At 59.4% G+C, this 56921-nt stretch carries 54 protein-coding genes, 1 other RNA gene, 2 pseudogenes and 1 other annotated feature (1 of these 58 running past the window's edge); of the genes and pseudogenes, 25 read left to right on the forward strand and 32 right to left on the reverse strand.

Annotation, left to right across the window (positions count from 1 at the left end; translation table 11 throughout):
* Positions 1 to 20 precede the first annotated feature (20 nt).
* A complete protein-coding gene (locus ABUA09_RS08615) occupies positions 21 to 2090 on the reverse strand; it encodes a sigma-54 interaction domain-containing protein (RefSeq protein WP_349949311.1) in 2070 nt (689 codons plus the stop codon).
* Positions 2091 to 2465: 375 nt separating this feature from the next.
* On the opposite strand from ABUA09_RS08615, the gene ABUA09_RS08620 reads away from it, so the two are divergent.
* Together ABUA09_RS08620 and ABUA09_RS08625 are read left to right on the forward strand one after the other, a co-directional pair.
* The gene (locus tag ABUA09_RS08620; protein WP_058118018.1) at positions 2466 to 3869 is read left to right on the forward strand and encodes a Na+/H+ antiporter NhaC family protein; all 1404 of its coding nucleotides are present in this window, start codon (positions 2466 to 2468) and stop codon (positions 3867 to 3869) included.
* Between the two features lie 17 nt (positions 3870 to 3886).
* Positions 3887 to 5026 (forward strand): M20 family metallopeptidase, encoded by a 1140-nt coding sequence (locus ABUA09_RS08625; RefSeq protein WP_058118017.1) that lies wholly within the window; start codon positions 3887 to 3889, stop codon positions 5024 to 5026.
* Between the two features lie 96 nt (positions 5027 to 5122).
* Here the strand turns inward: ABUA09_RS08625 and ABUA09_RS08630 are convergent, their stop codons facing one another.
* Positions 5123 to 5548: a metal-dependent transcriptional regulator gene (locus tag ABUA09_RS08630; RefSeq protein ID WP_195608666.1), complete on the reverse strand. Its 426-nt coding sequence runs from the start codon at positions 5546 to 5548 to the stop codon at positions 5123 to 5125.
* An 86-nt stretch (positions 5549 to 5634) separates the two neighbouring features.
* On the opposite strand from ABUA09_RS08630, the gene ABUA09_RS08635 reads away from it, so the two are divergent.
* A complete protein-coding gene (locus ABUA09_RS08635) occupies positions 5635 to 5907 on the forward strand; it encodes a FeoA family protein (RefSeq protein ID WP_195614895.1) in 273 nt (90 codons plus the stop codon).
* Positions 5907 to 7337 carry a ferrous iron transporter B gene (feoB, locus tag ABUA09_RS08640; RefSeq protein ID WP_082636070.1) on the forward strand — a complete coding sequence of 477 codons (1431 nt, stop codon included), beginning with the start codon at positions 5907 to 5909 and terminating at the stop codon, positions 7335 to 7337. The genes ABUA09_RS08635 and feoB overlap by 1 nt, the downstream gene beginning before the upstream one ends.
* Before the next feature lie 30 nt (positions 7338 to 7367).
* Here the strand turns inward: feoB and ABUA09_RS08645 are convergent, their stop codons facing one another.
* Positions 7368 to 7589 carry a hypothetical protein gene (locus ABUA09_RS08645; protein WP_058118014.1) on the reverse strand — a complete coding sequence of 74 codons (222 nt, stop codon included), beginning with the start codon at positions 7587 to 7589 and terminating at the stop codon, positions 7368 to 7370.
* Between the two features lie 169 nt (positions 7590 to 7758).
* On the opposite strand from ABUA09_RS08645, the gene ABUA09_RS08650 reads away from it, so the two are divergent.
* The 12 genes and pseudogenes from ABUA09_RS08650 to ABUA09_RS08705 all read left to right on the forward strand — a co-directional run.
* Entirely contained in the window at positions 7759 to 9168 is a 1410-nt protein-coding gene (locus ABUA09_RS08650) for a HAMP domain-containing sensor histidine kinase (protein WP_279202194.1), read from the forward strand.
* Entirely contained in the window at positions 9169 to 9864 is a 696-nt protein-coding gene (locus ABUA09_RS08655; RefSeq protein ID WP_033117548.1) for a winged helix-turn-helix domain-containing protein, read from the forward strand.
* Between the two features lie 176 nt (positions 9865 to 10040).
* Positions 10041 to 11789, forward strand: a complete 1749-nt coding sequence (locus ABUA09_RS08660) for an efflux RND transporter periplasmic adaptor subunit (protein ID WP_195973949.1) — start codon at positions 10041 to 10043, stop codon at positions 11787 to 11789.
* 1 nt (position 11790) lies between these two features.
* Positions 11791 to 12534 carry an ABC transporter ATP-binding protein gene (locus ABUA09_RS08665; RefSeq protein WP_033117549.1) on the forward strand — a complete coding sequence of 248 codons (744 nt, stop codon included), beginning with the start codon at positions 11791 to 11793 and terminating at the stop codon, positions 12532 to 12534.
* Positions 12531 to 13721, forward strand: coding sequence for an ABC transporter permease (locus ABUA09_RS08670; protein ID WP_033117550.1), 1191 nt, complete (start codon positions 12531 to 12533; stop codon positions 13719 to 13721). The genes ABUA09_RS08665 and ABUA09_RS08670 overlap by 4 nt, the downstream gene beginning before the upstream one ends.
* A 16-nt stretch (positions 13722 to 13737) precedes the next feature.
* Positions 13738 to 15606 carry an S-layer homology domain-containing protein gene (locus ABUA09_RS08675; RefSeq protein WP_349949312.1) on the forward strand — a complete coding sequence of 623 codons (1869 nt, stop codon included), beginning with the start codon at positions 13738 to 13740 and terminating at the stop codon, positions 15604 to 15606.
* A 218-nt stretch (positions 15607 to 15824) separates the two neighbouring features.
* Complete coding sequence (locus ABUA09_RS08680) at positions 15825 to 17429, forward strand: recombinase family protein (protein WP_195973951.1); 1605 nt, start codon at positions 15825 to 15827, stop codon at positions 17427 to 17429.
* Between the two features lie 81 nt (positions 17430 to 17510).
* Positions 17511 to 18251: pseudogene (locus tag ABUA09_RS08685) on the forward strand (nucleoside recognition domain-containing protein); the annotation flags it as partial.
* Between the two features lie 459 nt (positions 18252 to 18710).
* The gene (locus ABUA09_RS08690; protein ID WP_279202188.1) at positions 18711 to 20165 is read left to right on the forward strand and encodes a carbon starvation CstA family protein; all 1455 of its coding nucleotides are present in this window, start codon (positions 18711 to 18713) and stop codon (positions 20163 to 20165) included.
* A gap of 672 nt (positions 20166 to 20837) precedes the next feature.
* The gene (locus ABUA09_RS08695; protein WP_058118006.1) at positions 20838 to 21395 is read left to right on the forward strand and encodes a helix-turn-helix domain-containing protein; all 558 of its coding nucleotides are present in this window, start codon (positions 20838 to 20840) and stop codon (positions 21393 to 21395) included.
* A 15-nt stretch (positions 21396 to 21410) separates the two neighbouring features.
* Positions 21411 to 22289, forward strand: a complete 879-nt coding sequence (locus tag ABUA09_RS08700; protein ID WP_058118005.1) for an MBL fold metallo-hydrolase — start codon at positions 21411 to 21413, stop codon at positions 22287 to 22289.
* A 135-nt stretch (positions 22290 to 22424) separates the two neighbouring features.
* Positions 22425 to 22595, forward strand: a pseudogene (locus tag ABUA09_RS08705) (AraC family ligand binding domain-containing protein); the annotation flags it as partial.
* A gap of 74 nt (positions 22596 to 22669) precedes the next feature.
* Here ABUA09_RS08705 and ABUA09_RS08710 read toward each other — a convergent pair.
* Positions 22670 to 23104 (reverse strand): SMI1/KNR4 family protein, encoded by a 435-nt coding sequence (locus tag ABUA09_RS08710; protein ID WP_033117001.1) that lies wholly within the window; start codon positions 23102 to 23104, stop codon positions 22670 to 22672.
* Between the two features lie 673 nt (positions 23105 to 23777).
* Between ABUA09_RS08710 and ABUA09_RS08715 the strand changes: the two genes are divergently transcribed.
* From ABUA09_RS08715 to sigK, 3 genes are all read left to right on the forward strand, one after another.
* Complete coding sequence (locus tag ABUA09_RS08715; RefSeq protein ID WP_058118004.1) at positions 23778 to 25652, forward strand: purple acid phosphatase family protein; 1875 nt, start codon at positions 23778 to 23780, stop codon at positions 25650 to 25652.
* A 96-nt stretch (positions 25653 to 25748) separates the two neighbouring features.
* Positions 25749 to 26897 carry a YibE/F family protein gene (locus tag ABUA09_RS08720; protein WP_207745810.1) on the forward strand — a complete coding sequence of 383 codons (1149 nt, stop codon included), beginning with the start codon at positions 25749 to 25751 and terminating at the stop codon, positions 26895 to 26897.
* Between the two features lie 127 nt (positions 26898 to 27024).
* Complete coding sequence (gene sigK / locus ABUA09_RS08725; protein WP_033116999.1) at positions 27025 to 27714, forward strand: RNA polymerase sporulation sigma factor SigK; 690 nt, start codon at positions 27025 to 27027, stop codon at positions 27712 to 27714.
* 96 nt (positions 27715 to 27810) lie between these two features.
* Here the strand turns inward: sigK and ABUA09_RS08730 are convergent, their stop codons facing one another.
* From ABUA09_RS08730 to csaB, 15 genes are all read right to left on the reverse strand, one after another.
* On the reverse strand, positions 27811 to 29001 hold the full coding sequence (locus ABUA09_RS08730; RefSeq protein WP_033116998.1) for a coenzyme F420-0:L-glutamate ligase: 1191 nt from the start codon (positions 28999 to 29001) through the stop codon (positions 27811 to 27813).
* A 102-nt stretch (positions 29002 to 29103) separates the two neighbouring features.
* Positions 29104 to 30138, reverse strand: a complete 1035-nt coding sequence (locus ABUA09_RS08735; RefSeq protein WP_208319187.1) for an inorganic phosphate transporter — start codon at positions 30136 to 30138, stop codon at positions 29104 to 29106.
* 108 nt (positions 30139 to 30246) lie between these two features.
* A complete protein-coding gene (locus tag ABUA09_RS08740) occupies positions 30247 to 30630 on the reverse strand; it encodes a hypothetical protein (RefSeq protein ID WP_349949313.1) in 384 nt (127 codons plus the stop codon).
* Positions 30631 to 31042: 412 nt separating this feature from the next.
* Complete coding sequence (locus ABUA09_RS08745; RefSeq protein WP_195614898.1) at positions 31043 to 32116, reverse strand: YkvI family membrane protein; 1074 nt, start codon at positions 32114 to 32116, stop codon at positions 31043 to 31045.
* 184 nt (positions 32117 to 32300) lie between these two features.
* A complete protein-coding gene (gene purD / locus ABUA09_RS08750) occupies positions 32301 to 33560 on the reverse strand; it encodes a phosphoribosylamine--glycine ligase (protein WP_033119293.1) in 1260 nt (419 codons plus the stop codon).
* A gap of 45 nt (positions 33561 to 33605) precedes the next feature.
* Positions 33606 to 34439 carry a TraX family protein gene (locus tag ABUA09_RS08755; protein ID WP_081959994.1) on the reverse strand — a complete coding sequence of 278 codons (834 nt, stop codon included), beginning with the start codon at positions 34437 to 34439 and terminating at the stop codon, positions 33606 to 33608.
* A complete protein-coding gene (locus tag ABUA09_RS08760) occupies positions 34393 to 35565 on the reverse strand; it encodes a phosphoribosylaminoimidazolecarboxamide formyltransferase (RefSeq protein ID WP_033119295.1) in 1173 nt (390 codons plus the stop codon). The genes ABUA09_RS08755 and ABUA09_RS08760 overlap by 47 nt, the downstream gene beginning before the upstream one ends.
* A 3-nt stretch (positions 35566 to 35568) precedes the next feature.
* Complete coding sequence (locus ABUA09_RS08765) at positions 35569 to 36276, reverse strand: IMP cyclohydrolase (protein ID WP_033119296.1); 708 nt, start codon at positions 36274 to 36276, stop codon at positions 35569 to 35571.
* A 29-nt stretch (positions 36277 to 36305) separates the two neighbouring features.
* Positions 36306 to 36938: a phosphoribosylglycinamide formyltransferase gene (gene purN / locus ABUA09_RS08770; protein ID WP_033119297.1), complete on the reverse strand. Its 633-nt coding sequence runs from the start codon at positions 36936 to 36938 to the stop codon at positions 36306 to 36308.
* A complete protein-coding gene (gene purM, locus ABUA09_RS08775; RefSeq protein ID WP_033119298.1) occupies positions 36935 to 37975 on the reverse strand; it encodes a phosphoribosylformylglycinamidine cyclo-ligase in 1041 nt (346 codons plus the stop codon). The genes purN and purM overlap by 4 nt, the downstream gene beginning before the upstream one ends.
* Positions 37976 to 38031: 56 nt before the next feature.
* Entirely contained in the window at positions 38032 to 39423 is a 1392-nt protein-coding gene (purF, locus tag ABUA09_RS08780; RefSeq protein ID WP_058117992.1) for an amidophosphoribosyltransferase, read from the reverse strand.
* Complete coding sequence (purC, locus tag ABUA09_RS08785) at positions 39424 to 40140, reverse strand: phosphoribosylaminoimidazolesuccinocarboxamide synthase (RefSeq protein WP_033119300.1); 717 nt, start codon at positions 40138 to 40140, stop codon at positions 39424 to 39426.
* 1 nt (position 40141) lies between these two features.
* The gene (purE, locus tag ABUA09_RS08790; protein ID WP_033119301.1) at positions 40142 to 40636 is read right to left on the reverse strand and encodes a 5-(carboxyamino)imidazole ribonucleotide mutase; all 495 of its coding nucleotides are present in this window, start codon (positions 40634 to 40636) and stop codon (positions 40142 to 40144) included.
* Between the two features lie 322 nt (positions 40637 to 40958).
* Complete coding sequence (locus tag ABUA09_RS08795) at positions 40959 to 42050, reverse strand: glycosyltransferase family protein (RefSeq protein ID WP_167546171.1); 1092 nt, start codon at positions 42048 to 42050, stop codon at positions 40959 to 40961.
* A 13-nt stretch (positions 42051 to 42063) separates the two neighbouring features.
* The gene (gene csaB / locus ABUA09_RS08800; RefSeq protein ID WP_058117990.1) at positions 42064 to 44298 is read right to left on the reverse strand and encodes a polysaccharide pyruvyl transferase CsaB; all 2235 of its coding nucleotides are present in this window, start codon (positions 44296 to 44298) and stop codon (positions 42064 to 42066) included.
* Between the two features lie 113 nt (positions 44299 to 44411).
* Here csaB and ABUA09_RS08805 point away from each other — a divergent pair, with 113 nt between their 5' ends.
* The 3 genes from ABUA09_RS08805 (at position 44412) to ABUA09_RS08815 (ending at position 46303) form a co-directional block, all read left to right on the forward strand.
* Complete coding sequence (locus tag ABUA09_RS08805; RefSeq protein ID WP_207742847.1) at positions 44412 to 44942, forward strand: DUF4330 domain-containing protein; 531 nt, start codon at positions 44412 to 44414, stop codon at positions 44940 to 44942.
* Between the two features lie 87 nt (positions 44943 to 45029).
* A complete protein-coding gene (locus tag ABUA09_RS08810) occupies positions 45030 to 45587 on the forward strand; it encodes a phosphatase PAP2 family protein (RefSeq protein WP_058117989.1) in 558 nt (185 codons plus the stop codon).
* Positions 45584 to 46303, forward strand: a complete 720-nt coding sequence (locus ABUA09_RS08815; RefSeq protein WP_052082913.1) for a 5'-methylthioadenosine/S-adenosylhomocysteine nucleosidase — start codon at positions 45584 to 45586, stop codon at positions 46301 to 46303. Before ABUA09_RS08810 ends, ABUA09_RS08815 begins: the two co-directional genes overlap by 4 nt.
* A gap of 59 nt (positions 46304 to 46362) precedes the next feature.
* On the opposite strand, the gene rplL is transcribed toward ABUA09_RS08815, so the two are convergent.
* The 7 genes from rplL to rpmG all read right to left on the reverse strand — a co-directional run bounded on the left by rplL (position 46363) and on the right by rpmG (position 49937).
* Complete coding sequence (gene rplL / locus ABUA09_RS08820) at positions 46363 to 46737, reverse strand: 50S ribosomal protein L7/L12 (protein WP_033119305.1); 375 nt, start codon at positions 46735 to 46737, stop codon at positions 46363 to 46365.
* Between the two features lie 52 nt (positions 46738 to 46789).
* Entirely contained in the window at positions 46790 to 47317 is a 528-nt protein-coding gene (gene rplJ / locus ABUA09_RS08825; protein ID WP_033119306.1) for a 50S ribosomal protein L10, read from the reverse strand.
* A gap of 64 nt (positions 47318 to 47381) precedes the next feature.
* Positions 47382 to 47509: a sequence feature (ribosomal protein L10 leader region), on the reverse strand.
* A gap of 81 nt (positions 47510 to 47590) precedes the next feature.
* Positions 47591 to 48283, reverse strand: a complete 693-nt coding sequence (rplA, locus tag ABUA09_RS08830; RefSeq protein WP_058117986.1) for a 50S ribosomal protein L1 — start codon at positions 48281 to 48283, stop codon at positions 47591 to 47593.
* Between the two features lie 18 nt (positions 48284 to 48301).
* The gene (gene rplK / locus ABUA09_RS08835; RefSeq protein WP_033119308.1) at positions 48302 to 48727 is read right to left on the reverse strand and encodes a 50S ribosomal protein L11; all 426 of its coding nucleotides are present in this window, start codon (positions 48725 to 48727) and stop codon (positions 48302 to 48304) included.
* Between the two features lie 139 nt (positions 48728 to 48866).
* The gene (gene nusG, locus ABUA09_RS08840; RefSeq protein WP_033119309.1) at positions 48867 to 49391 is read right to left on the reverse strand and encodes a transcription termination/antitermination protein NusG; all 525 of its coding nucleotides are present in this window, start codon (positions 49389 to 49391) and stop codon (positions 48867 to 48869) included.
* Between the two features lie 12 nt (positions 49392 to 49403).
* A complete protein-coding gene (gene secE, locus ABUA09_RS08845) occupies positions 49404 to 49730 on the reverse strand; it encodes a preprotein translocase subunit SecE (RefSeq protein ID WP_195973959.1) in 327 nt (108 codons plus the stop codon).
* Between the two features lie 42 nt (positions 49731 to 49772).
* A complete protein-coding gene (gene rpmG / locus ABUA09_RS08850; RefSeq protein WP_033119311.1) occupies positions 49773 to 49937 on the reverse strand; it encodes a 50S ribosomal protein L33 in 165 nt (54 codons plus the stop codon).
* Between the two features lie 329 nt (positions 49938 to 50266).
* Between rpmG and ruvX the strand changes: the two genes are divergently transcribed.
* Both ruvX and ABUA09_RS08860 read left to right on the forward strand, forming a co-directional pair.
* Entirely contained in the window at positions 50267 to 50686 is a 420-nt protein-coding gene (gene ruvX, locus ABUA09_RS08855; RefSeq protein WP_058117985.1) for a Holliday junction resolvase RuvX, read from the forward strand.
* Positions 50687 to 50752: 66 nt separating this feature from the next.
* The gene (locus ABUA09_RS08860) at positions 50753 to 51049 is read left to right on the forward strand and encodes a putative quinol monooxygenase (protein ID WP_033119313.1); all 297 of its coding nucleotides are present in this window, start codon (positions 50753 to 50755) and stop codon (positions 51047 to 51049) included.
* A 12-nt stretch (positions 51050 to 51061) separates the two neighbouring features.
* Here ABUA09_RS08860 and ABUA09_RS08865 read toward each other — a convergent pair whose 3' ends face one another.
* The 6 genes from ABUA09_RS08865 to ABUA09_RS08890 form a co-directional block, all read right to left on the reverse strand.
* Positions 51062 to 51424 carry a sulfite exporter TauE/SafE family protein gene (locus tag ABUA09_RS08865; protein WP_033119314.1) on the reverse strand — a complete coding sequence of 121 codons (363 nt, stop codon included), beginning with the start codon at positions 51422 to 51424 and terminating at the stop codon, positions 51062 to 51064.
* Entirely contained in the window at positions 51421 to 51789 is a 369-nt protein-coding gene (locus ABUA09_RS08870) for a sulfite exporter TauE/SafE family protein (protein ID WP_033119315.1), read from the reverse strand. Before ABUA09_RS08870 ends, ABUA09_RS08865 begins: the two co-directional genes overlap by 4 nt.
* 223 nt (positions 51790 to 52012) lie before the next feature.
* The gene (locus ABUA09_RS08875; RefSeq protein WP_033119316.1) at positions 52013 to 52726 is read right to left on the reverse strand and encodes a tRNA threonylcarbamoyladenosine dehydratase; all 714 of its coding nucleotides are present in this window, start codon (positions 52724 to 52726) and stop codon (positions 52013 to 52015) included.
* 204 nt (positions 52727 to 52930) lie between these two features.
* On the reverse strand, positions 52931 to 54442 hold the full coding sequence (locus ABUA09_RS08880; protein WP_195969919.1) for a peptidylprolyl isomerase: 1512 nt from the start codon (positions 54440 to 54442) through the stop codon (positions 52931 to 52933).
* A 387-nt stretch (positions 54443 to 54829) separates the two neighbouring features.
* A non-coding RNA gene (ssrS, locus tag ABUA09_RS08885) (6S RNA) lies at positions 54830 to 55035 on the reverse strand.
* Positions 55036 to 55050: 15 nt separating this feature from the next.
* Positions 55051 to 55356: a DUF1292 domain-containing protein gene (locus ABUA09_RS08890; RefSeq protein WP_033119317.1), complete on the reverse strand. Its 306-nt coding sequence runs from the start codon at positions 55354 to 55356 to the stop codon at positions 55051 to 55053.
* Positions 55357 to 55657: 301 nt separating this feature from the next.
* On the opposite strand from ABUA09_RS08890, the gene ABUA09_RS08895 reads away from it, so the two are divergent.
* Positions 55658 to 56921, forward strand: the 5' end (the start) of a protein-coding gene (locus ABUA09_RS08895) for a transglycosylase domain-containing protein (protein WP_195969920.1). Its footprint extends 1442 nt past the window's final position; the window shows 1264 of its 2706 coding nt (coding positions 1–1264); it begins with the start codon at positions 55658 to 55660; the stop codon falls past the right edge of the window.

The following is a 56921-nucleotide window of genomic DNA, read 5'->3' on the forward strand; positions in this document are numbered from 1 at the left end:
GTGGGAGGCCGCCGTTTTATCTATGAATTCTGCCGCAGCAGGGAGAGGAGCTGCTCGCCGGATCTGGACAGGGAGCAGCCTGCCCTTCCGCGGCCGAAGACCACGTAGCCGTTCTGACTCAAATAGTTCAAAAGCTCCCGCAGGCGGTATTCGGTCATGTAGAGCTCCTCTTCTGAAAGCGCCCGGAGGAGTCCACGCCGGCCAGCGGGCTTTCGCTTCAGCAGGATTAAAATATTCGTGATGGCCTCGCGGTCATACTGGGTCAGCTCGCCTACCCGCTTGTGGAGCAGGGCCTGGGAAGAGCGGGAGGACTCGTAAGTCTCCCGTATATAGTCCGGGAGGTGGTCCGCCGTGATGGGACCGTCGGAGAGATTGGCCATATACTCCACACAGTTCCTCAGCTCCCGAATGTTGCCCTTCCAGGGGTAATCCATCAAAAAAGCGCGCACCGCAGGCTCCATCTCCATTTTTTCCTTGCCCTCGTGGAGAAGAAATTCCTGGATGAGCAAGGGAATGTCAGAACGCCGGGAGCGTAGGGGCGGCACGTTGATGATAAGGGTGTTGAGCCGATAGTAGAGGTCCAGCCGGAAAGTGCCGCAGTCTACCAACGCGTTCAGATCGCGGTTGGTGGCGGCGATGATGCGGACGTCCACACGGATAAGTTCTCCGCTGCCTACTTTCATGATCTCGCGTTCCTCCAGTACCCGCAGGAGCTTTGCCTGGGTGGGAAGGGAGAGCTCGCCGATCTCATCCAGAAAGAGGGTCCCCTTCTGCGCCATCTGGAAAAGGCCCTCTTTTCCGCCCTTGCGGGCACCGGTAAAGGCGCCCTCTTCATAACCAAAGAGCTCCGATTCCAGCAGGGTGGGGGGGATCGCCGCGCAGTTCATGGCCACAAAGGGGAAATGGGCCCGGGAGGAGGCGCTGTGGATGGACTGGGCGAAGAGCTCCTTGCCTGTGCCACTCTCGCCGACGATCAGCGTGGGCTTATCGATCTGCGCGATGCGCCGGGCCTTCTCCAGGCACTGGGACATGGCCGGACTGTTCCCCTTGATATCCGAGAAGGTGTAGCGGGCCACATGCCCCCGCTTTGCAATCTGATGCCGGAGGGATCGCTCCAGATTGGTCAGCTCCGTAATGTCCTTGAGCAACAGGATGTAGAGGTCCCACTGCCTGTCCCCTTTGTTGATCTTTTCTTTGGAGACAGTAAAGCTTTTTCCTCTGCCATGGAGTGTGCACAGTCGGTTGCGGAATTCGCGGTCGGAAAAGATGAGGTCCTTCAGCTCGGCTTCCCAGGGGAAATCCCGGAGGACCCTTCCATAAAGATTGGGGCTTAGGCCAAAGAGCCGGATGAAGTTCTGGTTGAAGTTAATGATCCGCCAGTTCTGGTCGTAGATGACGATGCCGTAGTCGATGCACTCCATCACAGCTTTGAGCTGAAGCGTGGAGGCGCCGGAGGAGTCATAGAAGTAGGAGAGAAAGTTGTCCGGTACGGAAATCGTCCTGGAATAGCGGATGATCGCCTCCTCCAGGGCACTGTCGAGGATATTGGCCTTTACGGCAATCTCCAGCATGGTGGTCAGGGAAAGCTTGCGTGGGCCGAGATCAAAGACCCGTGTGACCCCGTCCGGCACCTGGTCGGTCTGGCCGGAGACAATGGCCAGGCCGATCCGCTTTTTATTCAAATTCCGATTGCCGGGATAGTTGACGTAGAGATTGAGATTCGTCACCCCCGCCTCATACAGGGCGTTGACCGCCTGATGGGCGGAGGAATAGTAATTAAAGCAGGCCAGGGCCTCCGTACCCACGGGGAAAAGCTTCAGCGCGTCCACCTTGTCTCTGGAAAAGGAGAAATTCAGATTGATGATTTGGGCATCCGGCCGCATCTGGCGCCTGGCCAAGGGAAAGGAGTAGGGGTTGGTGATCAGTACGATATCCGCCTGAGCAATGCCGCTGTCGGATGTGAAATCGGTCCCGTCGTCGGACTGGACGCAGGGGAGGATATTGAGCCGTTCGCCAAAGACCTTGACAAGCTCTTCGTAGTACATCTCCTGTACGGCTCTCCGCTTTGTGACCAAAAGCAGTGTCTTCATTGGTATCACCCCAAAACACCCCATAAACGTCTCGCAATCGGATTAATAATATTATTTTAGAATAAATAAATTAGAAATGCAAGCAAAATATATACAATTTGAAAGATATTTAGTGATTTTATGGAGATAAACGCCTAATGATAGAGAAACAAAAGAATTTTTGGGCGATAGAGCCCACAAATAGCCCCATAACAGACCGGTAAAGCACGAAAGCGATGAATTTCAGCAAACGTGATGGAATTGGGCCCTTGAAAATACAGTGGGTTGCGGCTTTTTGGGGGGAAAAGAAAAAGTTGGCACACGATTTGCTTCATACAAAATTGAAAGCGGCGGCATGAGGCCGGCGCAAGCGGAGAAAAAGAGGAGGAAGCTTCAATGAGTGAGCAAGTCAAGAAGAAAACGGTAAAACCCTGGCAAGCGATGCTGATGCTGATCTTGGGCATCGCCATCATCTTCATAGGGCTGAAGATGGGCATCAACAACCGCATCATCCTGCTGTTTGACGGTGTACTGATGTGCGTGCTCTCCTGCTGCTTTGGTATTCGGTATGACGATCTACAGGCGGATATGAAGGCGACCATCAGCTCGATGCTGGTGGCCATTCTGATTCTGATTGCGGTCGGCGTGCTGGTGGGCACCTGGATGATTTCCGGTACTGTGCCCGTCATGATCTATTATGGCATGAAAGTGCTGACACCGGGGCTGTTCCTGCCCATCGTCTGCGTTGTCTGTACGCTGATGTCCACCATGGCCGGAACCTCCTGGGGCACTCTGGCCACCGTGGGCGTGGCCTTTATGGGCGTGGCCCAGGGTTTGGGCGTGCCGCTGCCGGCCACCGCCGGCGCAATCGTAGTAGGGGCTTTTTTCGGGGATAAGATTTCACCGCTGTCGGACTCCCCTGTGCTGGTCTCCAGCGTGACGGAGGTGCCCCTGATGGAGGGGATCAAGCACGCGCTTTTGTCCACCGGCCCGGCCTATCTCGTATCGCTGGTGTTCCTGAGTATATACGGGTTGCGCTTCGGCGGGGGCACCGTGGGCGGTGAGACCTATGAAGCCATTCTGAGCACGGTGACCAGCCAGTTCAACCTCTCGCCCCTGCTGCTCCTGCCTCCCGTTGTGGTGGTGGTCCTGATCGTCCTGAAAAAGCCGACCCTGCCAACCTTCACCGCCGGTATCTTTGTGGCTGTGGTCCTGGCCATGGCGCTCCAGGGAGAGAATGTGCACTCGGTGGCCTCTGCCATGTACGGCGGCTTTGTCAGCGACACCGGCGTGGAGGTGGTGGACAGCATGCTGACCCGGGGCGGCTTTACCAGCATGCTCGGGACGATCGGTCTGCTCATCGCCGCCGGTGTGTTCGGCGCCCCCCTGCGTACCGCCGGCGTGGTGGATATCCTGTTGGACTATGTGCACAGGATAGCCGGAAACTCCAAAATCATGGCCACCGGCGTCCTGATCATCCACGCGCTGTTCTTCACCATTACCGGAGCCTACTATGTCTCTTACCCCGTGGTGGGCTCCATGGTGAAGGATATGTTCCCGGAATACGGCCTGGACAAAAAGAACCTGATGCGCATCATGCTGGACACCGGCACGGGTCTCGCGCCCCTGGTGCCCTGGGCCACCACTGGAGCCTATGTAGTGAGCACCCTGGGCATTGACAATATGTCCTTTGCCCCCTTTGCCCCCATGCTGTGGCTGTCCATCATCATCTCCTTGGTGATGGGGCTTACCGGTATCGGGATGGCCAAGCTGAAGGCCCCAACAACCGCTCAGATGTGAGAGAGGAGAAGATCGGAATGGAAAAGATCATCAAGCGCTGGTACGATATGATTCGGATCAACAGCGTCAACGGGCATGAAGTCAATCTGGCAGATTACATCGCCAAGGAGCTTCGCGCCATGAACCTGGAGCCCCACTACAGCTACTTTCCCGAGGACCGGACGGAGAAGGCCCGCCCCTCTGTCTGGACGGTGCTCGACAGCGGAAAGCCGGGAAAGACCGTCATGCTCATTGGGCATATCGACACGGTGGATGTGGCCAATGGCTGGAACACGGACCCCTTTGTGCCCACCGAGGACGGGGATAAGGTCCACGGCCTGGGCGCCATGGATATGAAAGGTGGGCTGGCCGCCATTCTGGAGACCTTGGAGTATTATACCCGGCATACCGACGCATTTACCGGGACGATCGAGGCGTGCTTTGTCTCCGATGAGGAGGGGCTCTCCAAGGGAACTTACCAACTGGTGGAGGAGGGCATCACAGCCGATTACGCCATTATGGCGGAGTGCCGGTATGATAACGTCGCCATCGGGTTTCGGGGCCGCTACAGCTTTGAGGTGACGGTCCATGGCGTGGCCGCACATGCCAGCCACTATCCGGCGGTAGGTGAGAACGCATTGATCTCCGGAGGCAGACTGGCTGCGGCCATCGAGGCCCTGCCTACCCTGACCCATCCCAACCTGAAGCATGGAACCTGGTGTGTCCGGCACATGGAGGGGGGCAACAAGGGCACTTTGGTGGTACCCGAGGTCTGCAATATCTTCGTAGACCGGTATGTGGTGCCGGGAGAGGACGAAAAAACCTGTATCCAACAGATACTGGATGCCGCACGCGCACTGGGTCTGGAAGAGAAGGTGGAGGTCCGCCTTAAGCCCCGGAATTCCCCTTACATGCAGTCCTTTGCCCTGGAGCCGGATGACGACCTGGTCACCACCCTCCAGTGTGCGTTTAAAGAGGTTACGGGTGAGGAGCTGCCGGTGGAATACGACCCATCGGTCTGCGATTCCAATATTTTGGCGGTATCTCTGGGGATACCCACCGTGACCTTCGGCCCCTCCGGCGGCGGTATGCACGCTGCAAACGAGTACGGCCATGCCTGGCAGGTGAAAAACTGTGCAGAGGTCTATAGGCGGACCGTAGCGGAATTGCTCAAATGAACTCCCCCAACCCAATCCCATGTGGTTGTCACACCCCCATCCGGCCCCGCTTCACAAAGAGGCGGGGCCGGATGGGGGTATTTGGCCTCGCCGCACTCAGGGCGCGCCGCAGCGCTCCATCAGCTGCTCCAGATTGTGGAGGGTCTCCTTGTGGATATAGTGCTCTACCTGCTCCACCTGCTCCAGTTCATCCGTGGTGCCGTTGACCCAGCAGAAAAAACGGTGGAGCAGGTCATGGCGGTAGAGCAGATAGGCCCCCAGTTCCGTTCCGGCGGACGTGGGGCGGATCAGACCGTACTTTTCAAATGCCACCAGCCCCAGATCCCGGAGCTGATAGACCATTTTAGAGGCCGAGGAGGGTCTCACATTGAGCCGCTGCGCCAGAAAATTGATGCGTGCATAGCCTTCCGTCCTGGCCTGGCGGCAGATCATTTCCAGATAATCCTCCATGGCGCTGGTCACGGTTTGGCCGCTGCGCATCTCATAGCCCTTCTGGGTGTAGAACGCCTGCTCCTCTTCCATAGTCACCCATCGACCCCCTTCGCATAAGATAGGGTGCGGAAACAAAGTTTCCCTCCCACAACATCTTATGATTGGAGCTGCCAGATATGTTTGAACAGCTTTCTATGAACACGCTTCTGGACGGGCAGAGCGCCCTTGTGAGCCGGGTGGACGCGGAGCCGTCCATGCGCCGCCGGTTGCTGGACATCGGGCTCATCCCGGGGACCAGGGTGACATGCCAGGGACACAGCCCCGCCGGGGACCCGGCGGCCTATCTGATTCGCGGAGCGGTCATCGCGTTGCGGGAGCAGGACGCCCGCTGCGTGGCGCTGGAGCAAGAGAACGTGCCCCAGGCCGTCGGCCGGGCGGTGCTGGCCTGATGGGCCTTACACATACCTCCACCGGCGCGGGGGCTGCCGACGCCGGACTGATCATCGACAGACGCAGCCCAGAGGATCGGGTCATCGCCCTGGCGGGGAATCCCAACGTGGGCAAGTCCACGGTATTCAATGCGCTGACCAACCTTCGTCAACACACCGGGAATTGGCCGGGAAAGACGGTGACCAACGCGCAGGGGCGGCATACCCACCGGGGCCGGGACTATATTCTGGTGGATCTGCCGGGGACCTATTCCCTTATGGCCCATTCCGCCGAGGAAGAGGTGGCCCGGGACTTCCTCTGCTTTGGCGGTGCCGACGGCGCGGTGGTGGTCTGTGATGCCACCTGCCTGGAGCGCAACCTGAATCTGGTGCTCCAGACGTTGGAGATCACCCCGCGCACCGTTGTGTGCGTCAATCTGATGGACGAGGCGCGGAGCAAGGGGATCGAGGTGGATACTGCGGAGCTTTCCCGCCTTCTGGGCGTGCCGGTGGTGGCTGCCGCCGCCGGGAGGAACGAGGGCCTGGGGCAACTGATGGAGGCCGTCGCGGATATGGCGGCGGCGGAGGAGGCGCCCCATACGTTCCGGCCTGGCTACCCCTCAGCCGTAGAGAGGGCGCTGGCCCGCCTGGAGCCAGTGCTGGCCCGGCGGCTGGAGGGGCGGCTTCCGGCGCGGTGGACGGCCCTGCGGCTGCTGGATCAGGACCCCTCTCTGCTGTGTGCCTTGGAAAAATTCCTCGAAATCGACCTGATGGAGGACCCGGAGGTGCGCGTCGCCCTGCTGGAAGCGCAGGCGGGGCTGAAGGAAGAGGGACTGGACCAGGAGAGCCTGCGGGAGACCGTGGTGGCCTCTCTGGTCCGGGCAGGGGCGGAGATTGCCGGGGAGACGGTGACGTTCCACCGGGAGGACGCGGCCAGGAGGGACCGACAATTGGACCGTATCCTCACCAGCCGAGCCACCGGAATCCCAGTGATGCTGTGCCTGCTGGCTGTGGTATTCTGGATCACCATTGCCGGGGCCAATGTTCCGTCGGCCCTCCTGGCGGACGGCCTGTTCTGGGTGCAGGATCGGCTTACCGATCTCTTTGCGTACTTACAGGCCCCCGAGTGGCTCCACGGCGCGCTGGTGCTGGGGGTCTATCGGGTGCTGGCCTGGGTGATTTCTGTCATGCTGCCGCCGATGGCTATCTTCTTTCCCCTCTTTACCCTGCTGGAGGACTTCGGGTATCTGCCGCGGGTGGCTTTTGTGCTGGACCACGCTTTCCAAAAGGCGCGGGCCTGCGGCAAACAGGCCCTGACCATGTGTATGGGCTTTGGATGCAACGCTGCGGGAATCGTAGGCTGTCGGATCATCGACTCCCCAAGAGAACGACTGATTGCCATCTTGACCAATAATTTTGTACCCTGCAACGGGCGATTTGCGCCGCCATAGAAAAGGCAACAATGGCGCGCGCAGGGCTTATCATTCATCTGTGGAGCCGGGGAGGCGCGCGCCGGACGGGGAGCGGAGGTATGTAAGCAGGCAATCCAGCACCTCCACTTTCTGCTGCGGCGTCAGCCCCGCCTCTGAAAGACGCCGCCGGATGTATCTGGTGTAGATCTCGTCAATGCCGTCGGCGCGCGCCGGCCCCTCCGGCGCAGGGAGCGGATGGACCTCCACGGCTTGGACTCTGTTTTTTCGCACAGGCACCCTCCTTACACAAGACATACGGATAGGGTCATCCTATGCGAAAGTGTCCGCCGGATGCTTCCAAGAGCCAATTTGAAAAAAGTTTAGATTTCTATATTCCCTTGTTTAGGTTTTTCCTTTAAAATTAAAATCGAAAAGATGGGAGAGAACGGGGGAATCGGCAGTGAAGCGGCGGATCTTTGTCTACCATACGCTGACTGTGCTGGCGGCTCTGGTGGCGCTGCTTGCGGTCAGCGGCAGCGTGATGCACTGGATCACCAGCCGCTATCTGGAGTGGTCCCGCTCGGCGATGGACACCAGGACCGTACAGGTCCAGGAACGGCTCTCCGACTATACCGCCGACGGGAACTGGAAGGCGCTGGACGCGGAGCTTGCCGAACTGCGGTACAGCCTGTACGTGCTGGAAAACGGGCGGGAGATCTACTCCTCTTTGAATCCCTTTCAGGAAGAGAGCTACCGGCGGCTCTATGGGGACAAGTCCTGGCCCAGCCGGGATGCGCTCACGGTCCAGAACGAGGGTATGATCATGATCGGGACGCGGAGCGACGCCTATACCATCGTCGCCGTATCGCAGCCCGACGTACCGAAGATATTCGGGCACCAGCGTCCTCAGGGCGAGGCGTTCATGCTGACTCTCCTGGCCAGCGGCTTTGCCGCCATTGTGATCATCGTCCTGCTGAGCCTGATATTTACCAATTATCAGATCAAACAGCTCATGCGCCCTGTGAACGCCTTGGCCGAGGCGGCGCAGCGGGTGGAACAGGGAAATTTCTCCCAGCCGGTGGCATACGGCGGAGAGGACGAGTTTGCCTCGGTCTGTGCCGCCTTTGACCACATGCAGCAGCACCTGCTCTCCGAGCGGGAGAAAAACGCCGCCTATGAGCAGGCGCGCACCGATCTGGTGGCGGGGATCTCCCACGATCTGCGCACCCCCCTCACCTCGGTGAAGGGCTACATCAAGGGACTTCAGGATGGGGTTGCAAAGACGCCGGAGAAACAAGCCCAATATTTGGACATTGCGTACCGCAAGGCCTGTGATATGGACATCCTTCTCCAGCGGCTGTTCTACTTTTCAAAAATGGAGACGGGCAACCTGCCGCTGTTCCCCGAGCCGGTCGACCTGGGGCGCTTCGTACAGAAATTTGCGGAGGATATTCAGGGAGAACTGGAGGCCAAGGGCGGGCAGGTGATCCTGCGGGGCGCACCCGCGCCCCATCCCGTCCGGATTGACACCGAGCAGATGTATCGGGTGCTGACCAATCTGACGGACAACGCAATCCGGTACGCCGGAGCGGCCCCTCTGGAGATCACCCTGATGGTATGGAGAGAGCGGGACGCGGAACGCCTGCGCTTTGCCGACAATGGGACCGGCGTACCGGAGGAACAGCTCTCCCATCTCTTTGAGCAATTCTGGAGGGGCGATCAGGCCAGGGGAAGCCGTGGCGGCGAGGGAAGCGGCCTGGGGCTTTACATCGTCAAATATATCGTAGAGGCCCATGGCGGTACAGTTACGGCCCGAAACGACCACGGCCTGGTCTTTGAGATCGGACTGCCCTGTGAGGAGGCACTGTAAATGAGTAAAATTCTGATTGTGGAGGACGACAGCGAAATCGCCCTGCTGGAGCGGGACTATCTGGAAATCGAGGGATTGGAATCTGACGTGGTTTCAGACGGGGAGAGCGCGGTGTCCGCGGCGCTCTCCGGCGGCTACGATCTGGTGCTGTTGGACTTGATGCTGCCCGGCCTCAACGGCTATGATGTCTGCCGGCAAATACGGGACCGGGTTGACGTGCCCATCCTGATGGTCACCGCCCGCACCGACTCGGTGGACAAGATCCGGGGCCTGGGTCTGGGGGCCGACGACTATATCGCCAAACCGTTTGACCCGGCGGAGCTGGTGGCCCGGGTAAAGGCGCATCTGAGCCGGTATGCCCGGCTCACCGGGAGCGGGGGGCGGCAGGCGGAGCAGGAGGTCATTGTTGTGGGCGATCTGCAGATCCTTCCCCGGAGCTGGAAGGTCTACAAAGGGGAGCGGGAACTGAAGATGCCCAACCGCGAGTTTGCACTGCTGAAATTTCTGGCGGAGAATCCCAACATCGTCTTTTCCAAGGAACAGCTCTTTGAGACCATCTGGGGCTATGACTATGTGGGCGATAGCGCCACGGTCACCGTCCATATCGGGCGCATCCGGGAAAAGATAGAGGACAACCCGTCTCATCCCAAGATCATCGAGACCGTCTGGGGAGCTGGGTACCGTCTCAACCGTTGAGCAGAAATGGAAAAAGCCCCTCCGGGAGCGAGCTCGCTCCCGGAGGGGCTTTTTGGAATGTTTGGAAGCTGTTTAGAATTTGTTTCGATTTTCCTCCGGGGCTGTTTAGATTCCTCCAGTACAATGAAAAGCCGTAAACCGGATACAACCTCACATGGAAAGGATGGCTGGAAGCAATGAAATTCAACGTGGGGAAAAAGTCTGCGTCCGCACAGAATGCCTCTGGCGGAACAGCGGTAAAACCAAAGAAAAAAGGGCGGGGGAAAAAGCTGGTGGCGCTGATTTTGGTGTGCGCCATTGCCGGCGGCGGAGTTTGGTATTTCCTTGGACATAACAAGGCCTCTGCGGCCCAGGCGTCCGACACTACGTATACGACCGCCGCGGTCGAACGGCGGGACATCACGGCCTCCATCACCGGCAGCGGCACCCTGGAAGCGGCCAACTCCTATTCCGTCACCACCCTTCTGGAGGGCACCATTCTCACTGCGGACTTTGAAGAGGGAGACCAAGTGGAGGAGGGGACGGTGCTCTACACCATCGACTCCTCCAACGCGTCCAGCTCCCTGGAAAAGGCGGAGATCTCCCTCAACCAGTCGCAGCGCAGCTACAACAATAAGCTGGAGAGCCTGGAGGACCTGAACGTCACGGCCTCGACCTCCGGACGGGTGATCTCCCTGGATGTGGAGGTGGGAGATGATGTGTCGGCGGGGCAGACTGTGGCCACCATTCGGAACTCCGACGTGATGAGCCTCACGGTCCCATTCCCGGCGGACGATGCGGCGAACTTCTATGTGGGGCAGACCGCCTCCGTTACCCTGGACAGCACCTTCGAAGTGCTGAGCGGGGCCGTCAGCAAGATCTCTGCCGTAGATACGGTGCTCACCGGCAACATCATTGTCCGGGAGGTGACCATTGACGTCACGAATCCCGGCGGCATCTCCACCACACAGAGCGCCACGGCGGAGATCGACGGAGTTGGCAGCAGCTCCGGCAGCACCTTTGCGTACGAGGACGAGGCAGTGGTCACCGCAGCCATCTCCGGGGAGGTCGCCTCCCTCCAGGTCGCGGAGGGGGACTGGGTGGATAAGAACCAGGTGATAGTCGTTCTCAGCAGCGACACCTTGGCGGATGAGATCCAGAGCGCCTCCGAGTCCCTGCGCAACGCGGAGCTCTCCCTGGAGTCCCAATATGACCAGTTGGACGATTACACCATCACTTCGCCTATCTCCGGCACGATCATCGACAAGAACTACAAGGCCGGAGAGACCACCGAGTCCAATCAGGTCCTCTGTTCCATCTATGACCTCTCTTATCTCACCATGACCCTCAGTGTGGATGAGCTGGACATCGCCGATATTGCCGTGGGACAGACCGTTTCCATCACGGCGGACGCTGTGGAGGATGCGACCTATGAGGGCGTTGTCACCAAGGTCAGTGTGGCGGGTACCTCGTCGGGCGGCGTCACTACTTATCCCGTCACCATCCGTATCGACGAGACCGATGGCCTCCTGCCCGGCATGAGCGCCGACGCCACCATCGTTCTGGACAGCGCCACCGATGTGCTGGCCATCCCCTCCGCAGCCCTGATGCGGGGCAATCTGGTCCTGGTCACCGCCGACTCTCCCAGCGCCGCCAACGGCACCGCCATGAGTATTCCGGGAGATGGACAGAAGGAGGGCACGGACAGCGCCGAGAGCGCCTCCGGCCAGTCGGGAGCGGAGTATGTCTCCGTGGAGGTCACCGTAGGCGTTAGCGACGACAGTTACCTGGAGGTCATCTCCGGCCTTCAGGAGGGCGATACCGTGGCCTATATCCCCACAACCAGCTCCGGCAGCAGCTTCCAGATGGGCATGATGCCCGGTGGCGGCGGAATGCCAGGCGGTGGCGGCGGGATGCCCGGCGGCGGCGGCCCGGGAGGATTCTGATATGAACGCCCTCATCGAGTTTAAAGAGGTCTGCAAATATTACCATATGGGGGACACCACCGTGGTGGCCGCCGACCACATCTCCTTTCAAATCTATAAGGGCGAATTTGTGGCCATTGTAGGTCAGTCCGGTTCCGGTAAGTCCACCTGTATGAACATCATCGGGTGCCTGGATGTCCCCTCTGAGGGGATCTACCTGCTGGACGGGCGGGATGTGGGACAGATGAACAAAAATGAATTGGCGGAGATCCGCAACGAGCTTTTAGGGTTTATTTTCCAGCAATACAACCTGCTGCCCAAGCTCAATCTGGTGGAAAATGTGGAAGTTCCGCTGATGTATGCCGGTGTCCCCAGGGCGGAGCGCCGGGAACGGGCCAAGGTGGCCCTGGAAATGGTGGGGCTGGGGGATAAGCTCAAGCACAAGCCCACCCAGCTCTCCGGCGGTCAGCAGCAGCGGGTGTCCATCGCCCGGGCGCTGGTGGGGGAGCCGGCGGTCATCCTGGCCGACGAGCCCACCGGGGCCCTGGACTCCCGGACGGGACGCGAGGTGCTCTCGCTGCTCCAGGAGCTCCATGCCGCAGGCAACACGGTGGTCCTCATTACCCACGACAATTCCATCGCCGTTCAGGCGCAGCGGATTATCCGGCTGGAGGACGGGCACGTGGTCTATGACGGGCCTTCCGACGCGCCGGAGGCGGTGGTCACGCCCAAGGCCGCCGGCACGGGAGGAGGCGCATCGGCTTGAGCATTCTGGAATCTCTCTCCCTGGCCATTAAGAATATCCTCTCCAGCAAGACAAGGACCCTGCTCACCATGCTGGGCATTATCATCGGCGTGGCCGCCGTTATCGTCATCGTGGGCCTGGGCAACGGCCTGGAGGGCTATGTCACGGACAGCTTTTCCAGCATGGGCACCAATACCCTCACCGTTTCGGTCATGGCCCGCGGCTCCACCCGCACCCTGGAGGTGGAGGATATGTATGACATCGTGGATGAGAACAGCCAGTATTTGGACCTGGTCTCCCCCACAGCCAGCATGGCGGGTTCGGTAAAGATCGGCTCCGATACCTCCAGCTACACCTCTGTCAGCGGTGTGAGCGAGGATTACTTTGACATCAAGGGGTATGATGTGTCCAAAGGCCGCGGCCTCCAGTACAGCGACGTCTCCCAGCGCAGCAAGGTCTGCGTGGTGGGGGCCTATCTGGACCAGGCCTATTTCGGCGGCAACTCCGTGGGCCAGACTCTGCGGGTGGGAGGCCAGAGCCTGACCATCGTCGGGGTCATGGAGCAGCAGAGCGACGAGCTGGAGGAGGGCGGTACCGACGATTGCCTGTATCTGCCCTACTCCACAGCCTCAAGGATATCGGGGCGGATCTCCAGCTATGTGATCACCGTGCGGGATGAGAACTACCTCTCAGAGAGCAAGGACGCGCTGGAGGATGCGCTCTATGACTTTTTCGAGAGCGACGATTTCTATACCGTCGTCAGCATGTCCGAGATGTTGGAGACCATGACCAGCATGATCAATATCCTGGTGGGTGTGCTGGCCGGCATCGCCGCCATCTCTTTGGTGGTGGGCGGCATCGGCATCATGAACATCATGCTTGTCTCCGTCACGGAGCGGACCCGGGAGATCGGCATCCGAAAATCCCTGGGCGCTAAAGAGCGGTACATCATGGAACAGTTTGTCATCGAGGCGGCCTGTACCAGTGCACTGGGCGGCGTCATCGGCATCCTCATGGGGTACGGCCTGTCCTCCGTGGCCACGATGGTGGTCACCCGGCTCATGGAGGAGACCCTTACAGTGGCCCCCAGTGTCGGGGCGGTGATCATGGCCTTCGGGATCTCGGTGGGCATCGGCGTCCTCTTCGGTTATCTGCCCGCCAAGAAGGCGGCCGCACTCAACCCCATCGACGCCCTGCATTACGACTGATTTAGGAGTGAAAAGGATGAAAAAGCGTTTGATCTCCCTGGCGCTCACGCTGTGCCTGGCCCTCTCCCTGGGGACCACCGGGGTACTTGCCGCACAGGACGAGACTACGGCCCTGGAGACTGTAAAGGTGCTGGGCATCATGGTAGGAGACGAGAACGGAAACATGAACCTCTCCTCCCAGGTGACCCGTGCCGAGTTTGTAAAGATGATGACGGCCGCTTCCTCCTATAAGGACACCGTGGGCAGCGGGTACGGCGCCTCGCTCTTCAAGGATGTGAAGAGCAGTCACTGGGCCAGCGAGTACATCAAGCTGGGTGTGGAACAGGGCTGGTTCACCGGCTATGTGGACGGCACTTTCCGCCCGGACAACTCCATCACGCTGGAGGAGGGATGTACCGCCCTGCTGCGTCTGCTGGGCTATGATTCCGGCAGCCTGGCGGGCTCCTTCCCCACCGCGCAGCTCTCGAAGGCCGGCGCCATCGGACTTTTGGACGATACGACAGCCATGCAGGGCCAGACCCTGACCCGCCAGGACTGCGTGACCCTATTCTACAATCTGCTGACGGCGGGGAACAGCGCGGGGGCCGTCTATGGCGCCACGCTGGGGTACACCATTACCAATGGGGAAGTGGACTACTCCACTCTGGTCAGCAGCGACACCAAGGGCCCTTATGTGGCCTCCTCCGGTACTCTTGAGCTGCCCTTCAGCACGGATCATGTCACGGTCTACCGCAACGGCAGCGCCTCTAGCCTCTCGGCGGTGAAGCAGTACGACGTCTACTACTATAACGCCAACCTCCGCACCGTCTGGATCTACAGCAATCGGGTTACCGGTACGCTCACTGCGGTTTCTCCCAATCGGGCAGCGCCCACTTCCGTCACTGTGGCGGGCACGACCTACGACATCGGCACCTCCACCGCCACCTATAAACTCTCCAGCCAGGGCGGGTTTGCCGACGGCGATACCATCACCCTCCTGCTGGGGATGAACGGCGAGGTGGTGGATGCCATCAGCGCGCAGGACAGCGATACCGTCTATTACGGCGTGGTGGTCGCCAGTGAAAAGTCCGCCTCGTCTTCCACCACCGTATCCGATACCGCCAGCGTGCAGACTGCCACCCAGGTCGCCTGCTCTGACGGGACCACCCGCACCTTCTACCACGACGGAAGCGCCTTCTCCACCGGACGTCTGGTGACTGTAACGGTGAACAGCAGCGGCACCACGGTGAAGAGCCTCTCCAGCCGTAGCTTGACCGGCACCGTCAGCAGCGACGGCACCCGTTTTGCAGGGTATGACTTTGCCGCCGATGCGGAGATCCTGGACACCGACAGCGAGGGCGGGTATGTCCGCATTTATCCCTCCCGCCTGGCGGGGAGCAAGCTCACCTCCGACAATGTGCGCTATTACACGCTGGATGAAAACGGGGATATCGACCATCTGATTCTGGAGGAGGCGACGGGTGATACGCGGACCTATGTGTACGTGACTGAGGCCGACAAGTCTGTAAGCGATACAAGCGTCTCCGGGACGTATACCTATCTCTACAAGGGGGCGTCCAGTACGGTCAGCGGTTCTACCGCCTATAATGTCTCGGCTGGCGGCGCGGTGCTCCGCTATGACGGCGGCAGTCTGAGGAGCATCCAGCAGCTTACCTCGGCAAAGCTGACCCAGCTCTCCGACCTCTACGCCATGGCCGGGAATCAGAAATACCTGCTGGATGAGAATGTACAGGTGCTGCTGAAAGACGCGGGCTCCTCCAGCGGATACTATGCCACCACGCTCTCCGAGATCAATGCGGACGATTATTCTCTGGTGGGCTGGTACGACGATATGGGCTGTCCGGCCGGCGGGCGCATCCGCATCATTGTGGCCACGGCAAACTGAGACCTCCAGCCATCCAGGCTTCCTATACAGATACCGAGGAGCGGCGTCCCACTGTCGGGACGCCGCTCCTTCCGGCTTTTGGGGAGGGGGACCGTCCAGAAAGAAAGTTGGCGGCCGCGCCCCCCAAATCCGACGGCTTACCCTCGAGCAAGGGCGCTATGCTATAGGCGGCGGGGCCGCTTGGCACTACAGACCGGGATGGAGGGGGGAGGAGCACAGTGAAATTCAAGATATACAGCCGGAAATCCGTGTTTACCGGCAAGGGGGAGTCCATTGAAAATCAGGTAGAGATGTGCAGAGATTATATTTTTGCAAACTTCCCAGGCAGTGAGGAGTGCGATATCACCGTCTACGAGGACGAGGGATTCTCGGGAAAAAACCTGGATCGGCCCCAGTTCCAGAGGATGATGCGGGATATCAAGCGCGATAAACCTGACTGCCTGGTCTGTTATCGTCTGGACCGAATCAGCCGCAATGTGGGGGACTTTGCCGCCCTCATTGAAGAGCTGGGCAGAAGGGGGGTCGCCTTTGTCTGTATTCGGGAAAAATTTGACACAGGGACCCCGATGGGAAAGGCCATGATGTATATTGCCAGCGTGTTTGCCCAGTTGGAACGGGAGACCATTGCCGAGCGGGTGAGGGATAACATGCTGATGCTTGCGAAAATGGGGCGCTGGCTGGGGGGGACGACTCCCACGGGCTATACTTCGGAACGGGTGCGGGAGATCATTGTGGAGGGCAAGGTGAAATTCTCCTGCCAACTGAAAGAGAAGCCGGAGGAAATCCGGACCGTACAGACGATCTACGAAAAATTTCTGGAGCTTCAGAGCCTCAGCGGGGTGCGCAGGTACCTGCATGAACAGGGACTCCGCTCCCGGCGGGGGGAGGACTTTTCCCTGATCGGGCTGCGGGAGATCCTGCAAAATCCAGTCTATTGCGCGGCGGACCAAGAAGCGCTGAACTATTTTACAGCGCGGTGCGCCGACGTCTGCTTCACGGCGGAGGCGTGCGGGCGGGGGCGGGGGCTGCTGGCCTACAACAAGCGGGATTACACCAAGGGGCATGCACCCCGCAACCCTGTGGAAAAATGGATTGTGGCAGTGGGAAAGCACAGGGGGCTGATCTGCGGGCGGGACTGGGCAGTGGTACAGGAGCTGCTGGAGGCGAACCGGTCGGGTGCCCGCCGGGTCGGCGCTCACAACAGTTACGCCCTCCTGTCCGGAGTGATCCGCTGCACCAGGTGCGGCGGGCGGATGTTTGCCAAGGCGCGCAGTGGCAGAGACGAGCAGTACGATTATATCTGCCGGACCAAGCTGGAGCTTGGACGCGGGGCCTGCTCCTGTCAGAATCTGCATGGAGAACAGGCGGACGATACGGTGTGCCGCTGTCTGGAAGCCCATATGCGCCCCGGTCCGGGGCTGGAGCGGCTGCTGGAGGGGATGAGACGGGAATTTGCAGAGGAAGAGGAGCGGACCCCGACTGCTGCGGCGCGTAGCCGCCGGGAGGCGTGCGGCAGGGAGCTGGACCGATTGGTTCTCGCGCTGGGCTCTGGTGGCGGGCAGGACGGCGCCTTTGTGCAGAGGATCGCGGCCCGAGCCGCGGAACTGGAGGAAGAGCTGCGCCGTTTGGAAGCGGCCGCACAGAAGCGGGAGCAGAGAGCGGAAAGCGGGAAGGCGGAGGCGCTGTGCGCCGAATTCTTGGACCCCGCTCAGTGCACCGCACGCATGTCGGTGCCGGAAAAGCGGGCGCTGATCCGCAGACTGGTCCAGAGGTGCGAATGGGACGGCGGTACGCTCCGGATCTTTCTCTCCGCAACCGGCTGAACGGTCCCAACTCCCGGTCCTTCTTTCCCCACAGCGACGCTTTGAACGCCGCGGGACCGGAAAAGTTGCCGTTGGGATGGCGGCGCATTTCCGATCCTCATTGCGATTATCAGCATGTTCTTTGTGGGGGTGAACGCCGGCCCGGGAAAATCGCTGCTGGCGGCCGTTATGCTCACCGGCGTCATCCTCCTGGGCGTGGTCATGACCTTCTGGGTGTCCCGGCTCCTGTCCGCCACCATCCTGAAAGGCGTGCCCTCCTCCTTCACCCTGGAGCTGCCGCCCTACCGCAGGCCCAGGGTGGGGCAGGTCATCGCCCGGTCGGTGTTGGACCGGACCCTCTTTGTACTGGGGCGGGCTGTAGCAGTGGCCGCTCCGGCGGGCCTTGTCATTTGGCTGTGCGCCAATGTGCAGGTGGGGGGCGTCAGTGTGCTCGCCCACTGTACCGGGTTCCTGGACCCCTTTGCCCGGCTTCTGGGGTTGGACGGAGTGATCCTTATGGCCTTTATTTTGGGGTTCCCGGCCAACGAGATCGTGATTCCCATCATCATCATGAGCTATCTCTCCACCGGAACCCTACTGGAACTGGACGATTTGGGGGCGCTGCATGAGCTGTTGGTCCGAAACGGTTGGACCTGGCTGACCGCAGTGTGCACGATGCTGTTTTCCCTGATGCACTGGCCCTGTTCCACTACCTGTATGACCATCGGGAAGGAGACCAAAAGTATGAAGTGGACGCTGCTCTCCTTCGCCATCCCTACGGGGATCGGCATGGTGGTCTGCTTTCTGGTGGCGAGCGGCGCACGGATCCTTCAACTTGTTTGACCCCGCGCTTTGCGATAAGAGCCGGACCTTTTTCTTTCGAAAGGCCCGGCTCTTATCATGGGCTTTATGGGGAACGGAAAAAATCCTTCCGGTCGGATGGCTGGTGCATAGAAAGGATAGGGGAAGCCACGCGGATATACGGTTTGAAAATGAAACAGGAGGCAGAGACGCCGGGGGAATCTGAGCGTTCTCCGGCGGGTTACCGTGAAATTTTTGAATGCGGCAGAAAAGAGACAGAAGAGAACGGAATGGGAGGAGGGAAGCGGCAAAAAATTTGCTGAAAATATATGGTTCATACCTCATAATTTCGACACCCTGTTACTTGACTTCCACTTTCATATGCCTATAATTAAAAGCCGGAAAAGCGAATAACGAAAGAATAAAAGCTTTCGGAAGGCGCTTTTTGTGCGTTGGGACCGGCTTTTTGTGGAAGGAGCCGGAAAAAAAGGAGGGAACTCTATGATCACATTTTTTGCTTGCCTGGTCCTGCTGATCGTGGGCTTTTTCACCTACGGCAAGTTGGTGGAAAAAGTATTCCGCGTGGACAACAGGCAAACCCCCGCAGTGGCCCATCCGGACGGGGTGGACTTTGTTCCCATGAAGACATGGAGAATTTATTTGATCCAGCTGCTGAACATCGCGGGTTTGGGTCCCATTTACGGCGCGCTGGCGGGCGCGTGCTGGGGACCTGTGGTCTACCTTTGGATTGTGTTCGGGACCATTTTGGGCGGCGGAGTCCATGACTTCCTGTCCGGCATGATGTCCGAGCGGCATGATGGCAAGTCCATCTCTGAACTTGTGGGTATCTACATGGGGAAGGTCATGACCTTCATCATGCGTGTCTTTTCCGTGGTCCTGCTGGTGATGGTGGGCGTCAACTTCTCCGTGGGCCCCGCCAAGCTGATCGGTATGCTCACTCCGCCTGTCGTCGGCACATCATTCTGGCTGGCAGTCATCCTGATCTACTATCTGCTGGCAACGTTTCTCCCCGTCGACAAGATCATCGGAAAGATCTACCCGATTTTCGGCATCTGCCTGATCATCATGGCGCTGGGGATCGCGGGGGCGATCCTGATCAACCCCGCCTATGAGCTGCCCGAGCTGACAGCCGCCGCGTTCTCCGTGGTACATCCCAAAGGACTGCCTATGTGGGCCATGATGTTTGTCACCGTGGCCTGTGGCGCGATCTCCGGCTTCCATGCCACACAGTCCCCCATCATGGCTCGCTGCCTCACCTCTGAGCAGGAGGGGCGCACCGTGTTTTACGGCGCCATGGTAACAGAGGGCATCATTGCCCTGATCTGGGCGGCTGCCGGTGTAACCTTCTATAACGGTGTGGGGCCGCTGTCCGACGCCATCGACGCACTGGGACAGGGCGGTGTGGTCTATGAGATATCCACCACGCTGATGGGCCCGGTGGGCGGCGTGCTGGCCATGATCGGCGTGATCGCTTGCCCCATCACCTCAGGTGACACGGCTTTTCGCTCCGCACGGCTCACCATCGCGGACTGGTTCCACATCGACCAGTCCAGCGTCAAAAAGCGCGCCGCGCTGTCCGCCCCCCTGCTGGTGGTGGGCGCGGTGATTGCTACGGCGCTGCCTTGGGATATCCTGTGGCGTTATTTCTCCTGGTCCAACCAGACGCTGGCCATGATGGTGCTGTGGACCGGCGCAGTGTTTCTCTTCCGGTTCGGCTACCCACCCGTGTGCTGCTTCATGGCGGCTTTGCCGGCGACCTTTATGTCCGCGGTCTCCATGACTTACATCCTGCAGGCGCCTGAGGGGTTTCAACTCTCTACCTCCATCGCCTACCCGGTAGGCGTGATCTTTGCCGCGGCCTGCTTGGTGCTTTTTGTGGTCCAGACCTATGTGAGGAATCGGGATTCCGCCGGCACCGCAGAGGTCAGGGCGTAGAAAGCGATCCCCTTTTCCTGCAATAAAAACCCACCGGCTTAGCTGGGTGCTCATAAGACAGTAAGCCTAAAATACTGAAACTTATGGCATCTGTCAAACGGGAACGGTCAAAAAGAGTGTCGGACTTAACCCTTGCGGTTGAGTCCGGCACTTTTCTTTTGCCTTGAAGTTGATCCGTCTGAGACAAGTTGTCCCAAAGTAAGGTATATCCTTCAGAGCCGCCCCCTTGCCCATGATTGGGCAAGGGCGGGGGGATTGGGTTGAACGCTTAAAATCAGGGGTGCATCTGTTAGCTTTTTGTGTTCTGACCCATTGTGGTGCAAGGGCTCCAAGGCGTGATTTTGGGGTGGGGTATATAATATCATTCCTCGCCCCCGATTTGGGCATATATGTTCCACATTTCTGGGGCCGGAAATAAGGGGCAGACCCGATAGGGGCTGTGACGCAACAACTGAGCTTTGGGACAATTTGTCCCGAAGCTCCGCCGGGTTTGGGGAGGTCCCCAACAAGCAAAATCGCAAGTGTGGCCACACTTGCATTGCTTGCCGGAACGTGCAGGGCCAGAAAGTGAGCGATTGAGCAAGGCTTGTTAATCGTGTTGACTTTCCTCACTTTTGGGTATATGCTATAACAAGTTTTAAAGATGCAAAAACATACAAGGCGGTTATAGCAATGGAATCTATGAATTTGAAAATTGGTGAGAAGCTGAAAAGCCTCCGCAACACCCGAACTATGTCTCTGGATGATGTTTCGGCTCTGACTGGCGTAAGCAAGCCCATGTTGGGCCAAATCGAGCGCGGTCAGTCCATCCCCACGGTGACAATACTCTGGAAGATCGCCACGGGACTGAAAACGCCGTTGTCCTACTTCCTGGAAGGGCCACAAGCTGAATACACCATCGTCAGCCCGGATCAGGCCAATGTGATTTTAGGGGACGGCGGAAAAATGCGGGCCTATCCTCTATTCACCTATGACCCGGTGCGGAGCGTGGAAACATTCTACATCGAATTTGACCCAGATTGCCGCCATTCCTCGGACAAGCACAATGACGGTGTGGAGGAACACGTCTTTGTTCTGCGCGGGACGCTGCGGCTTGTCCTGGGAGAGAAAACGGTGGATGTTGGTGAGAAACAGGCTGTCCGTTTCCGGGCCGATATGCCCCATGCCTATCAGAATTTGTCCGAGAGCGGGTGCGCGGTCTATAACACAATCTTTTATCCGAGCCACTAAAGGAGGGCCGTCATCATGTATGAATTGATCCAGGTTTCAGAGCAAAGTTACTACATCCAAAGTCCAGCAAAAATTGGGCTGGTGAAGCTGAACAAGCAGGACGTTTGCCTGATTGACAGCGGCAACGATAAGGACGCAGGGCGTAAGGTGCGGCAACTTCTGGAAGCCAACGGCTGGCGGCTTACCGCCATCTACAACACCCACTCCAACGCTGACCACATCGGCGGCAATAAGTATTTGCAGGGCCAGACCGGGTGCATGATTTACGCTCCAGGGATTGACTGCGCCTTTACCCATCACCCCATCCTGGAGCCGTCCTTTTTGTATGGCGGCTACCCATGTAAGGAGCTGCGGCACAAATTCCTCATGGCCCAGGAGAGCGACGCCCAGGAGCTGACCAAAGAATCCTTGCCGGAGGGCTTTGAGATCATCCCCCTGCCGGGACATTTCTTTGATATGGTAGGCTTTCGGACGCCTGATGATGTGGTCTATCTGGCGGATTGCCTGTCCAGCCGGGAAACGCTGGACAAGTATCAGATCGGCTTCATCTATGATGTTGCCGCCTATCTGAACACGATGGAAATGGTCAAATCCCTGCGGGCAAAAATGTTCGTTCCGGCCCACGCTGCCGCCTCCGAGGATGTGACAGAGCTGGCACAGTATAACATCGACAAGGTGTTGGAGATTGCGGATAAGATCACCGGCATCTGCCGAGAACCGCTTTGCTTTGAAGTGATCCTGCAAAAATTGTTTGCGGACTATGGGCTTACCATGAACTTTGAACAGTATGTTTTGGTGGGCAGCACCGTCCGCTCCTATCTAGCGTGGCTGAAAGACAACGGCAGGGTGAACACTCTATTTGAAGACAATATGCTGCTCTGGCAGAGGGCATAGCAGCCATACAACGGCGCAGGGATTGGTTGGCCCATCCCTGCGCCGTTTGCTCCGTCACGCACAAAAATGAAGATATTTTACAAGCCAGCACAATCCCCCGGCTGTTATAATGGGACGGGCAAGGAGGTACACCGTATGAAAAAAGAAGTGCGAACGGTGGTCTACGATGACGAACTCCACATTGAGGCTTACCGTTTTGAGGGCATTGTACAGCCTTTTCCGAACCATTTCCATGAATACTATGTGATCGGATTTATGGAGGACGGGGAACGTATCTTGTCGTGCAAAAATCAGGAGTACACCATCACAAGAGAGCATTTGTCAAGGGGGATTTCACCCAAAAGATGAAATCCCCCGACAAACTGGAAACTGTATGCCCATTAAATTTCATCATGATAATACCGAGTAATAAGTTCCACCATACTTGCGGCTACTTGTTTCCAACAAAACATTTCGTGTTCCCAAATGTAGATAGCGTTTTCATCAATAACTCCGTCAGAGTCTGCATGATAGCAATAATAGTCCCCGCAGCCGTTTGTAGCAAAAAAGATAAACTTGTCTAATTCCTTCGCAAATTCTTCATCGCTGTACATTTCTTGAGTTTCTCTGTTTAATATGGCTTGCGCGATTATCTCCTTTGCAGACAAGAGAAGATATTTGTCCCCGTCCAATTCATAAAGAAGTTCCCATAGCTCTTTCGGAAAGGGGTAGCCGACTGCCTTTTCTGCTTTCTCAATTTCTTCTCCGGTACAAGGCGATTGTATCTTTACATACTCATTGTTTTGCGTTAATTCTAAAATCAATTCTTTGTACACAATTAGAGTACTCCCTCTAAAAAATATGATTTGTCGAATTGGCACGAGCAAAGTATGCCACCAAACCGAGCGGCATTCAACCCCTTTGATAGGTTATGATAGTAGTGGCAAGCAATGCGCCGGTATATACCCGGCGCAGCTTGTTGGTGGCCGACGGCCCCAAAACCCCCAGTGCATCGACGCAGCGGCGTTCGATGCACAAGCCGCCGTTGGCGTCTGCTGCATATACTGGAAGGGGAAAGCTGATGGCGGAGCCGTCCCGTCCCAGTTCCTCCCGGAGGGCGCACGATGGCCGCAGGCCATACCACCACCTGCCAGCGGCGGTGGTGAGTAAGTGCGCCCTTAGCCGGGAGCCTATAAAGAAAGAGCGTCTAGGTTATCCCCAGACGCTCCCCGATCCGCTTTCTCCTGCTGGTCAATCGCCTCCCCTCCAGCTTCTGCCATTCTGCCACAAATGAGCCGTCAGCCAGCGTAATGTATTGGGTGGTTAACTTATCCTTTACATAGTACATCTCAGGATTTTTGCTGTGTAAGGGAGAGATAAAATATGAGAAAAGCTTTGCCAAAGTCCCTTGAGACTGGAATTTCAGGGTGCTATACTCGACTTCGCAGTTCCGGGAGGGGCGGCTGCCCGGCACGGAACCGGCAAATTGAGACAAGGGAGTAATCAAAAATGCAGACACGGGAAAAGATCTTGGCCAGTGTTCTCAGCGGTGCGCTGCTGGTAGGCGCTTGCGCGCCGGCTTTAGCGGCTACGGTCCACTACAACGACGGTAGTACGGTGGGCGGCTCCGAGGCCTGGAAAGCATGGACTGAGTCATGGGCATCCGTCGCCACGGACTACACCAAGGTGTCTCTGACCCCGGGCAAAAATGAGACTGAGCTGAATTTTGCGTGGTACAGCAAAGTGGAGGACGGCAAGGCGGCTACACCGGTGGTACACTTTGGCGCCGACAAGGCCCGGCTCACAGCGTTCACCGGCATATCCGCCGATGTGGACCAGAGCCTGACCGATGGAGTGGCCTATGTCTATAACCATGTTACCGTTACCGGATTGGCAGAGAACAGCACATATTATTACACCGTGGAAAAGAATAGTGTGGAGACCGAACCGGTGGAGTATAAGACCGGCAGTTTCTCCAGCATAAAGATGCTCTATGTGGGAGACCCCCAGATCGGCGCCTCCAAGGGACAGCCCCAGGGGACGGACAGTCTGGCGGCTGATGCGGGCGTTGCCAACACCGCCGCCCGAAACGACAGCTTCGGCTGGAACCGCACGCTGGAGATCGCCACCGAGCAGAATCCCGGCATCAACTTCATCATCTCCGCCGGCGACCAGGTCAACAAGACCGGCAAACCCAAGGAGGAGGAGTATGCGGGTTATCTGAATCCCCAGGCGCTCCAGAGCCTGCCCGTGGCCACGACCATCGGCAACCACGATTCTCTGAACCTCGACTATATGTATCACTTCTATAACCCCAACGCCACGGAGTACGGGGCGACCCAGGCCGGCGGCGACTATTACTACTCCTACGGCCCCGGGCTGTTCATCGTGCTGAACACCAACAACTATAATGTGGCTGAGCATGAGAAGGCCATCGCAGAGGCCGTGGCCTCTGACCCGGATGCCGCCTGGCGCGTGGTCACGATTCACCAAGACATCTACGGCACCGGACTGGATCACTCCGACACGGACGGTATGATCCTGCGTACCCAGCTCACCCCTGTTTTTGATCGGTACGATATTGACGTGGTGCTTCAGGGACACGATCACACCTACAGCCGCAGCAAGCTGCTCTATGGCGACGGTCAGACCCACAACAACTATGAGTTCCAGCTCAATGCGGAGGGGAGCGACTATGACTGGGATCATGCCTACGACATTACCAACTCCACCCAGATCCCCCTTTCCCCTGAGGAGGGCGACGCGGACGGCTCCGCTCTTTTGACTGCCTTCCAGCAGGACAACCGGTGCTATACCATCGAGTCCACCACCGGCAATACGGCGGTGAATCCCAAGGGCATCCTCTATATGTCCGCCAACTCTGCCTCCGGCTCTAAGTTCTACGAACTCATCGCCGCCCAGCAGGATTACATCGCCAACCGGAGCCAGAACTGGCTGCCCAGCTATTCCGTCATCAACATGACTGAGACCAGCTTCTCCATCGACACCTATCAGATCACCGACGGCGGCAAGGCGGAGAAGATCGACGAGACCTTCGCCATCGAGAAGGACGCCTCCACCGCGGTCCCCGTCGCTTCCCTGGCCGTGGGCGGCGAGACCTACTACCGCCTGCGGGATGTGGCCGCCTCTGTGACCGGCAGCGCCAATCAGTTTGATGTGAGCTGGAACGGCGGCGTAGTCATTGAGACCAAGACCGCCTATACCGGTAATCTCCCCGAAACCTCCGCCGCGGAGGGCGCCGCCGTTACGCTGGACCTCACCGTGGACGGCCAGGCCGTCTCTACTGCCGCCATGCTGGCGAACGGCAATTACTATGTGCCCGCTTCCTTCCTGACCACGCTGGGCGTGGCCGTGGGAGCCTGACGGGCCGCCCGAAAGAAAGAGGGGAGAGACGGATCTTCCGCCGGTCCGCGTGCCGGTGGAAGGTCCGTTTCCTTCCACGCAGAAAGGCTGAATATTTTGAAACTGAGAGCGTTTTTCCTGCGCTGGGGCATCCCACTGGCGCTGCTGGCCCTGCTTGTGGTCGTCACCATTTTTATCAACCAGGTGGAGCGGGTACCTCTGGTGGTCCGGGAGGGGCAGACCTTTGAGAAAGGGATTGTCACCGAAATATTGCAGGATAACCTCCAGCCGGACGGAAGCCGTACGGGAGAGCAGGTGGTCATGGTGCGCATGACCACAGGTGTGCGGGCCGGTCAGGAGATGCGGACGACCAGCAGCTCAGGCTATCTCTTTGGTGCGGGGTGCACGGTGGGAATGAAGGTGGTGGTCCTGCAGAGCGTGGCGGGCGAGTCCATCATTACCACCGTATATGCGCAGGACCGGGGCGGAGTGATCTATCTGTTTGCCGCGCTCTATCTGTTGGTGCTTTGCCTGGTGGGGGGGAAGCAGGGGATCAAAGGTGCGCTGGGACTGGTATTCACCTTCCTGTGTATTCTCTTTGTGTACCTGCCGCTGGTCTATCGGGGCTTTTCGCCCTTCTGGGTGGCGGTGCTGGTGTGTGTAGTCACCACGGTGGTCACTCTTTATCTCATCGGAGGTCCCACAAAAAAGACGCTGGTCGCGGCCGGCGGCACCATAGCGGGCGTCATCATTGCAGGCGTCGCCGCCACGCTGTTCAGCATGGCCTCAGGCATCAGCGGCTGGAATGTTTCCGATATCGAGAGCCTGCTTACTCTATGGAACGTGGCCGATATCCAGGTGGGAGGTCTTCTGTTCTCCGGTCTCCTCATCTCCAGTCTGGGGGCGGTCATGGATGTGGCGATGTCTATCGGAAGCGCAATCGGTGAGATCCATGCCCAGAATCCGGCGATTTCCAGGCGGGACCTCTTCCGGGCAGGGATACATGTGGGGCGGGACATGATGGGGACCGACAGCAATACACTGATCCTGGCCTTCGCAGGAGGGAGCGTGAGCATGCTCCTGCTGGATTATGCCTACGACTTACCGTATTTGCAGATCATCAATTCCAATAATATCGGTATCGCCATCATGCAGGGACTCTCGGGGAGCTTTGGCATCGTGCTGGTGGTTCCGATCACCGTCCTCCTGGCCGTAGCCGCATATACGGGCGGAGGAGCGAGGGCAGAAGGGAAACACGAAGAATAAAGAACGTGGAGCGTCCTCCGGGAGCGGGTCCTGGAGGGTGCTCCACGTTCTCTATTCATAGGACGTGCCGCAGCGGGAATAGAGTGAAGGGACGGACAGAAAACAAAAAGCGGGAGGCGATACTCGTATGCTTTCAGCATGGATTCTTCTCATGCTCAACAGTCTGTTTTTTTCCCTCCGGGTGTCGGATGGAGGCGGTTCTTTTCCAAGGCCGCTGAAGGCCGATGAGGAACGGATGTACCTGGAGCGCTATGCAGCCGGAGACTTGGAGGCGCGGAACGTCCTGATCGAGCACAATCTGCGCCTGGTCGCCCATATTGTAAAAAAGTACTACACCCAGTCCAGCAACCAGGACGATCTCATCTCCATCGGCACCATTGGGCTCATCAAGGGGATCTCAACTTTCAAAGCGGATAAGAACGTGCGTTTGGCCACCTATGCGTCTCGATGTATTGAAAACGAGATCCTGATGCATTTCCGATCCCAGAAGAAGCTGCAGGGAGAGGTGTCCCTTTCGGACACGCTGGACGGCGACGGCGACGGAAACTCCCTCTCTCTCATGGACGTGATCAGTGTGGACGACGACATGCTGGAGAATCTGGACGCAAGAGATTCCTGTATCCAGGTCCGGCAGTATGTGGAGCGGTGTCTCAGCGACCGGGAGAAGATGATCATCACCATGCGGTATGGGCTGAATAACCAGCCGCCCAAAACGCAGCGGGAGATTGCCGCGCAAAGCGGTATTTCACGCTCCTATGTATCGCGCATAGAGAAAAAGGCGCTGAAAAAACTGAAAGACGCGTTTGAGAGCACATAGGTAAAAATCCCCGGGCTGTAAGCCCGGGAATTTTTAATTGGAAAAACAGAAAGCGCCTGCGGAAAAACCGCAGGCGCAAGAGAAAGAGAGGCGCTCTTACTTGGTATAATTGTCAAAGTAGCCCTGGACCAGCACGATGGGGGTACCCTTGTCGCCGCTGCCGGAGGTGAGGTCGCACAGAGAACCGATGAGATCGGTGAGACGGCGGGGAGTGGTACCCTGAGAGACCATCTTTCCCATGAGGTCGGCGTCCTTGTTGCGGATATAGTCGGAGATGGCCGCCTTCAGCGCGTCACCGGAAAGATCGGCAAACTCGTTGTCCGCCAGATATTTGAGCTTGACCTCATTGGGCTGTCCCTCCAGACCGCTGGTGTAGGCGGGAGAGACCACAGGGTCGGCCAGCTCCCAGATTTTTCCCACCGGGTCCTTAAAGGCTCCGTCACCATAGATCATGACCTCTACGTGCTGGCCGGTCTGCTCCAGAATACCGGCCTGGATGCGCTCCACAACGTCCTGGCAGTCACGAGGGAAGAGCTTGATCTTGTCTTCCGTGGCCTTGTTGCTGCCCAACAGGCCGTAACGCTCGTTGCATCCACTGCCGTCTACAGGCGTCGTCATGAGTTCGTCAAGGCCCAGCACAAGCTCGGCGCCAGCCTTCTTAAGAAGACGCTTGGAGCGTGTGCGGGTATGGATATCACAGCAAAGCACGTGTTTGGTGTAGTCCAGAATGACACGGCAGTCATTGGCCAGGACCACTTCCACCTCGCAGCCGCAGCTCTGGATCAGGTCCTTATAGTATTCGATATAGTCAACGCCGGTGAAAACGTGTTTGGTATAACCGAAAAGCTCACGATATTTGGCTTCGCCGAGGACGTCACGATAGGGGTCCACACCCTTTTCATCCACCAGGTCCAAGTCTACCAGGTGGTTCCCCACCTCGTCGGAGGGATAACTGAGCATGAGCACGATTTTCTTTGCACCGGAGGCGATCCCTTTGAGGCAGATGGCAAAGCGATTGCGGCTCAGAATTGGGAACACCACACCGATTGTGTGATCTCCAAATTTGGCCTTCACATCGGCGGCAATTTGATCCACAGTGGCGTAATTGCCCTGCGCACGGGCCACTACGGCCTCCGTTACCGCGATGACATCCTTTTCACCCAGTGTGAAACCCGCCTGCGCGGATGCGGCCAGAACACTATCCACAACGATTTGGGCGATGTCGTCTCCCTCGCGGATGATCGGGGCCCGGATACCCCTGGATACAGTGCCGACTAATCTTTCCATGGTCTTTCCTCCGTCGATTCAATTGTAAACCGGACCACTCTGCCCGGGCTGCCGAGACAGCGCATCTATTATATACGCTTTTTTGACAAATGAAAAGGGCTTTTAGAGAAAAGAAAGAAAGATTCGGGCCATAAAATAACCGATCACGCCACAGCCGGGAAAGGTGAGCAGCCAGGTAAGGACGATGGAGCGGGCAATCTTCCAGTCAGGAGGATGGCCGGGGACGGAACTGCCGACGCCCAGCATGGCTGCGGTCTTGGTATGGGTGGTGGAGACGGGGAGACCGCAGAGCGTACACAGCAGCAGACAGAGTGCTCCGGCGCAGTCGGCGGCAAATCCACGGCGGGCGTCCAGGCACACCATTTCATGGCCGACCGTGTCGATGATCCGTTTTCCCCCCAGGGAGGTGCCCAGGGCCATTGTGAGGGCGCACAGAACCATAAGCCACATGGGGACCAGAAAGGTCTCGGTATCCCGGCGTCCCTGGGCCAGCGCCACGCCCAGAAGAAAAACGCCCATGAACTTTTGTCCGTCCTGAGCGCCGTGAAAAAAGGCCATGGCCGCGGCTCCCCCTGTCTGAGCTCCGCGGTAAAAGGCCGGGCTCCGGCGGCTGTCCCGGACGGCGGGAAAGCCGCAGAGCCGCCCCAGGAGAAAGCCGAGAATCACGGATACGACAAGGCCCAGGACGACCCGAAACCAGGTATCGCCCTGCACGTTGGACAGGCCGCCGGGCCGGGCGGCGGCGGCGCCGGTGATACCGGCCACCAGCGCGTGGCTCTCACTGGTGGGGATGCCGAAGACCCATGCGGCGGCGGACCAGAGGACAATAGCGCAGAGAGCAGCGCACAGCGCACAGAGTGCTCCGCGGACGTCTCCACCAAAGTCGGCGATGGTATAGATGCTTTCGGCAACCGATGCGTTGAAGGCGGTCATCACGGTCACCCCCAGAAGATTGCACAGTGCGGCCAGCCGGACGGCAGTGTGGAAAGGAAGCGCTCTGGTGGAGACGGCGGTGGCGATGGCGTTGGGCGCATCGGTCCATCCGTTGACCAGGATGACGCACAGGGTCAAAAACACCACACACTGCAGAGCAGGGTCGGAGAGCTGGGAGAGAAAAGAGCCGAATGAGACGGTCAAGTGGACACCCCCTTCCCCACAAGTTTACGGGGAAAGGAGGACGGATATGTCCGGCGGCGGGTACGGGATGAAGCAGATATTTGTTATTGCAGCATTTTTCCGGCACAATCACAATTCCATATCCCGCCGTTTGCTCTGCGCCTTTTCTTTGCTCTGCTCCGGCTGTATCGCCTGTTCCACGCACTTCTTGACAGCTTCGGCTTCCTGTACCTCGGCTCTCAAAGTCTGCAAATCTTCATACAAGCGGCGTTTCTTTTCGGACAAGTCGGAAACCTCGGTTTTCCATGCGTTCAGCTTCAGCACATTGTCTTTCCCTAAATGCTCTTTCAGATAACGCTCGGCGGTCTGGTACAAAGTCAATTCGGTCTGCTTGATTTCGCCGTTGGTATTCCTGGACCGCTTTTTCATCTCCGACACGACCTCCTGCAACTGCAAAAGGGGAGTGATGTTCTTATCCTGCAAGAAATTAAACGCCTTTGCGTACAGCTTCAAGTCTTGGATTTTCCCGTACCGGCTCTGCGATGCGGAGGATTTTGCATAGGCTCGGTTAAGCAATTCTAAAAAGGTGGGCGGCTGTTTTGGACGCTCGGAAGGGATAGAAACGGAAGGGAATGGATTGACCGATTGATTTTCCTGTGCCTGTGCGGTCTTTTCTTTTATCCCTGCTGTGAGGGCGGCGACCCGGCGCCGTGAAGCGCTCCGGCCAGGGCCGACGCCGGCGGAAGGGTGCTCACTTTAAAAGCAACAACAGACAAGCCCCTTTCCCCGGTTTGGGGAAAGGGGCTTGTCTGTGTCGGGGGACAGGGCGGTCGGCCTTTTGAGCGTGGCACGGCGATGATTTCAGAAAACAGATGTCCCCCGCCATGCGTACGCGCTCCGGCTGCGTCTCCATGTGATCGTGAGCTCAGCTCCCCGCACCGACGCCGGACCTGCGCAGGAGGAAAAAGTGGAGCAGAATGCCTGCCAGGGCGAAAAAGCCGATATAGCCGCAGATGGGATAGACGAAGCTGACCACATTTTTAAAACCGAAGATGCTTCCCACAAAAGCAAGGGCGCACAGGAGGGAAATAAAACGCCTGGAGATCAGCGCGCCTCCGGTCCTCTGCTGGACGCGGGTGGTGATGGCGAAAAGGCTGGAAAGGGCTGCGGTGAACATCCCGGCAAAAAGAAGTACCGCGTAGATAAGCCCCAGTACCGGTGTGAGAGAATAGGCCAGCGACAGCATGGGGAGCTCCGCCGCCCCCACCAGAGCATGAAAGAGGATCATGGGAAGGAGAATGCAGACAAAAATGAGGGTGAGGAGCACGGCGCCTGCGGCCAGCCCCTTGTGGATGGTCCTCTTCTCCTCCATCCCCTCGGTGAGGGGGACCAGAATGGAGACGGCCGCCATCATGTTGTAGGAGATGAAGGAGAGCGCTGAAAAGAACCAGTTTCCCAGCAGGGGGTTGCCGCTGGCAAACGGACGGGCTTCGATGGGGCCCATGGGGAGCCGGAGGCAGGCGCCCGCACCGATCACGATGGCGGCTACCACCAACAGGGGCACCACGATGTTAAAGGAGGCCAGCATCCCCGCGGCCCCTGTGAGGGCCACAGCCAGCACCAGCAGAGTGATCGCGGCGTTTCCGGCAATGGCGGGGAGGCCGAAGACCTGCTCCAGAAGGGCGCCTGCGCCCGCAATCATGGCCACCATCACATCAAAGAGGAAAAAGAGAAAGACGCCGCTGACGATCCCACGGAGCCAGGGCAGCTCCCAAGGGACGATGATGCGGTCAAACTCAGTTTTGCCGGTGCGTTTGGCGATGTCCATCACCAGAAGACTGAAGAGACAGAAGGCGGCGATGGCCAGCACCATGCCGGCCAGGCCGTATCCTCCAAAGACACCGAAGAACTGGAGCAGCTCCTGACCGGAGAGAAAGCCGGCCCCCAAAAAGCTGCCGGTAAAGACCGTGGCGATTTCCAAAACGGATATTTTCTTCAAACAAAACCCCTCCGAGCTCCTTACAAGGTATTCAGCATATTGGGAAAGAGAACCGCACAAAACGGGCGGCGGGAAAAAGGGAACGGCGGACCTGCGCATTCCCGTATCATTCAGAAGAGTTTGGCCGGGAGCGGAATGCCGACAGCCAGACGGCTCCGGGAAAACCCGGAGCCGCCGATACTGTTCAGAATGTCCGCCCGATGTCGGTGCGGAAGTGCATATCCTGGAAGGAGACGTGCGACGCGCTGCGATAGGCCGAGTCGATGGCGGAGGCAAGGGTGTCGCCCACGGCGGTGACGCCCAGGACCCGGCCGCCGGAGGTGAGGATCGCTCCGTTCTCCGCCCGCCTGGTGCCCGCATGGAAGACTGTGGCGGTCTCTCCGGCCTGGTCCAGACCGGAGATGGGGTAACCGGTCTGATATTTGGCGGGGTAGCCGCCGGAGGCCAGAACGAGACAGCAGGCAGAGCCGTCCCGCCAGCGGATATCAGCCTGATCCAGGGTTCCTGCGCGGCAGGCGAGAAAAATATCCATCAGATCGCTCTCCAGCAGGGAGAGGACCGCCTGACACTCCGGGTCGCCAAAGCGGGCGTTGTACTCCACCACCTTGGGTCCCTGAGGTGTGAGCATCAAACCGAAGTAGAGGACGCCCTGGAAGGGACGGCCCTCCGCCTTCAGTGCCGCGATGGTAGGCAGGAAAATCTCCTCCATGCACTGCGCAGCCAGGACAGGCGTATAGCCGGGGGCGGGGGAGATGGCGCCCATCCCGCCGGTGTTGGGGCCTGAGTCCCCGTCGAAGGCGCGCTTGTGGTCCCGGGAGGAGGGCATGGGGACCAAATGTTCCCCATCGCTGAAGCAGAGCACCGTGACCTCTGGGCCCGTCATACACTCCTCCACCACCACCCTGGCTCCGGCGGCGCCGAATTTGCCGTCCGCCATCATGGCGCGTGCGGCTTCCTCTGCTTCGGACACGGTCTGCGCCACCACCACGCCCTTGCCCAGCGCCAGGCCGTCCGCCTTGACCACGATGGGGGCTCCCTCCCGGCGGATATAGTCCAAGGCGGCGTCCAGCTCCGTAAAGGCCTGATATTTGGCGGTGGGGATATGATATTTTGTCATGAGATGCTTGGAGAATACCTTGCTCGCCTCAATGACGGCGGCATTTGCCCGGGGACCAAAGGCGGGGATACCGGCTGCCTCCAAAGCATCCACCATGCCCAGGGCTAGGGGATCGTCCGGGGCCACCACCACAAAGTCCATGGCATTTTTCACAGCCCAGTTCACCATGGCCTCCACGTCGGTGGCCTTGATGGGGACACATTCGGCCAGGGCGGCAATGCCGCCGTTTCCGGGCGCGCAGTAGAGCTGAGTGACCTTGGGGCTTTTGGAGAGCGCCCAGACAATGGCGTGTTCGCGGCCGCCGCCGCCTACGACGAGTACTTTCATAACTGAGGAGGACCTCCCATCTTTGTGTAAAGGGTTGACGGACCGTCAGGGAATGAGCGTGCTCAGGCCGTAGAGGACCGCCATGTGGAGCGGGTAGAACCAGTAGAAAAACCAGCGGCTGCCGGAGCCTCTTTGACCGTTATAGAGGGAGAGAAGGGGCAGCGCCGTCCAGGAGCAGAGCGTATAGAGCAGGCTGAAAGGGAGGAAGAAGCTCCGCAGCCAGGGGAGATAGGTGTGAAAACCCAGCCACATCTCGTACTGGAAGAAGATCTCCAGCGGATAGTGGATCAGGTAGGTGGCAGCCATGGCCGCGCTCAGACAGAGGAGCTTTCGCCTCGGATGCTCGCCGCAGAGATAGAGAGCCGTGACGGCGCATACGCCAGCCGAGCCATAGTCCACATGGGCGAGCTGGCCAAAGACCGCCAGGGCCAGGGCGGGAAGCAGGGCCGGGACGGCGGGGAGACCCCTCTCGCGCAGCAGGCGGTAGAACCAAATCCCCAGCGCTGAGAGAAAAAAGGTGGCGATGACGCTGCCGCTCTGCCCGCCGGTGGCGCCAAAAGCCACAATATGGGTGAAGGCGCCGAAGAGGCCCAGACGCAGCAGGTAGCGGCGGTAATTCCCCGTCTTCCGGCAGCCCTCGGCGGTAAAATAGGCGAAGATGGGAAAGGCCAGGCGGCCCACATATCGGAAGAGGTAGAAAAGCAGATCACCGGGGCCGGCAACGGCAGCCATCGGAGAAAAAAGCATGCCGATGTGGTCGATCACCATGGCCCCACAGGCCAGATATTTGAGCTGTGTGGCGTCGAGACCACGGGCCCGATCCCCCATGGCTTTAGTGGTGGAAGAGCCGCATCCCGGTAAATGCCATGACGATGCCATATTTGTTACAGGTGTTGATGACGTGGTCGTCGCGGATGGAACCTCCGGGCTGAGCGATATAAGAGACGCCGGACTTCCGGGCCCGCTCCACATTGTCGCCGAAGGGGAAGAAGGCGTCGGAGCCCACGCTTACGCCGGTCTGGCGGGCGATCCAGGCCTTTTTCTCCTCAACGGTCAGCACCTGGGGCCTTTCAGTGAAGGTATTCTGCCACACGCCTTCGGCCAGCACGTCCTCATATTCGTCGGAGATGTAGACGTCGATGGCGTTGTCCCGGTCGGGGCGGTGGATCCCAGGCAGGAAGGGGAGGGCGAGGACCTTGGGATGCTGGCGCAGAAGCCAGTTGTCGGCCTTGCCGCCGGCCAGACGGGTGCAGTGGATACGGCTCTGCTGGCCCGCTCCCACGCCGATGGCCTGTCCGTCTTTGACATAGCATACGGAGTTGGACTGGGTGTATTTGAGGGTGATGAGAGAGAGCACCAGGTCCCGTTTGGCCGCCTCAGGCAGGGTCTTGTTCTCCGTGACGATATTCTCCAGCAGCGCGGAGCTGATCTCAAAGTTGTTCCGGCCCTGCTCAAAGGTGATGCCGAAGACGTCTTTGTGCTCGATGGCCTTGGGGACGTAGGCGGGGTCGATCTGAACCACATTGTAGCCGCCCTTGCGCTTGGTGCGCAGGATCTCCAGGGCCTTGTCGGTGTAGCCGGGCGCGATGACGCCGTCGGAGACCTCCAGGGCCAGATAGCGGGCGGTCTGCTCGTCACAGACATCTGAGAGGGCGGCCCAGTCGCCGTAAGAGCACAGCCGGTCGGCGCCCCGGGCCTTGACATAGGCGGAGGCAATAGGGGAGAGCTCCATACCCTCGGCAAAGTAGATCTTGCGCTCCACGTCGGTGAGCTCTGTGCCCACGGCGGCACCGGCAGGAGAGACGTGCTTAAAGGAGGCTGCGGCGGGCAGGCCGGTGGCGGCCTTGAGCTCCCGGACCAGCTGCCAGGAGTTGAGGGCGTCCATAAAGTTGATATAGCCGGGCTTTCCGTTGAGGACCTGTAGCGGCAGATCTCCGGACTCCATAAAGATGCGTGCGGGCTTCTGGTTGGGGTTGCAGCCGTATTTCAGTTCCAGTTCCGTCATCCTTTACTCCCCCTGATGCTTATTTTTGATCGCGGTGTCGGTTTGCCCGGTGGTCAAGTCGATGGTGCGCACGAAAAGCGAGACCTTGTTGTCGGCATTGAGGCTGTTCCAGAGACGATCCGCAAGGGCGGCGGCGGTCTCATCGCCCAGCTCTACGGTCCTGGGTTCTCCCTCAAAGGAGGGGAGAGGGTCGCCGTCGGTCTGGTAAGTACTGATAAAGTGGCCCTGGCCGGCAATCGGGGCGTCATACTCATAGAAAAAGCGCCGACAGCAGGCGGGGTTTCCATCCGCAGATTTCAGAATGGCCAGGCGATAGGAGCCGTCGGGGCGGACCATACCGGAGATGCGGGGGGTATAGTTGGGACCGTCGGGCTCAAACTCCCGGGTGCGCAGCGCGCGGACCCAGCTCCCGCCGCTGCGGAAGGCATCGGCCACCGTGTCGGTCTGGTCACCGTTGGTGACGATGGTGGTGCCGTCCACCACCCGGACGGGGTGGTAGATGATCAGGGAGGGGTCGGTCATTCTGGACTCGTCAAACGCCTTGGTACGGATGCCGTCCTCGGTGATTTCAAAAACGCGGTTGCGGCTGTTTTCACTGCGGCCCATGATGAAGTAGGCGATAACTGCCCGCCGGCCGTCGGCGGAGCAGCCCAGCAGGATACCGCGGCCGGGGTAGGGGTTGCCAGAGAGATAGGAAAACAGGTCGTACATAGCAAAACCTCCATATAAGTCAGACGGATTCAATCCCGGATCCGGACCAGCCGGCCCTCCACGGAGAGCCTGTCCTCACAGAAAAGGGAGACGGCCCGGGGGAGAAGCTGCCATTCGGCCTCCTCCATGACCCTGCGCTGGAGCGTTTCAGGGGTGTCGTCCTCCCGGATATCCACCGCCTTTTGGAGGACAATGGGGCCGCCGTCGGGCTCCTCGGTGACAAAATGGACGGTGGCGCCCGTCACCTTGACACCGTAGGCCAGGGCCTTTTCATGGACATGGAGACCATAGCAGCCGGCCCCGCAGAAGGAGGGGATCAGGGCGGGATGGACATTGAGGATCCGGTTGGGGTAGGCCTGTACCATTTCCTCGGTGAGGATATGGAGAAAACCGGCCAACACCACAAGGTCGATGTCCAGCGTCTGGAGCCGGTCCACAATGGCGCGTGTCATGGCACGGTTGTCGGGAAAGCTCTTCCGGGCGGCGACGTAACCGGGGATACCGGCCTTTGCGGCCCGTTCCAGCGCATAGGCGCCCTCTTTGGAGGAGAGAACGGCTGCGATCTCACCGCCGCGGATCTCCCCCCGGGCCTGTGCGTCGAGGAGGGCCTGGAGATTGGTGCCGCCGCCGGAGACCAGAACGGCGATGCGCTTTCCGCTCATACCAGTTCCACGCCCTCGCCGCCCCCGACCACAGACCCGATGACATAGGCCCGCTCCCCGGCGCGGCAGAGGATATCCTTGGCAAGTCCGACCTCTTCTTTGGGAACGGCGAGGACCAGGCCTACCCCCATATTGAAGGTATTGTACATATCCCGCTCCGAAACGGCACCCTCCCGGGCAATGAGGCCGAAGATGGGGGGGACGGGGAAGGAGGCGGTCTCGATCCGGGCGGTGAGCCCCTCCTTCATCATGCGGGGCACGTTTTCATAGAGCCCTCCGCCGGTAATGTGGCTGATGGCACGGATATGGACGCCATGCGTCAAGAGGCACTGGACGGCTTTGACATAGATACGGGTGGGCTTGAGCAGCTCCTCGCCCAGGGTGCAGCCCAGCTCGGCCACCGGCTGAGCAAGGCGTTCCCTGGTGACGTTCAGGACTTTGCGGACCAGGGAGAAACCATTGGAGTGGACGCCGGAGGAGGCGAGGCCGATGAGGATATCGCCTTCCGCCATGGACGAGCCGTCCAGCATATGCTCCTGGTCGGCCAGCCCCACGGAGAAGCCGGCCAGATCATACTCGTCCTCAGGATAGAAGCCGGGCATCTCAGCGGTCTCACCGCCCACCAGGGCACATCCCGCCTGGCGGCAGCCCTCCACCACGCCGGAGACGATGGCCTCAATGCGGCTGGGCACGTTCTTCCCCACCGCCAAATAGTCCAGGAAAAAGAGGGGACGCGCCCCGGAACAGACAATATCGTTGACACACATGGCCACGCAGTCGATGCCTACGGTGTCGTGCTTGTCTGTGAGGAAGGCGATCTTCAGCTTGGTGCCCACGCCGTCGGTGCCGGAGACCAGAACGGGCTTTTTCATACCGGATACGTCGGGGGCGAACAGGCCGCCAAAGCCGCCCAGCGTGCCGATGACGCCCGGAATATAGGTGGACTCCACCAGGGGCTTGATACGGTCAACGGCCTCATAGCCGGCGGTCACGTCCACACCGGCGGCGGCGTAGGCATCGGATCTGGAAATAGACATAGCGGGACCTCCTTATTTTAAGCGCGAAAAAATGGTTGCGGGGATTGCGCGGGGCGTCAGTGGCCGTGGGGCACAGGTACGGCGTAATCGCCGGTAAAACAGGCGTCGCAATGGCCCCAGCGGAGACCGGAGGCCGCAGCACGCATATCCTCCACAGTGAGGTATTGCAGGCTGTCCGCGCCGATGAGGGAGCAGACCTCCTCCTCCGTGCGACCGTGGGCGGCCAGCTCCCGGCAGTCGGGAAGCGAGGTGCCGAAATAGCATGGATTCAGGAAAGGAGGGGCGGAGACCTTGAAATGGACCTCCGCCGCGCCGGAATCCCGCAGGAGCTTTACCAGCCGGGCGGAGGTGGTGCCCCGCACAATGGAGTCGTCCACCAGGATGACCCGTTTTCCCCGGACCGTGGAGCCCATGGCGTTAAGCTTGATGCGCACGGACTGCTCACGCTGGCCCTGCGTAGGCTGGATAAAGGTGCGGGGGATATAGCGGTTTTTCATCAGGCCCATCGCGTAGGGGATGCCAGAGGCCTCAGCGAAGCCCTGGGCGGCGGAGAGCCCTGAATCCGGGACGCCCACCACGATATCGGCCTCCACACTGCTGCGGCGGGCCAGGCGCCGACCGGCCTCCCGGCGGAACAGATCCACAGAGACGCCGTCAATAACGCTGTCGGGTCTGGCGAAATAGATCAGTTCAAAGGAGCACAGGGCATGGCGGGCCAGGATGTTCACATTGCGGCTTACGGGGCCGTCCTCCGTGAGGACGACCACTTCACCCGGCTCCACATCCCGGACCATCTCGCCCCCCAGCGCCTCAAAGGCGCAGGATTCGGAGGCGGCACACCAGCAGCCCCCCACCCTGCCGATGCAAAGGGGCCGGTAGCCGTTGGGATCCCGTGCGGCGATCAGCTTTTTGCCGTCCAACACGATGAGGGAGTAGGCCCCGATCATATAGTGCATGGCGTTGAGGATGGCGTCCTCCGTGGTGTTGGTCCGCAGGTGCTCCCGGACGATGATGTGGGAGATGATCTCCGCGTCGGTGCCGGTCTGGAAGATACCGCCCCGGGTCTCGGATTCCATACGGAGCTGGCGGGCATTCACCAGCTTGCCGTTATAACACAGGGCCATATCCCCGGCGGCGTGGCGCACCAGGAGGGGCTGCGCGCGGAAGGTGTCCCGCTCTGCTCCGTCATAGGTATAGCGTACGTGGCCGATGGCGGCGTCGGCGCCGGAGAGGTCCGACAGGGTCTTTTTATCGAAGACCTCGGGCACCAGGCCGGGCGCTTTGCGCAGGAGAAGCTGCCCGCCACGGCGCACGGCGATGCCGGCCGACTCCTGACCACGGTGCTGGAGGGCGTACAGGGCGCGGTATGCGGTGTAGGCGGCGTCCCGCTCCCGGGGATCGGGAACACAGACACCGAAGACGCCGCATTCTTCATGGAGTTTGGCCATTTATTCCCCCATCAAACGGCGCATGACCTCTTCATACGCCTCCTCGGCGCCGCCCAGATCCCGGCGGAAGCGGTCCTTATCCAGCTTCTCATGGGTCTTTTCATCCCACAGGCGGCAGGTGTCGGGGCTGATCTCGTCGGCCAGCACGATGGTTCCGTCGGAGGTCTTGCCGAACTCCAACTTAAAGTCTACCAGGTCGATGCCGATCTCTTTCATAAAGCCCTTGAGGAGATCGTTGACCATCATGGTGTATTTGCGGATCAGGGCAATTTCCTCCCGGGTGGCCAGCTTCAGAGCCAGGGCATGGGAGGTGTTCAGCAGGGGATCGCCCAGATCGTCGTTTTTATAGGAGAATTCGAAGGTGGGCTCATCGAACACGATGCCCTCCTCTACGCCGTAGCGCTTTGCAAAGGAGCCGGCGGAGATGTTGCGCACAATGACCTCCAGAGGAACGATGGAGACCTTCTTTACGGCGGTCTCACGGTCGTTGAGCTCCTCCACGTAGTGGGTGGGGACGCCCTTGTGTTCCAGGCGGCGCATCAGGTTGTTGGTCATGCGGTTGTTGATGGCGCCCTTGCCGGAGATGGTCCCCTTTTTGAGACCGTTGAAAGCGGTAGCGTCGTCCTTGTAGGAGACGATGACCACCTCGGGATCATCGGTGGCGTAGACCTTTTTGGCTTTGCCCTCATAGAGCTGCTCTTTCTTTTCGTAAGCCATATTAAAATTCCTCCCTCTGCATTTTTTGATCTTTTTGGGCGACCTCTTGCGCCATATCGGATTTAAACCGGGTGAGACGGTCCGCCAGATCGCTGTCGGAGAGGGCCAGCATCTGGGCGGACAGGATGGCGGCGTTGTCCGCGCCGTCCACGGCCACACAGGCCACAGGAATACCCTTGGGCATCTGCACCATGGAGAGGAGAGAGTCCAGGCCGCCCATCAAGGAGGTCTTGATGGGTACGCCGATCACGGGCAGAGTGGTGTAGGCCGCCAGAACACCGGCCAGGTGAGCGGCCTTTCCGGCGGCGGCAATGATGGCGCCGAATCCGTTTTCCTTGGCGGCGGAGGCGAACTGTTCGGCGGCGGCGGGGGTGCGGTGGGCGGAGATGACCCGGACTTCGACGGGAATATCAAAGGATTTGAGCCGGGCAATGCAGGGTTTCATGGTCTCCAGATCGCTGTCGGAGCCCATGATCACGGCGACTTTCTTACGCATAGGAACCTCCCAATACATATTTTTTAGATAAACAAAAAAAGAATCAGGCCATCCGATATGCGGATGGCCTGGATTGGTTACTCGTTTGAAGTGGACGCATTGGTGCCCTGAAGCATGAAAAACCCGCCGCAGTGATCCATACTGGCTGAGATGGTCATCATCGCACCCCCGTCCCATATTGGTTTAAATATATCGAAGTTCGCCGGGGATTGCAAGGGCGGAGGAACATTTTCGTATGCTTGTACAAGCAGGGGTAAAAAAGGGGTGGAGGGATTGTAAAGAATTCTTTTTGTCCTCCGGGCGGAGAAGAGGGGAGCGCAGGTCAGGCCAAACCAATGGCCTTGAGAATCCGACGGACCTCTTCGGCCCGGCGGGACCAGGCGGCGGCGGCGCCATAGTCCCGTCGCCGGGGAGAGACCCAGGCAGGGTCCTCGGTCAGGGCGCGCTCGCACATGCGGCAGTATTCTTCCAGCGTGTGGGCGCCATAGATGACGTCGGGAAACTCCTCCACCTGGTCGGGAGAGAGCAGGGAGACGATGGGCTTTCCGGTGGAGAGGTATTCATAGATGCGGCGGGGCGTCACGTCGCTGTCCTCATGGCGCCGGCGGCGCAGGTCCAGGCAGACGTCGAAGCGGCCCACATAGTCGGGGATATCCACCATGGGGTGGCGGCCCGTCAGGCGTACGTTGCCCAGCTCCTCCAGGTAGCCCAGCCGGGGATTTTCCCCCACCCGACCCACCAGCACAAAGGTCCAGTCGGGGTGTTCCCCGGCCGCGTACTCCACAGGGGCCAGGTCCAGATCCGGGGTGAGACCGCCGACCCAACCCAGTACAGGGCCGCGGATATCCCGCAGTTCCGGCGGCACGTCCAGGCCGGTTCGGGCAAACATGGGATAGTTGACCCCGTTGGGAAGGAGAGCGATATTGGAATTACAGGGGGAAAGCCGGTCCACGAGTCCCGGGGAGGCGGCGAAGATCACATCGGCCTCAGCAGCTAGGTCTCCCTCCCATTGGAGCGGAAGGGAGGACCAGTCGGTGTCACAGTCGTAGATCAGGCCCTGAAAGGAGAGAAAGTCCAGCAGATGGACCTGATCGGGGCAGGTGGTCCAGAGGACTGCGTCCCGAAACCGATGCCGGGAGGCCGTCCTCTGAATGAAGTCGGCCTGCCTGCGCCACAGCCGGCGGCGGAGCAGCTCCGCCTGTTCCGGGAGCGGCCGGACCGGGGGTAGGGTATAGACGGTCACATTGGGGCGTACCCGCCGTCCGGGGGCCTTGTGCCCGGGCCCGTTTCCATGGAACGGCTCGAAAAAGAGAACCTCACCGTCCCGAAGACGAGTGGTGAGCTGTTGGGTCCGGGTGGGGGTGGATCTCCACGGCTCGGTGGAGAGAACGATATATGGCTTCAAGGGAGTCACCTCGGAAACAGGATCAGCGGCCCAGCCGCAGCAGCTTCTCGGCCGCTTGGCTGTTGCGGCGCTCGACCTGGCGCAGTCGGTCCACCCCGCCGGACAAAAATTCCGTGTCTCCGATGCGCTTCACCGCCGCGTCGATATGAGCGCAGAGCCCCTCATAGGTCACGTCGTTCAGATCGGTGAAGAGGTCCTGTCCAATGTAATTCAGGAAGGAGCTGATTTTCTGATCGTATACCACGCCCACCAGAGGGACCCCCTGGCCCGCGGAGAAGACCAGGGCATGGAGGCGCATGGACACCACCACCTGCATCCGTGCAAAGAGCCCGATGGTGTGGTCGGAAGCACCGGTGTCCTCAAAAATATAGTGCGGGGCTTTCATGTGGGCGGCGGCCTTCTGACATGCGCCTACGTCCAGCCGTTTTTCGATGGGAAGAAAAACCGGGGTGAGGCCATAAGTTTCCCAGGCATAGTCGGCCGCCCGGCCAAAGAGTTCCGCCTTTTCTTCGTAGCCGGGCCAGGGCCGCAGCGTAAAGCCGATATATCTGCCTTTGGGATCCAGGCCACGGCTTTCCAGCATGCCGTCGATGACCTCCGGCCGCGCGGCGGGAAGGATCACCGTGGGATCGGAGGAGAGGAGGACCTCGGGGTGGTTAATGCCCATGTCCTCCAGCTCGGTAAGGGAGTGGGTGTCCCGGAGAGTGATCATATCCACGTTGCGCTCCAGGACCCTGGCGCACAGGCGGCGGTTGGAGGGATAGTGGATGGGGCCGATGCCACAGCCGTACATCAGCACCCGGTTGCCCAGCTTTTTGGCGGCTGAGATGGTGAAGAGATAGAACCACAGGGAGCGGCGGGAGGTGACGTCCTGCATGAGGGAGCCCCCACCGTTGATATAGAGCCGGGTCCTGCCCATGCGCCGGAGAAATTTGGGGAAGCCGAAGGTATAGATGGAGTTGACGCGGTAGGTCATGCGGGTCTCGTCCGGGCGCCTGGAAAGGACCCAGACCGGAAGGTCGGGGTCAATCTGACGGAGCTCCCGTACGATGGCCTCCAGAATGGCGTCGTCACCGGCGTTTCCGCGCCCATAGGCGCCGCAGACCAGGGCGCCATCCCGGCGGCCCACAGTGCCTCTGCGGTCCTTCCGGCGGAGCACGATCTGATAGATCTCAAGCTGGCGTCTGACCGTAGATTCCAGGGAGTACTCCTCCACGCCTTTCTGACGCAGGCGGCAGCCCAAATGCTGCCGCTGGACGGGGTCGCGGGCCAGTGTGATCAGGTGGCGGGCGAGCTCATCGGCGTCGCCGGGAGAGAACAGAAGGCCGTTGACCCCGTGGTCGATGAGATAGGGGACGCCGCCCACTCTGGAGCTGACGGTGGGCAGGCAGGCGCGCGCGCCCTCAGTGAGAGCATAGGGAAAGGTCTCGGAGAGGGAGGTGAGGGTATTGATATCGATGGACTGGTAAAAGGTATTGGTGTCGGAGATCCAGCCGGCGAAGCAGACGAAGGGGGCTACACCGAGGTCCCGGGCCAGCCCCTCCAGCATGGCGCGCTGTTCGCCGTCTCCGGCGATGAGGAGGCGGAGGTTCGGACAGGACGCGTGTGCCCGGGCAAAGCCGCGGATCAACGTGGCGATGTCTTTGACCGGATTGAGGCGGGCGGCGATCCCCACCACCACAGAGTCGTCATCGGCGTTCAGTCCCACGGACCTGTAATAGGCCGTCCGATCCATGGCGGGAGGAGGCAGGGTAAAGTCGATGCCGTTGTAAATGGCAAAGAGCTTGTCCGGATCAAATCCCCGTGAGATCAGCAGGTCCACCATGGCGTCGGAGACGCCGATGCGGTAATCCAGAAAGCGCAGGGCGATGGTATTTACCGTGCCGTAGCTGATACGGGAGAAGGGGCGGCCCAAATAGTCCAGCCGGTAATCGGAGTGGACGGTGGTGACCACAGGGAGACCGGTGGAGCGGCGGAGCATGGCGCCCATCATATTGCCGCGGGCGCCGTGGCAGTGGATGAGATCGTATCCCTCAGTCCTGATTTTTTTTTGGAGCAGGCGCAGGGTGTGCAGGACGTTCCGCCCGGGGTAGACCTCGGTGCGAATGTCCAGTTCCCGAGCCTCTTGAGCAAAGGGGCCCTCCAAAAAACAGACCATCGTCACGTCAATGGTCCGGGAGAGATTTTGCAGCAGGGAGAGCACGTGGGTTTTCGCGCCGCCGCTGTCACCGCCGCTGATGAGATGGATGACTTTCATGATGGCCTCCAAAAAGTACTTGAATCATAACTGAAAATATTATACAATGCTTGCATGGTCCGGTCAACGGAAATGCCGGACGCTGCCAAAGAAAAGAAATACGGAGGCGCGACATGAAAGTGGTGGACGAGAAGGGGAAACTCTTCGGAAAGCTGAATATCATTGACCTGTTGGTCATTGTGCTGTTGCTGGTGGCGGTTGTTTTAGTGGTGTTCAAGGTCTTGGCCAAGGACGGCGCGGTAGGTGCGCAGCACACGGTCCTCACCTATACCGTAGAGGTCAAGGGGGTGGACCCCGAGGTCTATGAGGGCATCAAGGCCTATGTCCCCGGCGAGAACGGCACCGGCGACCAGCTCATGGCCAATGGCTCCATGGTGGACGCCTGGGTGATAAGCGTAACGGACGCGCCCCATGACGACGGGCTCACCATGACGGATGTGAACGGAAACAAGCTAACCTTCCCGGTAAACGACGACACGTTGGACCTCACCTTCACCATCAAGGCCAACGTGGTGAACAATGTCATCAATGAGGTGGGCACCCAGGAGGTCCGGATCGGCAAGACCCACATTGTCAAAACGGTCCACTTTGAGCTCAACAACGGTGTGATCACCACTTGCACGGCGGAGACGCCGGCGGCATGATTGCGGAAGTGAGAAGGGCGGGGGCCGGCCCCCGCCCTTCTCTTGTTTGGAGAACAAAAAGGAAATCGACGGATATGGAGGGAACTCATGCTGGAAATGATCCAAGCCTTGGATGAGGCGGCCCTGCTCTGGATACAGGAATGGCTACGGTGTCCCGTATTGGACACCTTTTTTTCTGCATTTACACAACTGGGGAATGCGGGACTCGTGTGGCTGGTGGTCTCCGGGGGAATGCTCCTTTTCCCCAAGGCGAGGCGGGCCGGGTTCTGGGCCCTGGTGGCCATGCTGTTCGGGCTGCTGTGCACCAACATTGTGCTCAAGCACTTGGTGGGGCGCGTGCGGCCCTGGCTGGTGGTAGAGGGGCTCACACGTCTGGTAGCGGAGCATGATCCCAACTCCTTCCCCTCCGGCCATACCTGCGCCGCTTTTGCGGCCGGAGCGACCTGGGCCCGTTATGCGAAAAAGCGGTGGTTGAAGGGACTCTGCATTGCCCAGGCGGTATTGATGGGCTTTTCGAGGCTCTATGTGGGCGTCCACTTTCCCAGTGATGTGCTGGCGGGCTGTGCGGTGGGCCTTTCCTGTGCGTGGCTGTCTTTGCAGGGGAGCCAGTGGGTGGACCGAAAGAGAGAGGAGAGATCGCAATGAGCGGGCCGGTCCTGATCCAGGGGGCCATGGAAGTGGAGACGGACTGGCTCGTCTCCCGCCTGGAGCGCCCGGAGGCCTTTTCCTGGGGAGGGTTCCAATTTTGGAGGGGAGATTTCCAGGGGCTGGACTTGACCGTGAGCCGGACGGGGATCGGCACCATATACGCCGCGGGGGCCACAGCGGTGGGCATTGAGAAGTTTCATCCCCGGGTGGTGATCAATCAGGGGATTGCCGGCTCCCACTGTGAGAGCCTCCACGTGGGGGATATCGTGGTGGGGGAGAGCTGCATCCACATCCACAATTTGAAAACCCCTCCGCGCGGGCGGGGGGAGGGATATGATGCGTCGGAATGGGAGTTCCATGATCCCTACGACGGGGCGGAGCCGCTGGTCTATGCCTCGGACCCGGTATGGCTGGCCCGGTTTGAGGCCGCAGCCTATGCCGGAGGGGGAAAAGCATCCGGCCGTCTGGGCGGCGGGGATATATTCAACCGGGAGCATGACCGCATCCTCTGGCTGCGGGAGCACGCGGGAGAGCGGTGTGAGGATATGGAGAGCATTGCCTCATACCAGCTTTGTCATCGCTTTGGGACACCCTGTATAGGGCTGCGGATCATCTCCAACAATGAGCTCACCGGGGAGCCCTATCAGAGAGAGGTGGGCGTGCGCCTTCAGTCATTCATATTGGATGCGCTGACAAGCGAAAAGGTCCTTTGAGAAAGAAACGGGCCGCGTACCGATCAGGTACGCGGCCCGTTTTCCAATGAGAAAAAAGCTTACTTCAGCTCCACCTTGGCGCCGACGTCCTCCAGCTTCTTCTTCAGCTCCTCGGCGTCGTCCTTGGAGACGCCCTCCTTGATGGCCTTGGGGGCGGACTCGACCAGAGCCTTGGCCTCGGCCAGGCCCAGACCGGTGATCTCGCGGACGGCCTTGATGACCTTGATCTTCTCGGCGCCGATCTCAGCCAGCACCACGTCAAACTCGGTCTTCTCCTCCGCGGCGGGAGCGGCAGCGCCGCCGGCAGCGGGAGCGGCCATAGCGGCAGCGGACACGCCGAACTCCTCCTCCAGAGCGTGAACCAGCTCGGAGAGCTCCAGAACGGTCAGACCCTTAACCTCTTCGATGAGGGCAGTGATTTTCTCAGAAGCCATGATATGTTACCTCCTAAAATTACATTTCAAATCAGTAAAATGGGTGCGGAGCTTACTCCGCGGCGGGGGCCTCGACAGAGCCGCCCTTCTGCTCGCAGATGGCCTTCACGACGATGGCCAGGCTGGTGATGGGAGCCAGCATAGTGCCCAGGACCTGAGCCTGCAGGACCTCCTTGCTGGGCAGTTCAGCCAGAGCGTTGATCTCCTCCAGGGACAGAACCTTGCCGTCCATGAAGCCGGCCTTGATGGCGAACTTGGAGCCGTTGAACTGCTTGGCAAACTTGTTGATGACGCGCATGGGAGCGATGGGGTCTCCATGGCTGACGGCCAGGGACGTGGTGCCGTTGAGGGCGCCGTCCATCTCCTCCATACCGACACTGTTGATGGCGAAGCGGACCAGGGTGTTCTTCACAACGGCATAGTCCACCTCATTCTTGCGGCACTCGGCGCGCAGGGCGGTGTCTTCAGCCACGGTGATACCCTTGTAGTCCACCAGAACGCCGCTGGCGGCGCTCTTGAGCTTCTCGGTCAGCTCGGCCACGACGGCCTGCTTCTCACTGAGAATCTTTGCGTTAGGCATGTGGAATTCACCTCCAGAAAAAATCTACAGCAGGCAGATGCCCGTTCTTTCCGCACCGGCGGAAAAAACAAAACAAAATGCTGCTTTGCATCCAAAGACACAAAACAGCATAAGCAAACACATATACTGCATTCTCGGCAGGAATTATGGCGCGAAGCCACCTGCTGTCTCTGAATACAAAAAATATTATATCAGTCCGGACAGGCCTTGTCAAGCAAAACCTGTCCGGGACCGATTTTTTGTCGTCCTGCGCGGGGATGTTACCCAAAAGGGTTACATCAGCTTGGCGCCGTTGACCTTTACGCCGGGGCCCATGGTGGAGGCGACGACGCAGCTCTTGATATACTGGCCCTTGGCGGCGGCGGGCTTGGCCTTGATGATAGCGCCCATCAGAGCGGTAAAGTTCTCGGTGAGCTTTTCCGCACCAAAAGAGACCTTGCCGATGGGGCAGTGGATGATGTTGGTCTTGTCCAGACGATACTCGACCTTACCGGCCTTGATCTCGGTGATGGCCTTGGCCACATCGGGGGTCACGGTGCCGGCCTTGGGGGAGGGCATCAGGCCCTTGGGGCCCAGGACCTTACCCAGACGGCCAACCACGCCCATCATATCGGGAGTGGCGACCACGACGTCATAGTCGAACCAGTTTTCGGACTGGATCTTCTGGACCATATCCATCTCGCCGACAAAATCGGCGCCTGCGGCCTTGGCGGCCTCGGCCTTGTCGCCCTTGGCAAAGACCAGCACGCGCTGCGTCTTGCCGGTGCCGTGGGGCAGCACGATGGCGCCACGGACCTGTTGGTCGGCATGACGGGAGTCAACGCCCAGCTTCACATGGAGTTCCACGGTCTCGTCGAACTTGGCCGGAGCGGTCTTTACGATCAACTCCATGGCGTCGGCGGTATCATACAGCATGGATTTGTCGATCTGCTTGGCAGAATCGGTATACTTCTTGCCTCTAAACATCGTTTCTACCTCCTTCCCTTACTCTTCCACGGTCACGCCCATGGAGCGGGCGGTACCGGCGACCATGCTCATGGCCGCCTCGATGGTGGCGGCATTCAGGTCGGGCATCTTGGTCTCGGCGATCTTGCGCAGATCGTCCTTCTTCAGAACGGCGACCTTAGTCTTGTTGGGTACGCCGGAGCCGGACTCGATACCGCAGGCCTTCTTGATGAGGACGGCAGCGGGAGGGGTCTTGGTGACGAAGGTGAAGGAACGGTCGGCGTAGACGGTGATGATGACGGGGATGATGAGGCCCGCATCGTTCTTGGTCCGCTCGTTGAATTCCTTGGTGAAGGCGGCGATATTGACGCCGTGCTGTCCCAGAGCGGGGCCAACGGGAGGAGCGGGAGTCGCCTTGCCGGCCGGGATCTGCAGTTTTACGTAACCAGTTACTTTCTGTGCCACAATGAGCACCTCCTACGAATGAATGTGGTTGGACGGGACCCTGTTTCAGATCCCTCCCACGTGCTGGGGGAGCGACCGGCCCGGGGCCGGCCATACAGATTCGGGGGAGTAGCGCGGCGGCACTTTGGCCGCCCGGAACTTACTGCTGGATCAGCTCCACTTGATCGAGCTCTAGCTCCACCGGGGTTTCCCGGCCGAACATGGACACGACCACGCGGACCTTGCTGTGATCCAGATCGATCTCTTCGACCGTGCCCAGGAAGGACTCCAAGGCGCCGTCGGTGATCTTTACGGTGTCGCCCACCTGATAGGAGACCACGACCTCGCGCTTCTCCACGCCGAGGGCGGCGATCTCCTCCTCGGTGAGGGGGATAGCCTTGTTACCGGAGCCCACGAAGCCGGTGGCGCCCCGCACATTGCGTACCAGGTGCCACGTCTCGTCCGTCATCACCATTTTTACCAGCACATAGCCGGGGAACACCTTGCGCTCCACGGTCTTAGGACCGTTGTCGGTGATCTCGGTGACAGTCTCCAGGGGGATTTTGACCTCATGGATCAGGTCGTGCATGTTGCGGTTTTCCACGTGCTTTTCGATGGTGGCTTTTACGGTGTTCTCATACCCGGAATAGGTGTGGACCACATACCACTTCGCGCTATCAGCCATGATCCGCGCCCCTTAAACCTTTCCAAACAGGCGGAGCAGGGCTCTGACGATCTCACCGGCCAGCCAGTCGAAGACCCAAATGCAGATACCGACGACAATGACACAAATGATGACGATCACGGTGTTGTTGACGGTCTGCTTGGGCGTGGGCCACACGACCTTCTTCAGTTCGCTCTTCATCTCGCGGAACCACCGGGCGATACGCTGGAAGAAGCCGGGCTTGGCGTCCTTCTTTTCAGCCTTGGCAGCTTTCTTATCCGCAGCCTTGGCAGGCTTTGCGGGGGCCTGAGCAGCCTCCAAGTCCGCGCCGGTCTTCTCGATCTTCTCGTTCTCAGACATACAGTTTCACCCTTCTTTCTTGTGACACTTCCGCAATGATCATCACTTGGTCTCGGTGTGGAGCGTGTGCTTCCTGCAGAAGGGGCAGTATTTGTTTCTTTCCAGACGGTCGGGAGTGTTCTTCTTGTTCTTATTGGTGACGTAGTTGCGCTGTTTGCACTCGGAGCATCTGAGGGTGATCTTCACCCGCGCACCGGCTTTTGCCATGTTTCGGCACCTCCTTCAATCGTTCGGACCCAACAAAAATGCCGGGGTCCGGCTATACCGAATCCCAGCAGCGTTTTCCCCAAGACGCGCGTCTGCGCGCCCAATCTAAAAACACGGTAGGTTTCGGCATCGTCTGCCTCCCTATGTTCTCCTGAGGAGGGGAAGGGTTTGTGCCCATTACACCGTAAAAATGCGCACAAAAAAAGAGCCCTTTTTCATAGGTATAGATAGATTATCACAGGCTTTTCAGAAAGTCAAGCGGGAAATTGGAGATTGACAGGGAAACGGGAAAGACGCTATAGTGATATAGGGAAAGGACGTGTGATCAGATGCGGATCATGGCGATTGACTACGGAGATGCCAGAACAGGCGTGGCCGTTTCAGACCCTACGGGGCTGTTGGCGGGATATACCACCGTCATCCAGAGCCGGAAGCCGGACCTTGTGGCGACGGAGGTGGCACGGCTGGCGGGCGAGTATGGGGTGGAAGAGCTGGTTATGGGGTTCCCCCGGAACATGGACGGCACAGAGGGGCCGCGGGCGGAGCGATATCGCGGCTTTGCCGAGCGGCTCCGGGAAGCAACGGGGCTGGAGCCGGTGCTGTGGGATGAGCGGCGGACCACCATCGAGGCCCACGATATCCTCCATACAGCGGGGAAAAAAATGAAGAGCCATAAGAAAACCGTGGATGCGGTGGCGGCGTCGCTGATCTTAGAGGGATATCTGACGAGGAAGCGGACGCAGGGCTGACGGAAAGCGCGCGCACCCTGCTGAGGCATACAGAGCCTGAGAAATAAAATAAAGGAGCAATCAGAAATGGAAAAGGGAAGCATCGTAAACAATGTGACGTACACCATGAAACCGGGTAAGCGGGCGGACTTTCTCAGGGAGATGCGGGAGAGCGGACTGCTGGAGGCCGTGCGAAGCGAAGAGGGCTGTCTCCTGTATGCTTATTTCATTCCTGAGGAGGACGATGGGAATCTCTTTCTGCTGGAAAAGTGGCGGGATAAAGAGTGCCTGAGCGGCCACGTGGCCAATCCCAACATGGCAAAGGTGAAAGCGGTCAAGGCGAAATACATCGAAGAGACCGTTGTGGAGAAGTTTTTCGTCTGATTGCAGGCGATCCTAAGCTCTGGGGCGGCGGAACAGCTCTCGTACTCCGATATAGATCAGAAAGGCGCCGAAAAAGCGCCGCAGCAAATGAACGTCCAAGGTGGTTGCCACCCAGGCCGCAGCGGCGGTGCCAGCCAGTCCGGCGAGGATGGCGGGCATCGCCGTTTTCTTGTCCACATAGCCGTTTTTGATGTGGGCGGGCAGGGCCGTGGCGGCGGTGGGGAGAAAATAGAGCAGGTTGATCCCCTGTGCCAGGTGCTGCTCCACACCGGCGAAGGCGGTCATATAGATCAGCAGCAGTGTGCCGCCGCCCACGCCGAAGCCGGAGAGCACGCCGGTCACGGCTCCGGCCAGGGCGGACATCAACCAGCTCACAGGCCGAAGAGCGACTTGAAGCCGCCGTAGAGAATGAGTAGGGCAAAGGCGCGGCGCAGCCAGTCCATATTCAGCTTTTGAAACAGCCGTCCGCCCAGAAAGCCACCGGCCAGCCCGCCGGCCAGATAGGGGAGGGCCACCGCCAGGTCGAGGCCGCCGCGAAAGAGATAGATCACCGATGAGAGGACGCATAAGGGCAGGATGATGGCCACTGAGGTGGCAAAGGCCCTGCGCTGGTCCAGACCGCACCGCGCGGTGAGCAGAGGCACCAGGACCATTCCTCCTCCTCCGCCGAAAAAGCCGTTGGCAATCCCCGCCAGCCCACCGGCTACGGCAGGGGCAAGCCAGACCTGTTTCCTAGACATAAAAAACATCCCTCCATTGGCTTTAGTTTGCCAGTGAAGGGATGTTTTTATGCCTGTGTCCGCGTTTCACGAGGCTCTGGCAGTGATACGGCGCCAAGCGCCCTGCGGCTCGGGGCCGCGGATGGGGCACAGAGACAGCCGAGGGGAGGCGTGTATGGTCCGCTATACGAGAAACAGGGACATGAGGCGGGACGGCCCGCCGCGATCCACGGGATTTTTCCTTTTATCGGATTCCGGTCAGGTCCATGACCACCTCGCCGGCGAGCAGAAGCCCCGCCGTGGCGGGGACCCACACCGCGCTGGCCGGGACGCTGCGGCGGCCCGGAGGGGGCGCCTCGGGCTGATCTGGCTTGCGGGCCTCCTCAGGAGACCAGACCACCTTGTGGTGGTGAATCCCGCGGGCACGCAACTCTTTGCGGATCACCCTGGCCAAGGGGCAGCCCTCGGTCTTGGAGATGTCGGACACCCGCAGAAGGGAGGCGTCCAGCTTATTTCCGGTCCCCAGGGCGGAGATGATGGGGAGGTTTCGGGCTAGTGCGGTTTCGATCAGGTCCAGCTTACAGGAGACCAAATCGATGGCGTCCACCACATAGTCGTACCTGACGGAGAAAAAGGCCTCGCGGGAAGCGGATTCGTACCGCCCGCGGATGGGTCTGACCCGGCAGTGGGGATTTACATCCAGCACGCGGGCGGCCATCGCCTCAGCTTTGGGCATACCTAGGGTGGACTCAAGCGCCTCGGCCTGGCGGTTCAGATTGGAGCGGTCCACGGTATCCTGATCCATCAGGGTAAGCGCTCCGACGCCGGAGCGGGCCAGCGCCTCGGCGCACCAGCTCCCCACGCCGCCGAGGCCCAAGACGCAGACATGGACCTCGGCGAGCCGCTCCATGGCAGGGCTGCCCAGAAGCATTTGGATACGAAGAAAGCGGTCGTCCATAGAAAGCCTCCTAAAGAAAGCTTCGCGCGCATCCATGCGCGACAGAAGCAGATGAAATCTGCGTGTTCGCGGGCCGGCTGCCCGGCCGTGCACGCCGCGGGCCCGCGGCTGTGCCGCCGCAAGGCGGTCCGAGCGCCTCCCGTCCGGCCCCGCAGAATAAAACTTCCCCCGGAGACGGAGGCCTCCGGGGGAAAAGCGATGTTCTCAGCCCACCAGAGCCGCGTTGGCGTCGTTGGTGGTCATGGCGTAGGTCGCTTGCAGCTCCTCCAGCCAGGCGCTCAGGTCATTGCTCTTCAGCGTGCTGTTGGCGGTGGCGGCCCAGGCCACGGTGTGATCCTGCAAATACATGACGTGCCAGCCGCTCTGGCCCTCCTGTGTGTTCTCCACCAGACCGGTGTCTCCGATCTGACGGCCGTCGGCAAAGATCCAGTCGAGGAAGCCGGTAAAGAAGGAGGTGGTGGGTGTCACGCCGGCGTAGAGACCGCCGCTATCCTTGGAACCGGGGTCCTCGGAGTACTGTTTTGCCAGCTCGCCAAAGGCCTCGGGCGTCTGCTCGCCGGCGGCGAATTCGTCTAGGATGCGCTGTGCCTCCGCCTTGGCGGCGTCCATAGCCTCCTGCGTGGGTGTGGTCTCGCCGTCGGCCACGTCGGCAAGCACCAGGATGTGGCGGATATCCGCACTGCCGTAGCTGTCCTCATTCAGGAAACGGTTCACGAACTTCACCACCCAGTAGCCGCTGTCGGCAACCTCGATGGTGGTGATGTCCCCGCTCTCGCGGGCGGCGTCGGTGAGCCAAGCGGTACAGTCGGCATTGAGCGCGCTGGTCAAGGCGGAGCCGAGGGCGGTCGTCTCCGCCTTGAAGGAGGACTTGTCGTCCCGACCGGCAAACTCCTCCGCCAACGCGTCGAAATCGCCGCCGGCCTCTGCCTGCTGGGCAAGATCTTCCGCTGTGGCCTTGGCCACGGACATGGCGGTGGCCTTCTCGGCGTCGGTGGGATCGACGGTGTTACCGTCGGCATCGGTAGAGGAGACGGCCTCTCCGTTGATGAAGGCGGCGGAATAGGTGAAGCTGTCCAGCTCGTCCTTGTGCTCGTCGTAATAGCTCTCAAGCTGGGCCTTGTCATAGGTGAGGGAGTCTGCGTGGTCGCTGTAATAGGCGTTGGCCACGGCCTGTTGGGTCAGACATTCCCGCAGGACCTTCTCCGTCATATAAGGGCCGTAAGAACTGCGGAGATAGACCGAGAAAGTGGTGCCGTTCTGGGCGGCATAGTTGCGGATCTGCTCCACAGAGCCGTCCACCTGAGCCTGGATATTGTCGTCGACGGTGTAGCCGTCCTTCAGCGCAGCGGTGTACAGCGCGGCGTACTGATGGAGGGAGTCGAGGGCCTGCTGGCGGATGGAGGCGGCGGTATCCGCGTCCACAGTGCCGCCGAACAGATTGGCCATATAGTTATAGCTGGGGTAGAAATAGAAGCCCAGTTCGGTGACGGTGTAATCCTGGTCCCCCACGGTGGCGACGACCTTGTTCTTTTCAAAGATGCCGGAGTTCCACACCAGGAGGGCGATGACCAGCACTGCGATGACGATGCCCACCACCGTATAGAGGATGGTCTTGCTGCGGACCTTCTGCGCCTCCTCCATTTCACGGCGCTGCTTGTCGCTGGGGCCGTTGGCAGTGGAGACTTGGCGCTGTTTCTTTTCTCTGGAAGCGCTCATTTCAATATTCAGTCCTCTCATTAAATGCTTGTGACTCAATGTTGCATTATACAGGAAAGCGCCGCGGCTTGCAAGTCCCAATCTGGTGTCTACAGGCGGAAAACAGGCAAATCAGGTGGTTTTCGCACACCTGCGCGTCACATCAAAAATGGGCCTTTGCAGCCTTTTGGAATCCTGAAAAAGGGTGCCTCTTCCCCCGGAAGGCCAGAGAGAACATGAAAACGGGGGCCGTTCTCCACCGCTTACATGGATTTCCCTTTTTTACTTGAGACACACGGCACGGTCTTCGACCCGCGCACTTTTTACAGTTTGTTCACGGTTATTCTGCGCCGTCCGGACAATAAAAATCCACCCTTCCCGATGAGAAGGGCGGACAGTCATTTATGAAAATCTCCCGCTCTGGCCGTGTGGCCCTGATTAAAACCTGCACGAAATGGCAGGTGGGTCGCCTCCGCGCCGCTTTACTGCTTCCAACTTCCGGCGGCGCCCCAAAAGGGCGCGCCGGGAGGCCTGCAATCCACGGCACGAGTGGGGGCGTCCCGTTTCAGAGATGTGGGTTTAAAAAGAAACCATCACGCACCGAGCAGGAGAAACTTGGGAATGCCCGTCTATTCCCCGTCCTCTTCCTCGAACAGGGACTCCATAAACTGTTGATAGACCTCCTCCAGCTCCTCTTCGCTGTCCAGTGTGGAGAGCTGTTCCTCGCCGTCCTGCATGACCACCTTCAGGATGATGAGACCGGCTTCCTCATCCTCATCCTGGGGAGCCTCGCCCTCCTCGTCGGCCTCTTCCACGGGGAAAAAGGCCATGTAGACCGAGCCGTTGTACTCAATGGTATCCAGGTGCTCAAGCTCGATTTCGTTGCCGTCCTCATCGGTCAGGCTGACGAAATTGCCGCCGAATTCTTCACTCATGGATTGGACACCGTCCTTCCTTTTGTCTGGCCTTATTGTACCCTCCGCGCAGGAAAAATGCAAGAGAGGGACACGCCAAATTTTTATCAATGCCTGAAAGACCAAAAAATGTAAAATATTAGGGTGGACAAATGACGAAAATTCTACTATAATGATAATTGTCATGCCCTTGGAGCGCCGCTTCGCGCCAAGGGCAGGTTCGTATGATCCCCAGCCGCTGTGGCGTGGCGGGGGGAGCGATGGACGGAGAAGACATACAGATGACCGTGCGGCCCGCGGGCCGGGAACGGAGGTTTTTCATTTGGCAGAAACGACGAATCACAACAGCAGCGCGGGCGGGGAGACGCCCCGGCGGCGCAGACAGCGCAGGGTCAGCGGCGCAGGCGTTGCCCTCGGGGTGGGAAAAGTGCTGGGCACCCTGCTCCTGATCGCCATCACCACCGGCGCTATCCTGGCCTGCTTTGCGGCGGTCTACATCAAAACGGTGATCCTACCCCAGACCTATGTGGACGCCCGGGCGTTCACTATGAACCTGTCCTCCACCATTTACTATACCGATCCGGATACCGGCGAGGAGAAAGAACTGCGGACCCTCCACGGAGAGGAGAACCGGGTGCTGGTGGACTATGACGAGATCCCCGAACACCTCATCGCGGCGGTCGTATCCATTGAGGATGAGCGGTTCTGGACCCATCACGGTGTGGACTGGAAGCGGACCGCCGGCGCCTTCGTCAATATGTTCCTGGGTATGAAGGACACCTACGGAGGCTCTACTCTGACCCAGCAGCTCATCAAAAACATGACCGATAACGACGAGGTGACGGTGAAGCGGAAGATCCTGGAGATTTTTCGGGCCCTGGAATTTGAGCGGAATTACTCCAAGGAGGAAATCCTGGAGATGTATCTCAACTACATCTATCTGGGAGAGAGTTGCTACGGTGTGGGCACCGCCTCCTATACCTATTTCGGCAAGCCGGTGTCTGAACTGAGCCTTGCCGAGAGCGCCAGCCTCATCAGTATCACCAACAACCCCTCCGCCTATGACCCCTATATCTCGGAGCGGAGCAAGGAGCGCAACAAAGAGCGGCAGGAACTGGTCCTCTACAAGATGTGTGAGCTGGGCTATATCACCGAGGAGGAGAAGGCGGCCGCTGCGGCGGAAGAGCTGGTCTTTGTCCGGGGAGACGGTGAAAAATCCACTACGGCCTATACCTATTACGAGGATCAGCTCATCCGGGATGTCATCGCCGACCTCCAGGCGAGCCAGGACTGGTCGGAGCAGGTGGCCACCCAGATGGTCTACAGCGGCGGCTTGAAGATCTATTCCTGCTTCAATCCCAAGGTCCAGGCCTGTGTGGATGAGGTGTATCAGAATCTGGAGAACTTCAACCATGACTCCAGCACTGGCCAGCAGCTCCAGTCGGCGATTACCGTTATCGACAATGAGACCGGGAATGTGGTCGCTGTGGCGGGCGGTGTGGGAGAAAAGAGCGGGAGCCTGCTGCTCAACCGCGCCCTCTCCCAGCGGCAGCCCGGCTCGGCCATCAAGCCTTTGGCGGTCTATG

This window comes from Intestinimonas sp. RTP31139st1_F5_RTP31139_211217, from assembly GCF_040226735.1.
Lineage (GTDB): Bacteria > Bacillota > Clostridia > Oscillospirales > Oscillospiraceae > Intestinimonas > Intestinimonas butyriciproducens.

What these genes read in the sequence shown, in the direction of transcription:
- purN (WP_033119297.1), bottom strand. Translation starts at nt 36,938, where the DNA reads ATGAGCGGAAAGCGCATCGCCGTTCTGGTCTCCGGCGGCGGCACCAAT.
- ABUA09_RS08630 (WP_195608666.1), bottom strand. Translation starts at nt 5,548, where the DNA reads ATGGAAGAGGAGCAGGCGTTCTACACCCAGAAGGGCTATGAGATGCGC.
- ruvX (WP_058117985.1), top strand. Translation starts at nt 50,267, where the DNA reads ATGCGGATCATGGCGATTGACTACGGAGATGCCAGAACAGGCGTGGCC.
- purE (WP_033119301.1), bottom strand. Translation starts at nt 40,636, where the DNA reads ATGCGTAAGAAAGTCGCCGTGATCATGGGCTCCGACAGCGATCTGGAG.
- ABUA09_RS08715 (WP_058118004.1), top strand. Translation starts at nt 23,778, where the DNA reads ATGCAGACACGGGAAAAGATCTTGGCCAGTGTTCTCAGCGGTGCGCTG.
- ABUA09_RS08860 (WP_033119313.1), top strand. Translation starts at nt 50,753, where the DNA reads ATGGAAAAGGGAAGCATCGTAAACAATGTGACGTACACCATGAAACCG.
- csaB (WP_058117990.1), bottom strand. Translation starts at nt 44,298, where the DNA reads ATGAAAGTCATCCATCTCATCAGCGGCGGTGACAGCGGCGGCGCGAAA.
- ABUA09_RS08675 (WP_349949312.1), top strand. Translation starts at nt 13,738, where the DNA reads ATGAAAAAGCGTTTGATCTCCCTGGCGCTCACGCTGTGCCTGGCCCTC.
- purC (WP_033119300.1), bottom strand. Translation starts at nt 40,140, where the DNA reads ATGGCTTACGAAAAGAAAGAGCAGCTCTATGAGGGCAAAGCCAAAAAG.
- nusG (WP_033119309.1), bottom strand. Translation starts at nt 49,391, where the DNA reads ATGGCTGATAGCGCGAAGTGGTATGTGGTCCACACCTATTCCGGGTAT.
- ABUA09_RS08805 (WP_207742847.1), top strand. Translation starts at nt 44,412, where the DNA reads ATGAAAGTGGTGGACGAGAAGGGGAAACTCTTCGGAAAGCTGAATATC.
- ABUA09_RS08655 (WP_033117548.1), top strand. Translation starts at nt 9,169, where the DNA reads ATGAGTAAAATTCTGATTGTGGAGGACGACAGCGAAATCGCCCTGCTG.
- ABUA09_RS08765 (WP_033119296.1), bottom strand. Translation starts at nt 36,276, where the DNA reads ATGTACGACCTGTTTTCCTATCTCTCTGGCAACCCCTACCCCGGCCGC.
- feoB (WP_082636070.1), top strand. Translation starts at nt 5,907, where the DNA reads ATGGGCCTTACACATACCTCCACCGGCGCGGGGGCTGCCGACGCCGGA.
- rplA (WP_058117986.1), bottom strand. Translation starts at nt 48,283, where the DNA reads ATGTTTAGAGGCAAGAAGTATACCGATTCTGCCAAGCAGATCGACAAA.
- ABUA09_RS08700 (WP_058118005.1), top strand. Translation starts at nt 21,411, where the DNA reads ATGTATGAATTGATCCAGGTTTCAGAGCAAAGTTACTACATCCAAAGT.
- ABUA09_RS08760 (WP_033119295.1), bottom strand. Translation starts at nt 35,565, where the DNA reads ATGACGGAACTGGAACTGAAATACGGCTGCAACCCCAACCAGAAGCCC.
- ABUA09_RS08810 (WP_058117989.1), top strand. Translation starts at nt 45,030, where the DNA reads ATGCTGGAAATGATCCAAGCCTTGGATGAGGCGGCCCTGCTCTGGATA.
- ABUA09_RS08875 (WP_033119316.1), bottom strand. Translation starts at nt 52,726, where the DNA reads ATGGACGACCGCTTTCTTCGTATCCAAATGCTTCTGGGCAGCCCTGCC.
- sigK (WP_033116999.1), top strand. Translation starts at nt 27,025, where the DNA reads ATGCTTTCAGCATGGATTCTTCTCATGCTCAACAGTCTGTTTTTTTCC.
- ABUA09_RS08620 (WP_058118018.1), top strand. Translation starts at nt 2,466, where the DNA reads ATGAGTGAGCAAGTCAAGAAGAAAACGGTAAAACCCTGGCAAGCGATG.
- rplJ (WP_033119306.1), bottom strand. Translation starts at nt 47,317, where the DNA reads ATGCCTAACGCAAAGATTCTCAGTGAGAAGCAGGCCGTCGTGGCCGAG.
- ABUA09_RS08665 (WP_033117549.1), top strand. Translation starts at nt 11,791, where the DNA reads ATGAACGCCCTCATCGAGTTTAAAGAGGTCTGCAAATATTACCATATG.
- ABUA09_RS08660 (WP_195973949.1), top strand. Translation starts at nt 10,041, where the DNA reads ATGAAATTCAACGTGGGGAAAAAGTCTGCGTCCGCACAGAATGCCTCT.
- ABUA09_RS08730 (WP_033116998.1), bottom strand. Translation starts at nt 29,001, where the DNA reads ATGGAAAGATTAGTCGGCACTGTATCCAGGGGTATCCGGGCCCCGATC.
- ABUA09_RS08870 (WP_033119315.1), bottom strand. Translation starts at nt 51,789, where the DNA reads ATGTCTAGGAAACAGGTCTGGCTTGCCCCTGCCGTAGCCGGTGGGCTG.
- secE (WP_195973959.1), bottom strand. Translation starts at nt 49,730, where the DNA reads ATGTCTGAGAACGAGAAGATCGAGAAGACCGGCGCGGACTTGGAGGCT.
- ABUA09_RS08755 (WP_081959994.1), bottom strand. Translation starts at nt 34,439, where the DNA reads ATGGCATCGTCATGGCATTTACCGGGATGCGGCTCTTCCACCACTAAA.
- rpmG (WP_033119311.1), bottom strand. Translation starts at nt 49,937, where the DNA reads ATGGCAAAAGCCGGTGCGCGGGTGAAGATCACCCTCAGATGCTCCGAG.
- ABUA09_RS08880 (WP_195969919.1), bottom strand. Translation starts at nt 54,442, where the DNA reads ATGAGCGCTTCCAGAGAAAAGAAACAGCGCCAAGTCTCCACTGCCAAC.
- ABUA09_RS08615 (WP_349949311.1), bottom strand. Translation starts at nt 2,090, where the DNA reads ATGAAGACACTGCTTTTGGTCACAAAGCGGAGAGCCGTACAGGAGATG.
- purD (WP_033119293.1), bottom strand. Translation starts at nt 33,560, where the DNA reads ATGAAAGTACTCGTCGTAGGCGGCGGCGGCCGCGAACACGCCATTGTC.
- ABUA09_RS08625 (WP_058118017.1), top strand. Translation starts at nt 3,887, where the DNA reads ATGGAAAAGATCATCAAGCGCTGGTACGATATGATTCGGATCAACAGC.
- ABUA09_RS08695 (WP_058118006.1), top strand. Translation starts at nt 20,838, where the DNA reads ATGGAATCTATGAATTTGAAAATTGGTGAGAAGCTGAAAAGCCTCCGC.
- ABUA09_RS08635 (WP_195614895.1), top strand. Translation starts at nt 5,635, where the DNA reads ATGTTTGAACAGCTTTCTATGAACACGCTTCTGGACGGGCAGAGCGCC.
- ABUA09_RS08815 (WP_052082913.1), top strand. Translation starts at nt 45,584, where the DNA reads ATGAGCGGGCCGGTCCTGATCCAGGGGGCCATGGAAGTGGAGACGGAC.
- rplL (WP_033119305.1), bottom strand. Translation starts at nt 46,737, where the DNA reads ATGGCTTCTGAGAAAATCACTGCCCTCATCGAAGAGGTTAAGGGTCTG.
- purF (WP_058117992.1), bottom strand. Translation starts at nt 39,423, where the DNA reads ATGGCCAAACTCCATGAAGAATGCGGCGTCTTCGGTGTCTGTGTTCCC.
- ABUA09_RS08890 (WP_033119317.1), bottom strand. Translation starts at nt 55,356, where the DNA reads ATGAGTGAAGAATTCGGCGGCAATTTCGTCAGCCTGACCGATGAGGAC.
- purM (WP_033119298.1), bottom strand. Translation starts at nt 37,975, where the DNA reads ATGTCTATTTCCAGATCCGATGCCTACGCCGCCGCCGGTGTGGACGTG.
- ABUA09_RS08690 (WP_279202188.1), top strand. Translation starts at nt 18,711, where the DNA reads ATGATCACATTTTTTGCTTGCCTGGTCCTGCTGATCGTGGGCTTTTTC.